Raw genomic sequence first — 57,241 nt, 5'->3', positions numbered from 1 at the left:
TTTAAAGAAGATACAGGCTGTATGCGCGGTAATGCGCAAGCTTTTACACGCCATCCATGGCATGCTGAAAGCTAAAACAGAATTTGACGGGACTCGTTTTTACACGTTTCCTGTTGAAGCAAAATCATAAAATTTTATGATGTCTTGCAAAATTGGGCTTGTGGTTTAAGAGAGTATCTACATCCGAGTCATTCAGGCATTCATTCCAAATGGTGATCTTGAACAGACTTGTTGTATAACGTGAGCGCCGAAGCCTCGGAACGATGAGTTTTAACTATTTTCGTGCTTTTCGTGGACGACGCTTTTTTTATCATGTCCGTGCGTAACATCAGTTACTCACTGATTTTAGTTTTGCAGTAAACAATTGTTCATGTTTTATGAATACGCATGATGAACCCACTTTAGTTTTTGAGCAGCAAGGTATGCAACGGAATGTTATACACGATAATATTTATCAACATTTTTTAAAAGAGTCTGGATTATGAATGCTATTGAAAAGCAACCATCTGAAACCGGGCGACGGCTTGGGAACGGCTAAAGCAAAAGACAAGAAAGAGGAATTTTTGTCGCAGATTATCAGTCGGCTGAATGAGATTTTTATTACCGACCGGCTGACCGATAACGATTTGGTTAACTTCTTTTATGCGATCAGGGACAAAATCCGTAAAAATGAACTGGTCATGAAACAGATTGCCCATAACACGCCTGAGCAAGCCTTATTAGGCGACTTTCCGAAAGCTATGGGTGACGCCATATTGGATAGCAGCGCGGCGCATCAAAATCAAATGATGCAGTTATTATCCGATCCGAAAAGAGAGGCTGATTTCTCGCGGGTTATGTTTGATTCGATGACCCGACATGCGGCTGAATTTCCGCGACAACAATATTATGGCAATTGCGCCGACCCTCATTGTTATGGCGCAAAGCCTGAAGGGTAGCGTCATTGCCGAAGGGGGCGAAATTGAAACGGGACCGGCCTGTTTGACTTCCTTTTAGATTAATGGAAATCCTTGATTGCCGAGCTTTGAAGTGATGTGGGTATAATAAGCAAAAAAACAAAATTAAACCCATATGCCTAAAGATAACCGCAAGCTTGGCTCTTTATTTTCGGCCGTGAATCCATCGGTTCGATCGTATGCTTGGGTGCTTCACATTGCGGGCTTGGCTACCGCCTATTTCATAACCGGCAAACTCGGCACTTTTTTAGCGATTCCTCCTGGCTATGCAACAGCCATCTGGCCGCCTTCAGGCATCGCCCTGGCGGGTATTCTGATCTACGGATACCGGGCATGGCCGGGTATCCTGCTGGGATCTTTTCTGGTTAACTTTGCGGCCACCTTAGCGACCGGTTCTGCTTCAGAAACGCTCACTTCAGTCATTACTACGCTGGTTATCGGCGGCGGAGCCAGCTTGCAAGCGGTGGCAGGCGCTTATTTAGTGCGGCGTTTTGCCGGTTTTCCCAATTTGCTTACCCGAGAGAGAGAAGTCTTTTTGTTCTTGTTTTTTGGCGGGATCTTAAGCGCTCTGATCAATTCGGTTATCGCAGTCTCGACGCTAGTAGCCACGGGGCGGGTTCCGTCTGCAAATTTCCTGGTTAATTGGGGAACCTGGTGGATGGGGGATGCCTTAGGGATATTTATCTTTACGCCGCTTGTTTTGGCTTGGGGGTTACGTCCCGGTGAAGCTTGGCGCACCAGACGCATGGCGATAACCGTTCCAATTATTGCAATGTTTGTGCTGACAACGGTCGCAGTTCGTTATGAGGCTCAAAATAACAGTGAGCGGCTAAAGTTTCAGTTCGATCAACAGGCTGTCGAGCTGAGCGTCGCATTGGAAAAGTCGATTTTGACACACTTAAACGTACTCCGTTCTCTCGAAAGTTTCTACTCGGCTTCGACACTGGTTGATAGAGACGAATTCCGAACTTTCGCTGCTCATTCATTAGATAATTTCCAGGGAATTCAGGCGTTGGGATGGAATCCCCGCATTCTGTCATCCGAACGGGATACCTTCGAGCGTAGTGTACGAAGTAAAGACTACCCAAACTTTCGGCTCACCGAGCAGGATGCCGATAAACAGCTGGTGCGCGCGGGGAATCGTCCGGAATATGCCCCAGTCAGTTTTGTTGAACCTTACAAGGGAAACGAAGCCGCATTGGGTTACGACGTGTATTCCGATGAGCTTCGGCGCGAGGCCGTCAACCGGGCAAGAGATACCGGGGAAATCGCCACGACTGCCCCGGTTAAATTGGTTCAGGAACACGGAAATCAGCATGGGATAATCGCGTTTATGCCTCTTTACCGCAAAGGTTTTCCGCATCAATCGCTGGAACAACGGCGTAACAATATTTCAGGTTATATGGTTGCGGTATTCAGGGGCGGCGATATTGTTATTTCGGCACTCAAAGGCCTGAATCAGGAAAGACTGTCCTACAGGCTTATTGACGAGGGCGCGCCGGCTGGAGAACAGTTGATCTTTTCCAGCGATCAGAAACAGCTAAAGCCGCTGGTCTTGCGGGAAAATGGACTTTTCGGAACAAACTTTTCTCTGGCGAGCCATTTGGTCATCCCGGTCGGCGGTCGCCAATGGCGGTTTGAGGTGGCTCCTACACAAGATTATTTTGCCTATCATCGCTCGGATAACGCATGGCTGATTTTATTGGTCGGCCTGTTGCTGACCAGTATGGGGAGCGTCTTTGCGATGGTCTTTTCCGGTCGCGGCAGCGTACTCCGGCAGCTGGTAGATGAACGCACAGCAGCGTTAGCCCAAAGTGAGGAGCGGTTTCGTTCAACTTTCGAAGGAGCACCGGTCGGCGTTGTTAATACCGCGCTGGATGGCCGCTTTTTAGCCGTTAATCAAGGCTTCTGCGATCTGGTCGGTTACAGCCGCAACGAGCTTCTGACCATGACAGTCATGCAATTGACTCATCCCGATTATCGTCAGTCCGGTGCCGATAAAATACGGCAAACCCTGGCCGGTGAAATTGCCGGATTCAATGTGGAGAAAAAATATGTGTGCAAGGATGGAAAATTCGTCTGGGGTAATTTATCGGCAACGCTGATCCGCCATCCCGATGGCTCAGCGGATTACTTTATTGCGGTTATCGAAAATATTGATCATCGTAAGCAGGCGGAAGCGGCGCTGAAGGAGAACGAGGTCTTCAAGCAGGCCATCCTGAATTCCGTCGTTGCCGAAATAGCGGTGCTGGACCATGATGGCGTTATCCTGGCGGTCAACGAACCCTGGCGGCGTTTTGCCGTCGAGAATGGTATCAAGTCCGGCATACCGGTATCAAATACTGACGTCGGCGCCAATTACCTGACGGTGTGCGGGGGGCCGGATACCGATTCTTCAGCGAATGGCAGCCTGGAAGCTTATTATGGAATTCGGGCAGTGCTGGATGAACGATTGCCCAGCTTCAGTCTGGAATATCCATGCCATTCACCGCAGCAGCAACGCTGGTTCAGCATGAGCGTTACGCCTATGGGGGAAACGGCACAAGGTAGTGCGGTTATCACTCATATGGATATCACCGTCCAGAAGCAGGCAGAAGAGCAGTTGCGCATTGCCGCGATCGCATTCGAATGCTGGGAGGGTATCGTGGTGATGGATGCAAATTTGAAAATTTTGCGGGTAAATCGGGCTTTCACCCAGATTACAGGCTATTCGCAACAGGACGTTGAGGGAAAAGCAACAGCCGCTCTCAGATCGGATCGGCACCCGGCTTCCTTTTACGACACGGTCTGGAGTGAAGTCAAGAGCACGGGAATATGGCAAGGCGAATCGTGGCAACGCCATAAAAAAGGCAAAGAGTACCCGGCACAGGTCATGATTACGGCCGTTAAGGATAAGGTCGGGCAGGTCACTCATTACGTAGGCAATATCACCGATGCGACCAACACCAAGCTGCATGAACAACAGCGCCTGCTCAACGAGGCCGCGCACCGCAACATACTTGTGCGCGAAGTGCATCACCGTATCAAGAATAATCTGCAAGGCATTATGGGGATACTGCACCAGTTTGCCCAAACCCATCCCGAGATGGGCGACCCCATCAATCAGGCTATCTGCCAAGTGCAGAGCATCTCGGTTATTCACGGATTACAAGGTAGCGCGGTCACATCATTGGTGAGGATGTCCGAACTGACTGCCGCTATAGCGGCAGGAATTGAATCGATATGGCAAAAGCCCGTCACTGTCGAAATGCCCGATGTCTGCGCGCGCTACATCATTACCGAAACGGAAGCGGTACCGTTGGCGCTGGTATTGAATGAGCTGATCTGGAATGCGATTAAGCATGGCGGGGTAGACGGGCATGTCAGTATCATGCTCAGTCATGAGCCGCACCCGGATTTGATTCAATTGAGGATCCGCAATACCGGCCTGATCCCGGCCGGATTCGGGTTGGAGGATACAAGCGCCTTCGGTACTGGCTTACAGCTGGTCGCATCGTTATTGCCGCGAGCAGGCGCCAGGCTGGCTTGGGCGCAACAGGGCGCCATTGTCGTCACCACGCTGGGCTTGGATGAGCCCGTCATTCAACTGGAATCGGGCACATTGAATTCATATGAACACTAACATCAACAAACACAGCCTTTTACTGGTCGACGACGATCGCGTGGTGCTGGCGATTCTTGCCTTAGGGTTGTCCAGGGCCGGTTATACCGTCAGCACCGCAGAATCCGTGGACGAAGCGGAAGCCCTGCTGGCGAGTGGAGAGCGGCCGCACTTGGCCATCCTCGATGTCAACATGCCCGGCCGAAGCGGGCTGGAGCTGGCTGAGCGGCTATGCTCATTCGACCGTATTCCCTTCATGCTCCTGACCGCCTACAGCGATCATGATATCGTTGAGCAAGCTGCCGCATGCGGGGCGCTGGGCTATCTGGTCAAGCCGGTCGATACGCGACAACTGGTGCCGACCATTGAAGCCGCTCTGGCCCGTGCCACAGAGCTTCAGAGTTTGCGGGTGACCGGACAGCAGTTGCAAAACGCTCTCGATACTGAACGTGAGATCAGTGTCGCCATCGGTATCACCATGGTGCAATATCGGCTTGGCCGCAAGGCAGCCTTTGAATTGTTACGCAAAACCGCACGCAGCCAGCGTCGAAAACTGACAGAACTTGCGATAGACATTATCAAAGCGAGTGAAACCCTGAATCTTGGAGAGTAGAAAAATATTTTGATTTTAGAAAAGATGTAGGTTATAACTTACACAACGATTTCGGTTTGCCTTTGCCCCCGCACCGAATCTTTGAGGCCCAGAACACGCCTCGTTAAGCTACCCGTAGATTTTTTCACAAACGGGAATTGACGAAAAATGCCCAAAAGGCAGGAGATGCGCGTGTTCATGCAGTTTGAAATTCACTTTACCCGTCAACATTACCTCTCTCTGATTGACATATCTTTGGCGCTTGCTGCTGAATTGCAGACCCGCGCCTATTGTTCGACGGTATCATCCGTATGACTGCCATCCATCAGTCAGCGGAATGCCTGCACGCCATCGGCGCAATGCGTCTTGCTCTCAAGCCGAGTGTATGGCGACTTCCCTATCTGCATGGACAATGGCCGTCCGCCTTTCTTCCGTTCATCCCGCCTGCATTAAGCTGAGGCTGACGGCATGATTAAACAAGCCCTCAAATTCTTCAGTGATAATGGATGGATGCCGCGAGTCTTGCGTTTGTCCACGCTGACAGCGCTGGAAAAGGAGATAAAAGCGTCTCAGTCGGCATTGCATGAGATGGAGAGCACTCTACAGGCGCTCAACGAGCAATTCACCGCTCTAATAGAGACGATCCCGGATGCGGTTTTTTTTAAGGATGGCGAAGGACGCTTGATAATCGCCAACGGGGCCGCCAAACAACTTTTCAAATTGCATGATATAGCCTGGCAAGGCAAGACCAATCTGGAACTCGCCGCGATATGCCCGCAACTGTGCGCCATGCACGAACAATGCTTCACAAATGATGAGGCGGCCTGGAATAAATGCGATACGCTTGTTTTTGAAGGTTATGGCATTGAAGATGAAACCGGCAATTATCGGGAGTTCTCGGTGCACAAGACGCCGCTTTTCAAGGAGAACGGCGAACGCAAGGGGCTGATCGTTATTGGCCGCGACAAGACCGACCTCTGCCTGGCCGAGCAGGAACTTCGTATTGCCGCTATAGCCATCGAATCGCAACAGGGCGTCATGGTCACCGATATCAATAAACGCATCTTACGCGTCAATAGTGCTTTTACCCGACTTACCGGCTATAGCGCCGAAGAAGTGATCGGAAAAACACCCGCTATTCTAAAGTCAGGTCGTCATAACGAAGTTTTTTATCAGGCCATGTGGGAGAAACTGATACGGGACAAGCACTGGCAGGGAGAGGTTTGGGATCGGCGTAAAAACGGCGAAATCTATCCGAAGTGGCTCACCATCACCGCAGTAGTCGACCCTGTTGGGCAAGTCAGCCATTACGTCGGTGCATTTACCGACTTGAGCGAACACAAGGATGCGGAAGCAGCCATTCACCGCCTCGCATTTTACGATCCCTTGACGGATCTTCCCAATCGAAGATGGCTTAACGACCGCCTGGAACTGGCAATATTCGTTAATGCCCGTAGCCGACACTATGCCGCAATCATGATGATCGATCTCGACAACTTCAAGGCCATCAATGATACCAAGGGTTACGGAATCGGCGACCAGTTGCTGACTGAAGTGGCGCAACGATTGAAATCCTGTGTACGCCAAGGCGATACCCTGGTGCGATTGGGCGGCGATGAGTTTGTCATCATGTTGGAAAATCTGGACATGGAGGAAAATAAAGCCGCTGCGCAAGCCCAGGGCGTAGGCGAAAAAGTCCTGAAAGCGATCAATCAGCCTTACCTGCTGGATGGACATAAACATCATACTTCAGCCAGCGTCGGCATCAGTCTGTTTATTAATTACGAAGCCACCAGCGAGGAAATACTCAAGCGAGCCGATGCTGCGATGTATCAGGCTAAAAATGCGGGGCGAAATACTTTGCTTTTCTTTGATCCGGACATGCAAGCGTCGCTGGAATCGCGCATGACGATGGAATCGGAGTTACACCATGCAGTGTCGGAAAATCAGCTCCAACTGCATTACCAGATTCAGGTAGACAGCTCAGGTCATGTACTCGGTGCAGAAGCCCTGTTGCGCTGGGAGCATCCGCAACAAGGAATGGTTTCTCCGGCCCAGTTCATCCCGCTCGCCGAGGAATCCGGGTTAATTCTGCCGATTGGCGACTGGGTACTGCGCACCGCTTGCCTGCAACTCAAGGAATGGGCCGACGACTCGCTTACAAAGGATTTGCATCTTGCCGTCAATGTGAGCTCATGTCAGTTCAGGCAACCCGACTTCGTCAACCAGGTGTGCAAGATATTGATGCAAACAGGCGCCAACGCAACACGGCTCAAGCTGGAGCTAACCGAGAGCTTGTTAATGCATAACGTCAGCGAAACCATTGAAAAGATGGAGACGTTGAAACAGCTTGGCATCCTGTTTTCGATGGATGATTTCGGCACCGGCTATTCTTCGCTAAGTTACTTGAAGAATCTACCGATCACTCAGCTGAAAATCGATCAATCCTTTGTCCGCGACATCATGACCGATCCGAACGATGCCGTTATCGTACAAACCATTATCGGCATGGCCAACAACCTTGGGCTTAAGGTGATAGCCGAGGGCGTGGAAACCGAGCAACAGCGTGCTTGCCTGGAACGTCAGGGCTGTCTCGCTTATCAGGGTTATTTGTTCAGCAAGCCGGTACCGCTGGCCGAGTTTGAGGCTCTACTGAACTTACTCCGGACACAGACGCCATCACACAAGATGTATTGAAAATCACTCATTCTTGATATCAGTTTGATCGAAAATTTTATAAACTAATTCTTACCAAAAAAGGAATCTGCCATGAAAATCAATATGCCGGTAACCGATACCGAGTATCGCCTTGCAGAGCATGACTCTATTGTTTCCAAGACCGATTTAAAGGGGATGATTACCTACATTAATGAAGATTTTCTCAGGATTAGCGGGTTTACCAAGCAGGAACTGATCGGTGCGCCGCAGAATATAGTCCGTCATCCGGACATGCCGACTGAAGCGTTCGAGGATATGTGGCAATCGCTAAAAGCGGGGCGTCCGTGGACAGGAATGGTTAAAAACCGCTGCAAAAACGGCGATTATTATTGGGTGGTTGCCAATGCCGCGCCCATTTACGAAAACAATCATCTGATCGGCTATATGTCGGTGCGCAGCAAACCCGGTTATGAGCAAATCCAAACAGCAAGCGCTGTCTACAAACTGTTCCGCGAAGGCAAGGCGGGCAACTTGAAAATCCGGGACGGCAAAGTCGTAAAGCCGGCCTTATTGGAAAAATTGAATCCCTTCAAGAATTCCACGATCAAAAGCCGGTTAATCAATGTTATCGGTATATTGAGCGTATTGATGATGATGATTGGCGGCATGGGTTTGAACGGCATGAGCAAGGCTAATGATGGCCTGCGTTCTGTGTATGAGGATCGCACAGTGCCGATGAGCCGGATTTCCACTATCAATGAACTGATGCTAACCAACCAACTGAGAATTGCCAACGCCTTGGTTACGCCAACACCTGAGGTGATTCGCAACAATACCGCTGAAGTGGAACAAAACATTGAGGAAATAAGCAAGAGTTGGGCGGCTTACATGGCCACTGACTTAACCGCAGAGGAAAAAAAGCTGGCCGACAAGTTCATTGCGGACAGAAAACTGTTTGCAGAAGAAGGCTTAAAGCCAGCTCTGGCGGCGCTGAAAACCCATGATCTCGAACTCGCCAACAAGCTTGTTATGAACAAGATTAGTCCGCTTTTTAAGTCAGCCGACGAAGATATTAAGCTACTGATGCAATTCCAGGTCGATGTTGCCAAGCAGGAGTTTGAATCGGCGCAATCCCGCTATAAATACACGCGTGATATTGTCATCGGCGTGATCGCGATGGGTTTTATGATTGCGCTATGGCGGGGCTTTACCCTGATTCGTGTTGTTGCGCAGCCGCTTGCCAACATTATTGGCGAGATTGGTTACATAGCCCAAGGCAATTATAACCATGCCATTGACATTGATCGCCACGACGAAATCGGAAAATTGAGGGAAGCCCTCAAATCCATGCAGATTAAACTCGGTTTTGACATGGCGGAAAGCAAACGCATTGCTGATGAGAGTTTACGTATCAAAATTGGTCTGGATAGTGTCAGTACCGGCGTGATGATTGCAGACAACGGCCGCAATATTATTTACGCCAACAAATCGGTAGTCGGTATTCTCGGTAAGGCTGAAACGGACATTCGTAAACACTTGCCGGATTTCTCGGCAGCCACGCTGATCGGTACCAATATCGATAGTTTTCACGTCAATCCTGCGCATCAAAAGCAATTACTCTCCACCTTAACCCATACTTACATCGCCAGCATGGATATTGGCGGCCATTCGATGGTAGTGACCGCCAGTCCTGTCATTAACGAACTGGGTCAACGACTGGGTGCTGTGGCCGAATGGCAGGATCGCACTGCCGAAGTCGCTGTGGAAAAAGAGGTGGCTGACATTGTGTATGGCGCGGTTATGGGAAATTTTACCAAGCGTATCCAAATGCAGGGCAAGGAAGGCTTCTTTAAACAACTGGGCGAAAATCTCAATCAGCTTATGGAAACCAGCGAAACCGGTCTCAATGAGGTGGTACGCGTACTTGAAGCCTTGTCCCGAGGCGACCTGACGGAAAAAATCACCAATGATTATTCCGGCACTTTTGGACAGCTCAAGGATGATTCCAATATCACCGTGGAAAAATTGAAAGAAATCGTCAACAGCATCAAAGAGGTCACTAACAACATTAATACCGGAGCCAAAGAAATTGCCTCGGGTAATAATGATTTGTCGCATCGCACCGAAGAGCAGGCCGCCAGTCTGGAACAAACCGCTGCCAGCATGGAAGAGCTGACTTCCACCGTGCAGCATAATGCCGCAAATGCCAAAAAAGCCAATCAACTTGCCGTTGACGCGTCCGATATAGCCGGCAAAGGTGTCGAAGTGGTCGGTCAAGTGGTTCAGACGATGGATGACATTAACGCTTCTTCACGCAAGATTGGCGACATTATTTCGGTGATCGACGACATTGCTTTCCAAACCAACATTCTTGCCCTGAACGCCGCGGTCGAAGCGGCACGCGCCGGTGAACAGGGCCGGGGTTTTGCCGTGGTCGCAGTGGAAGTGCGCAATCTTGCGCAACGTGCCGCTACGGCTGCCGGAGAGATCAAACACTTGATTGATGATTCGGTCGTTAAAGTCTCGGGTGGCAGCAAATTGGTAGCGCAAGCCGGTCAAACCATGGAGGAGATCGTCAGTTCCATTCGTGGCGTTACCGTCATGATGTCTGAAATCAGCGCCGCTTCAGCGGAACAAACGGCCGGTATCGAACAGGTTAATCAGGCTATCGCTCAAATGGACGATGTGACCCAGCAAAACGCAGCATTGGTAGAGCAGGCTGCTGCCGCAGCGGAATCGCTGGAAGAGCAAGCGCAAAATCTGGTAACCACAGTAGGGAGCTTTAAAGTGGATGATAATTCAAACAACGCTAACTTTTATCTGCAAGAAATGAAGGCAACGAATAAAGGAACAGCCCATAAAAATTCAAAGATAATCAAACCGAAACCAAAGCCTCAACTTATTGAAAGCGGCGATTGGGAAGAGTTTTAAAGCGAGCTGCAACATGCGAAACGCTTTTGTACCCTGATGGGGATTGAATGCCGGCCGCAGAAAAGCCGGAAAATCGCTGTGCGGCTTGATAGCCGGTAGCCCGAAAGCAGTTAATGTGCGAGGATAATCGAAGTCCAATATTTTTCCTGGAGTGCTTATGAATCCTAAAAACTTTTTGACTTCCACTTGCGGGGTACGGATACCCCGGATTATTTACGGCACGGCCTGGAAGAAAGACCGCACGGCAGCATTGGTTGAGCAGGCCATCGGGCTGGGTTTTCGCGGCATCGATACGGCCTGTCAGCCCAAGCATTACAACGAAGCGGGTGTCGGCGACGGCGTGGCCGCCTGTCTGCATCGCGGGATAGACCGTGCCGAGCTTTATCTGCAAAGCAAGTTCACGCCTTTGAGCGGACAGGATCCGATGCAGGTACCTTATGATCCCAACGCCGACCTCAGCGAACAGGTCGCGCAATCATTCCGGACTTCGCTGAACAATCTGCAAACCACTTACCTGGATTGTCTGCTGCTGCATTCGCCGCTGGCAAGCCATCAGCGCACACTGGAAGCGTGGCAGGCGATGGAGCAAATTTTTCACAGCGGTCGCGTCAAGCAGCTGGGGATCAGCAATTGCTACGATCCGCAACTGTTTGAGCTTTTGTATCGGGATGCCACGGTCAAACCGGCGGTTATTCAGAACCGGTTTTATGCCGAAACAGGATACGACCGAGCCATTCGCGATTTTTGCCGGGAACATCGGATAATTTATCAAAGCTTTTGGACGTTGACCGCCAATCCCACTATCTTGGCGCACCCGACGCTGCAAGCGCTGGCAGTAAAATACCGGCGCCACGCCGCTCAAATATTTTTCCGCTATTTGAGCCAAATCGACATTATTCCGTTAACCGGCACCACATCGGAAAGCCACATGCGCGAAGACTTGGCGATCTTCGAGTTTGAGCTGACCGCCGCCGAGTGCGACGCTGTGGAGATGCTGCTTTGATTAGGGCGCAGTCGATTTCCAAGGCCGAAAAACAGGATGCCGGGCGGATTGCCGCTCTGGTTAACTCGGCTTATCGCGGCGAATCCAGTCAACAAGGTTGGACCACGGAAGCCGATTTACTGGCCGGGCGCAGAACCGAGACAAAAGAAATCCTAAGCTTGATTTCAAGTGACGATTCGATGTTTCTGCTGTGCAAGGCTGAAGCGGAGCTGATCGGATCGGTGCATTTGCAAAAACAAGGAGAGCTGGTTTGCTTCGGCATGCTGGCGGTGAGTCCGTCATTACAGGGGAAAGGTATAGGCAAGCAGTTGCTGCTTGCAGCGGAGCTGACCGCACAGCAAACCTGGGCAGTCAGCAAATCGGCCATGAGCGTCATCTCATGCAGGAGCGAATTGATCGCATTTTATGAACGACGCGGTTACCGGCGCACCGGGGTAAGCAAGGCGTTTCCGGTGAATCCTGAGCTATGGATGCCTAAAGTTACAGATTTGCGCCTGGAGATATTGGAAAAAGTCCTGTCGGCGAATCGAAAGCTTTAAACCGGACCGGATTAAAGTGCAGCCTTTCCGCTAAAAAATTATTGAGTGTAGCCATGGTATAATGGCCGGCCTAAATTAAAGGCTGATCAATGACTGAGAAAAATAACCAAACCATGGAGCTGCATCCGCTTTGCACTTACTTCCCCCGGATGTCGGATGCCGAGTTTAACTCGCTTAAAGATAATCTTCAGGATAACGGACAAACGCATCCTATTTATACACTTGACGGTATGATTCTGGATGGCGGCAATCGCTATCGTGCGCTGTGCGAACTGGGTATTGCCCCGGTAATGATTGAGTACGAAGGCTCTAACCCTACACAGTTTATCCTGTCGTCGAATTTACATCGCAGACACTTAACGCAAGGTCAGTCTGCGGCTATCGTATCGGCTTCTCAAAGTTGGGTAAATGCTCAGGCAGCGGGCAACTCCCAGTTACGCGATACGCCACAATTAGACACCGCTACCGCCAGGGCTAAACAATCAGGAGTAGGGCACCGCACTCAACAGTTAGCGGATAAACTGGTTAAGGAAGCACCGGCAGAACTGGTTAAGGAAGTGATAGACGGCAAAAAAAGCCTGAATAAAGCCATTAAAGAGATCACGCCGCCCAAGCCTGTAGCCCCAAAGCCTGAACCGGTTCAGGCTGTCGAACAGGAACATCAGGAAAGCCACGAAGAGCAGTTGAGCGGAATTATTGACGAACAGCAAGGTGCGATAAAAGCGTTGGAAGCTGATAACGATGTCATGTTGAAAGTGTTTGAGTCCGATGATAGAGTTTTGGCTTCGATTGAAGAAGTTAAGAAACTAACCGAACTGAACAGGGCTTTAAACCAGCGTATCAATGCTTTGACGGATGAAAAGAATGAAGCCGTTAAGGCCGCTGAACACTGGAAAGATCAGTTCTTAAAACTTGAAGCCGAGCTTAATCAATTACAAAATATTTGATTGCGGCCACGCAAGCGTATGAAAATTAACCTGATTAGCAAGCTGCTTCAGCCAGAAATAAAATATTCGATATACCAAACAGTTAGTTCCAAAAAAATGCGACCTGTAGAGACGCGATTTATCGCGTCTGCTCTCCGGTTCGATCCAAAATCGAGAAAAGGCGCAACGATTAGAGACGCGATAAATCGATAGACGCGATAAATCGCGTCTCTACGGTTGATTGGCTGAAGCATTTTGCTAATCAGGAAAAAATAATGCGACATAACATTCCAACCCAAGAGAACCGCCCATAATGCTTACATTACCTTCAGCATGGAATCTGGTTATATCTACCCTTGTGTTCTTCATTGCAGCCAGGTATCTCCACCGTTATCTTGAGGTGCAGGGTATACCTAAGGGTATGACGCGCGGCTTATTGGTATTTTCGCTTGCCTACCTGCTGTCATGGGGATCCGGAGAAATGGTGGACTGGACCCAGGAAAAAATAGAGGGGCCGCAACCGCAAGCAGCAAAAACCTCTGACGATTTGTCGCAACTGCTGAAGGCGCTCGGTCAGGCGCAATCCTCAGCAGAATTAAAAGGGCCTGGCTCGAATTAAAAGTTCCATTCGTGGATCGGGTCGTTTCTTTTAAAAGCAGCTGCCATAGTCCAGCAACAATTCATCACATCCAAAGAATATTCTTGGATAATCTATGCGTATCAATAGCTTCAAGCTGTATTCGAAGAACACGCCGACCGTCAGCAATCGAGCGCATGCCGCCCAAACGCTTAGATCGGTGTTTGGCGAACATCGCCAAACAGCCGTTGTCCACCAGACAATCGGCAGCAATAGCATCAAGTGCACGTCATCCCAACCGGATACAGTAAATATTCCGGCCTTTACCAGCGTATCTGCGGTATACAAACAAGCGTTCAGGATTAGAAAAAAAGGCCAGAACGCCCACTTTAGGGGCGCGCTGCCATTCCATGCAGCAAGCAGATAAGGGTCCGAGGATTGTTTCCGCGAATTTTCCCCGAAAAGCAGCGAGCTTATAAACAGAGCAATAAACAGGGCCATAAAAATAATTAGCAAATCCAGCGGACTGGCTAAGCCAATATGGGTAAAAAATAGGGGCAACGAATAAATGAACATAGTTGAGAATGTTTGTTGAAAAAAGTAAAGGATCGGGCTGCCTGTAATTGCTGCGTTTTCAGCTGTTTTGCAGTACAAGCAAACGATTGTTGGCAGGCATGGCAATGTCGTCTAATAAGCTAAAGCCCCTGGATGTCGATAAAAGTAATATGTCTTCAATGTTTTTAATGCCACTGGACGCATTTTGGCTTTTAAGCCATTGATCGAAATAGGCATTGCTGTCACTGGTATAAGCGCCGTTATAGTTGAACGGGCCGTAAATGCAAATAAACGCCTTGGGGTTCAGGTATTCGGTCAGGCGATCGAAGAATATGTGTACGTTATCCCGGCTCATGATGTGCAGCGTATTGGAAGTAAATAATGCATCAATAGAGTTGCATGGCCACACCGCATCGGTAACGTCCAGCGTTAATGGCGATTTCAAATTGGCTAATTTTTCTTGTTCCCGCCATAAACGGATACCGTGGATATTTTCACTTCTATCGGTAGGCTGCCATTCAAGATGCGGGAGATGTCTGGCAAAATGACAGGCATGTTGACCCGTGCCGCTGCCGATTTCCCAAACGGTTGTCGGCTCGCAAAAAACTGTTCTAATGATCTGCAAAATGGGATCTTTATTATTTTCACAGGCCTGGGAAAAAGGTTTATGAGGCATGAGTTTGAGGGATTGATGTTATTCTGCTGTTTTAACTGTACTGTTTTTAAAAATGGAAGTAAAACAAATCCATAGTATGGCGCAAGTTGACTGTACGGTCTGGAATCGGCTTGCCGGTGACGCCTATCCGTTTTTGCGGCATGAGTTTTTATTGGCGCTGGAGCAAAGCGGTTCGGTCTCCGGGCAAACGGGGTGGGAGCCTGCGCATTTGCTGGTTATGGAGGCAGATGAACTGGTTGCTTTTATGCCGTTGTATCTTAAACGTCATTCCTGGGGCGAATATGTGTTTGACCATCAGTGGGCGCAGGCTTACCAGCAGCAGGGTATCGATTATTATCCCAAATGGCTGACCGCCATCCCGCTTACGCCTTGCCAGGGCGCGCGTATTGTCATTCAAGCGGCGATCAACCCGGTTGAGGTTACGCAATTATTACTGACTTTTATAAAACAGCTTTCAGACAAGCTTGGCATTTCTTCCTGGCATTGTTTGTTTCCTGTCGAGCAACAGGTAGAACTGTTACGGTCATTGGGTTTGAGTATTCGCGAGGGCGTGCAGTTCCACTGGTTTAACCGGGGTTATTCCGATTTCAACGATTTCCTGCAAACTCTGAATGCCGCTAAACGCAAAATGCTCAAGCGCGAACGACGCCGGGTCAGCGAACAGGGAGTCAGTTTGTTGCGTATTGCCGGGCCGGATGTCAGTGAATCGCAATGGCAGGCGTTCTTTCAGTTTTACACGATGACCTATTTAAAAAGAGGGTCGCAGCCTTATTTGAATCGGGCGTTCTTTCAACAAATAGCGGCAACCATGGGTGAGCAATTGTTGCTGGTTCTGGCGGTTAAAGACGATAACGCTATTGCCGCAGCATTAAGTTTTGTTGGCGCAGATACCTTGTATGGCCGCTATTGGGGCTGCTACGAAGAATACAATAGCCTGCATTTTGAAGTCTGTTATTATCAGGGACTGGACTATTGCATTGAACATGGCTTAAAGCGGTTTGATTCAGGCGCTCAAGGCGAGCACAAGATTTCGCGCGGGTTTGAGCCGATCACCACGTATTCCGCGCACTGGATCAAGGATGCCCGGTTTGCAAAAGCGATCGAACATTTTTTAGCCAGAGAGCAACAAGCCATGCAGATTTATAAACAGGATGCAGCTTCTTATCTGCCGTTTAAGCAGTTGCTATGAGATGGCGATGCGAATCAATAGCCGATTAATTAAAATAGAGGACTAATTTATGAAAATAATGATGTATATCTGGATTTTGGCTTTAGTTATTTCAGGATGTGACGGCGAGGGCATGAAAATGGACAGGAAAATAGCGCAACAACCCACTTCATTGCAGTAATTTTTTTACCGGCTTGAAAATAAATCACTATAACAACGCAAAGAGGCGCGATGATGAAACGATATAATTGCTTGTGGATTTTTATGCTAATGATGGTCACCGGTGCTTCATGGGCTTACGGTAGCAGCAGTAGTTCGAAAGCCTGCGCCAAACCCGAATTTACCCATTTTACGCCCGCTGAAAACACTGAAATTGCAGCGGGATCAACCTTTTCTTTTACCGCATCAGCAAACACCTACCCCAATACGATCAAGGTTACAGTAAAAGGACTGCCGACTACCCTCGACGTCACACCCAGAACTGAAGGCGGCTTTCAGGTCAGCGGGACAATACCTGAGTCGTTAAAAGGGGTTTACGCCAGAATTGCGATAACTGCCGATGCACAAAATAACTGCAAAGGCGATGGCGGCTGGTTGCTAAAAATCGCCGAATAATTGTTAACAGTGCCATGATCCGATAATTACCCGGAGCTTGTTCATGTTAACTGATGCCGTACCTGAAAGGGGCTCGAACTCACCATGCGGATTTTTTAATAAAGCCTTTTGTCATCAGGGTGACAATAAGAAATTTATTGCAATCTGGATAACGTTTTGTAAAATTATCCGGCTTTTTCTCAATCCCTAACTTTAAGAATAACTGATTATGCAAAATGATTTCACTGTCCGACCGAATCTAATTATCGTTTGCTTGGCTTTACTGATCGGGGGTTGCGCGTCCGATCCTGCGCCTATGCCTACGGCTGCGCCGATTCTTTCAGGCGAACAAATGCTGAGCGAAAGCCAAGGTATAGCAAGCTTGGGCGATAGATGGAAAAAAGGTAAGCAATTGGTTGAACGCGGCAATATATTAGTGCGCGAAGGTCAAAATAAAATTGATGAAGGTAACCGGATGATTGAAGAAGGCGAAAAAGTGAAGCTCGAAAGTGAGGAAGGCTATAAAAGCATAAAAAAATAATGCACAGTAGAATCAATAGGTTTTGGCGTTAAATTTGTTAAACAAGGATAACTTCGCCTCATGTGAAAAGGGACTGGATATTTACACGACGGCCTATTGATTCTCCATATCCGATGTTTCATTGGGATAAATCTGGACAAAGACAACGCGCGATGCATTCATTTTTCTGACGATGACATCGAATTGATTAAATTCAATTCTTTGACCTTCTACCGGAATATCACGCAGTTTGGCCATGATGAGTCCGCCAATCGAGACCTCGTCTTCCAACTCAAGTTCTTCGTTCTCGACATCAATCCCCATAATCCGTTCCAGCGAAAATATCGGCAGGCTGCCTTTACCGATCAGTGTGCCGTCATCGAGTCGCGTCCAATCATTATTGTTTGGGCGGAACTCGTCGCGGATCTCACCGACCATCGCACTTAACAAATTATCCAGCGTGATGAAGCCTGTCGGCTTTTGTCCCTTTTGTCCAATGACTGCAAAATGCGACGCACCCATACGGAATTGACGGAATAACTCCAGCGCGGGTGCGTGTGGCACGATGTATTGGATAGGCCGCAAGTAATCGCTCAAATCCTCAATTGCTCTGCCTTCTTGCTGAGCGAAAAACAAATCTTTCAGATGAATCACTCCCAACACATCAATATCATTAGTGTCGAAATAGGGATAACGACTGAATCGTTTTTCAGACATGGTTTGCAGGTTTTTTTGCAATGACGCGTTGCGGTGTAATGAGGCGATCTCATGAATAGGACGCATCAGGTCGGACACCTCAAGTTCGCTGAAATCCAGCGTTTTCGCCAGAATATTCCATTCGTCGCGGGTAAATCGGTCATCCGGGCAGTTGCTGCGTAAAATCAGTTTAAGTTCGTCTGCCGAGTAATGCGCATCGTGCTTGTGAACATTACCCAAACCCAACAAGCGCAACACTAAATTGGCGCTGGAGTTCAGCAGCCAAATCGCAGGATACATCAGCCAATAAAATCCGTAGAGCGGCACGGCGCTCCATAAGCCGATCTTTTCAGGGTTACGAATCGCCAGCGATTTTGGTGCAAGCTCACCGACGACAATATGCAGAAACGAGATCATGGAAAAAGCGAAAGCGAAAGAGACGCCGTGGATCATTTCCGGTGAGGTGACCTTTATTTTGGCGAATACAGGTTCCAGCAGGCTGGCGAATGCGGGTTCGCCAATCCAGCCCAAGCCAAGCGAAGCGAGCGTAATGCCCAGCTGGCAAGCCGATAAATAGGCATCGAGTTTTGCGTGTACCCGCCCTAAAATGCGTCCGCGCCAACCTTTTGTTTTAACAATCGCACGGATGCGCGTTTGTCGCAGTTTGACGAGGCCGAACTCTGCGGCCACAAAAAAGCCGTTGAGTGCAACCAGCAACAAAGCGGCAATGATCGGTAAAAAATTATTCATAGCACATTAAATTTTAATGGAAAGGAGTATTGACGTGGTTGAACAAGCGTAGGGATGGCTGCTATTTAAAGATAGTATGCAGAATTTATACAAGATAAACATAAGTTTAACTGTACTCTCCAAGAACATATTTTAAAAGCCATTTGCCGTCTGTGCCCTAAACCTCTTCTTGCAGATAAGTCTGTTCCTGGTAATGCCGACTATGCCAAACAAAGCCCACTGCTGTGATCAGCATCAGGGCGGCAAAAAACCAAAAATAACCGGCTCCTGCAAGACGGCTGGAACCGTCCGGGTTTTCAATGAAAAAATTCACCGCGCTGGTGAACAGGTTCCCGAGTGCAACTGCTCCCATATAAAGCGACATGACCAGGGATTTCATTGTCCTTGGCGCTTGAGTATAGGAAAACTCCAGGCAGGTGATCGACACCATCACCTCGGCGGAAGTCAGCAACAGGTAAGCCGGCAACTGCCAGCCGATGCTGGGATGAGATCCTGCGTCGATGCGCATCTGAATGCCTGCGACCAACACAAACGACAACACCGTGATAAACAAACCGATGGCGATTTTGTTCAGATAGCCGAGGTGCAGATACCTGTCCAGTGCCGGATATAAAAACCTGTAAAACAACGGCGTGAGCAGGACGATCAGCAACGGATTGGCGGCTTGAATCTGCGAGGGCAATAGCTCGATGCCGAATACCAGCCGATCCATTTGCTGCGCTTGCAAAACCCAGGATGAACCGTTTTGGTCGAACAAGGCCCAAAACATCGCAATGAACAAGTAAATGCCGCTTAACCGGCCCAGACAACGCAAACCTTCACCGCTCAGGGCTTCACGCACAAAACCCATACCGGCGGCGGGTATGTGGACAAACCGGTATCGCCCCGACCAAAATGTCATCGTTGCCAACAGCATCAACACGCCGGGCACCCCAAATGCGACCGGTGCGCCGTAGGTTTTGAGCAGCCAAGGTACCAGCAACATGGCGACAAAAGCCCCTAAGTTAATCGTCAAATAAAACCAACTGAATATTCTGCTAAGCCAATGCTGATTGCCGGTACTAAACTGGTCGCCGAGATGCGCAGACACGCAGGGTTTAATGCCGCCTGCGCCCAATGCGATCAAGGCTTGTCCCACTAACAAACCCGTTCTGGTGTCATCCAGCGCCAAGCAAAAATGGCCCAGACAATAGACGACGGATAACAAAATGATTGTCCGGTACTTGCCCAATAAACCATCGGCCAGCAACGCGCCTAAAAATGGCGTGAAATAAGTAATGGAAACGAATAAATGAAAATACGCCGTCGCCTCGTTTGAAGCCATAGGCGCAAGCTTACCGTCGGCATCCATCAGGTATTGAGTCATAAACACGACCAAAATCGCCCGCATGCCATAATAGCTGAAGCGTTCCGCAAGTTCGTTGCCGATGATAAAAGGAATGCCGGCAGGTATTTTAGTGGAAGGGACGGGGGCTGTACGGTATTGGGTTTTCACAAAAGGATGCGCCTCATAGATGTTGATGCCATTTCTGCAGATTGCCATGAAAATGCTGATTAACGCTGGAGAGGGAGCAGGGCATCCAACGTAAAATATGTTGCGCCGGAAAAAATTTAATCACAAATTTCAATGCTTGGCGATGGACATTCATTTTGCGCCAGGCGCCTGCATGGAGGCCTAATAGTGGAAAGGAGGAGGGCTTCGGTATGACTGACTTTATCGACTGTTCGATAGACACTGTTTGTGGCCGCCCGGATAAAAAGATAAAGACGGCCACCGCGATCAGGGCAGATGGGCTGACGACTGCATGACGCAGGATGCGCTTCACTGCGTTCAGCGCATCCTGCAGCTCTGCATTATTTAACCTTAATCAGTTCTTTATCGCCGCTGGAAAAGTGACACTTGTTTACGGTAAAGGTGCTGCAATCTTTAGATTCTTCGACGTTGGCGCCGTTCGGGCTGAGCTTTATTTTCAGCTCGCAGAAACGGGCTGCGCTTTCAGAATGTTTTTTCATGATCAGTTCGTTTTCGCCGGTGCTTTTGGCTTTACCGGAAATAGTCTCGGAACAGTGAGTGCCGTCGGCAGCAGATTCAAAGTCCACATCGGCACTGACAGTATAATCGTCGTCGATGATTTTGGTGACTTTCAGGTGACGAACATAGTCGCCGTCGCGCAATACGTAATGATCGGTAGCCGCGAAAGCGCTACCGGAGATCAGCATTGCCATAGTCAGAAACAAACTTTTTTTCATGATGTTACCTCTTGTTTGATTAAAATTTGATCAACATGGTAGCAGGCGATGGTTTATTGCTGTTCATGTCGTCCATGGATGTATTGGGTACAACTGGGAATTATTGTACCTTACTGCAAGCCGTTACCAAAAGACGATGTAATGAATTACATGCAGGCAGGCACTGAGCCGGTATCTTGTTTATAGCTCGTACATCAGCCTGTTTATGCGGCTATAATATTGAAATGATTCCAGTCTGAGAGCTGGTTGTAATTTGTGGCGCGGCGCGCCTTAACTGCATATTCCACGCAGTATGTGGAAACGAGATATAAGATTTTTAATGGCTAACAATTTAATTTTCTCACCGCAAATTCCGCAAAGAAAAGATCAAACGCTCATCTGGGCGGGTTTGACAGGCTGCGGTGATTCTCTGGCGTTGGCTTCGGCCATTAAAAATGAAGATCGCCTGTTTGTTATTGTTACGCCGGATAATCAGACGGCCTTGCGGCTTGAGCATGAGTTATCGTTCTTCTTGCAAAATGAACACCCCATTTTGCATTTTCCCGATTGGGAAACGTTGCCTTACGATGTTTTTTCGCCGCTGCCGGAAATCATCTCGGAACGGCTGAAAACGCTGGCCTTGTTACCGCAGGTGAAACGCGGCGCGTTGGTGGTTTCAGTGACTACACTGATGCACCGGTTGGCTCCGCGCGAGCATGTCCTGGCTAATAGTTTTGCGGTCAGGGTCCGCGATGATTTTAATCTGGAGTTAAACCGCATCAAGCTGGAAAGCGTCGGCTACCATTGCGTTTCGCAAGTCTACCAGCACGGTGAATTCGCGGTCAGGGGATCGATAGTCGATTTATTCCCAATGGGCAGCAAGGTGCCGTATCGCATCGAATTATTTGATGAGGAAATTGAATCCATCCGTACGTTCGATCCTGAAACGCAGCGGTCATTGGAAAAGATCGATCTTATTCAGTTGTTTCCTGCGCGTGAATTTCCGTTTACCGATGAGGCTATCAAACATTTTCGTCAGGCTTTCAGGGACGCTTTCCCTGAAACATCGCCTAAAAACCATTTTTATATGGATGTCAGCAAAGGCATCACGCCCGGCGGCATTGAATATTATTTGCCGTTGTTTGTAGAGCAAATGGCGTCATTGTTTGATTACCTGCCGAAATCCGCGGTTGTGGTGATGTCGGATACATTCGATGCAACTTCACGCGCTTTTTATGCCGAAGCCGAGGACAGGTTTCAGCAACGGAAATACGATGTGGACCGGCCGCTCCTGAAGCCGGAACTGTTGTTTTTGTCGACGGACGAGCTGGCGCAAAGGACTGGGGCATTTGCGCGTATCACCCTCGACTACACGGGAGCAAGGAATGACAAGCCGGACAGCATCGTTTTTAACTGTCATCCGCTGCCCAATGTAACTGTCGACGCCAAATTGGAGCAACCTGCCCAGGCATTGCAGCAGTTTATCAGCGGTTTTGCCGGTAAGGTTTTGTTTGTCTCGGAATCGGCGGGGCGCAGGGAAGCCTTAATGGATAAACTAAGGCAGTATAAAATTACCGTCAAGCAGGTGGAAAGCTGGGACAAGTTTCTCCAGTCCGAAGTGTCGCCATGCCTTCTTGTCGCGCCGATGGATCATGGCCTATGGTTGGAAAATCCGTCCATCGCGATCATCACCGAAAGCCTGCTGTCCGGTGAAAAAGTTCAGCAACGCCGTAGACGTAGAAAATCCGCGGCGCATGAGCTGGAAAATATCGTCAATAATCTCAATGAGTTGACCATAGGTTCGCCGGTGGTTCACCATGAGCATGGCGTTGGTCGCTATTTAGGTTTGCAGACTTTGGAAATTGGCGGCATCGCGTCGGAGTTTCTGACCCTGGAGTACGCCAATCACGACAAGCTTTACGTGCCGGTTTCCGCTTTACATGTGATCGGTCGCTACACCGGCATGAGTGCCGAAAATGCGCCTTTGCATAAGCTGGGCGGTGACCAGTGGAGTAAAGCCAAACAAAAAGCCATTAAGCGCATCCGCGATGTCGCCGCCGAATTGCTGGAAATTCATGCCAAAAGAGCGGTCAAGCAGGGTCATGCTTTTCAGGTTGAAAATATCGAATATGCGGCTTTTGCCGATGCCTTCCCGTTTGAGGAAACGCCGGATCAGCAGACCGCTATCGAAGCGATACTGGAAGACATGACCAGTCCTCAGCCCATGGACCGGGTGATTTGCGGCGATGTCGGTTTCGGTAAAACCGAAGTGTCGATGCGGGCGGCGTTTATTGCCGTGCAAAACGGCAAGCAGGTTGCGGTGTTGGTGCCAACCACTTTGCTGGCGCAACAGCATTATCAAAATTTTCGCGATCGTTTTGCCGACTGGCCGGTGCGTGTCGAAGTGCTGTCGCGCTTTGTCAGTCCCAAACAGCAAAAAGAGGTTACCGATGATCTGGAGCAGGGCAAGGTCGATATTGTGATCGGTACGCACAAGTTATTGTCAAAAGAGATCAAATACAAAGCGCTGGGGTTGGTGGTCATCGATGAAGAACACCGTTTTGGCGTGACCCAAAAAGAGCATTTCAAAAAGCTGCGTAATGAGCTGGATATGCTGACCCTGACCGCAACGCCTATTCCGCGCACCTTGAATATGGCGATGTCGGGTTTAAGGGATATTTCCATTATCGCCAGTCCGCCGCCTAATCGTCATGCGATCAAAACCTTTATCAGCGAGTGGATTGATGCACAGATCAGGGAGGCTTGTTTGCGTGAGATCAAACGCGGCGGACAGGTGTTCTTTTTGCATAACGACGTTAAATCGATGGAGAAAATGGCCAGGGAGCTGGAAACGCTGGTGCCCGAGGCGCGGATTGAAATTGCGCACGGACAAATGCCGGAACGTGAGCTGGAGCGCATCATGCTGGATTTTTATCATCAGCGCTTTAACCTGTTGTTGTGTTCTACCATTATTGAAAGCGGTATCGACATACCCAGTGCCAATACCATTATTATTAATCGTGCCGATAAATTGGGACTGGCGCAATTGCATCAGTTGCGGGGGCGGGTGGGGCGTTCGCATCACCGGGCTTACGCTTATTTTGTCGTGCCGCCGCTTGGCTTAATGAGCAAGGATGCCGTTAAGCGGCTGGAAGCGGTCGAGGCCTCCGGCGATTTGGGCGCCGGATTTATGCTGTCCTCGCACGACATGGAGATTCGCGGCGCGGGCGAATTGCTGGGCGATGACCAAAGCGGGCAAATTCAGGAAATCGGTTTTACCTTGTACACCGAATTGCTGGAACGCGCTGTCAGCGCACTAAAATCCGGCAACCAGCCGGAACTCGATACGCCGATGGACAGGGGGCCGGAAGTCGATCTGCAAACCTCTGCATTGATCCCGGAAGATTATCTGCCGGATATTCATGGGCGTCTGGTGCTGTACAAGCGCATCTCCAACACGGAAACCAAAGACGATTTACGTGAGTTACAGGTAGAAATGATCGACCGTTTTGGTTTATTTCCGGAACCTGTAAAAACGTTGTTCAGCGTCACCGAATTGAAGCAGCAGGCCGAGAAAATGGGCATCAAGAAAATAGAGGCCAATGCCGGCGGCGGACGCATTATTTTTTCAGCGACGCCCAACATTAATACCGATCAGCTGATTTCCCTGATACAAACTCAGGCGCAGGTTTATAAATTCGATGGCGCGGATAAGTTAAGGTTTATAAAGCCGTTTGAATCGACCGAACAAAAGCTTGAATTTATAACCGGGTTGCTGGATAAATTAACACTGAAACCGGCGGTTAAAAAATGACGATGCTTAAAATAATGGCTTACAGTCTGGCGGCAATGCTGTTTTGCAGCCCTTCTTTAGCGGAAAACGGCGCTTATCAAATAGAGTTGATCGTCTTTTTACAGGCTATGCCCAATACCGAGGTGTTTGATCAGACCTCCAGTCAAATAAAGTGGCCGTCTGACTTGACCGAGCTGTCGGCTTATAAGAAACTGGAAAATACGACTCTTGATGACAGTTATGCGGCATTAGCTCAAGATTCGGCTTATCGACCGATCCTGCATGTTGCCTGGGTTCAGCCGGATGGGGAAGGAGAACTGAACGCTCCTGTTCATATTCAAAGCACTGACGGCAAGTTGGACGGCTATCTGCGGATACAACGTAATCAGGGATTGCAAATGACGGCTGATTTGGAGCTTACCTCTGATTCGGGTGATGGATTCAGCAAAATCGTGGTTTACCGATTAAATGAAAAACGATCCATTAGACTGAATGAGGTCTATTATTTAGACCACCCAAAGTTTGGGGTCATCGCAAAAATAAGCCCTTTATAAAACATGTGCTCCAAAGCAGGCGATTTTATCCGGAGTTGCAGTGAAAAAATTTATAGAGTAAACAATCGGGCGAAGAAGGGGTTGATATATCGCCCCCGGCCAGCATTAAAAAAAGTAGGGTTAAAGTGGATATTTATGTTATTAAAGTGAGTGCGATTAAAATTTCCTTGTAGGAAAGGGCTTTCGCCAGATCGCATTGGGCTGTTCTTAGGTTGATTACCCGGGAGTATTGTGGAGTGCAACAGATGAGCTTTTAAATATCTCAAACAAGCCGTGATCAATCAGGTTTTTTGAATAAGGACATGACTATTTATCTGACGTTTGATAACAATAAACTGGCTGACAAATTTTCTAAAGATTGCGAATATTTTGTTAGCCGAATAATTAACTGACGACTACATGGACAGACATTTGCTCCTGCAATATCTGCATTCACCACATCCATGTGGATTATGCAGGTAAGGGGCGTGAGCAGGAGCGATTACCGAGGAAGAATAATGAAGAGAAAAGATATAGTCCCGACAAGCCGGGAGCGGGTGATGCGGGAAAATGATTTCATCGTTTCCAAAACTGATCTGACCGGTCGGATTATCTACGGGAACGAGATTTTTATCGAGTTTTCCGGATACGAGGAGCACGAACTTCTGGGTAGCCAGCACAATATTATCCGCCATCCCGATATGCCGAGAGCGGTGTTTAAGTTGCTATGGGATTATTTGGCGGAAGATAAGGAGATCTTTGCTTTTGTTAAAAATATGTCGAAAGATGGCGGTTTCTATTGGGTATTTACCCATGTCGCGCCCATGAAAGATAAAAACAAGCAAAAGATCGGCTACAGTTCTGTGCGCCGCATGCCTAATCCCAAGGCTATTCCAATTGTGGCGGATGTGTATCGCGCCATGCTGGATGCAGAGCGGAATGCGGGTCCGAAAGATGCCATGGCGGCTTCAGGGGCAGTATTGGGCAATGTATTAAAAGATAAGGGTATTACTTACGAGGAGCTGATCAATGTATTACAGTCGCTTTAAGAATAATGAATCTGTCGCATTGGCGGTAGTCGCTTTTTGTTGGGTCGGCTCGCTGATTTACGGGTGGATGCCTGTTCTGAGTCCAGTTCTGAGCGGTGCCGAAGGGGGAATCAGCGGCGACATGATTATGCCGTTTTTGCTGACTGCGGGCTCAGCTTTATCTATTGTTTGGTGGCGTCAATCAAGAGCAGTCGATCAACAATTGCTGGAGAAGTTACTTAATGCAAGTCAAGAGTGGGCGCAAGGATCCGTAGACGTACGGCTTACCTATATTGGCGGCAAAGAAAGACCGCTTCAACAGCTCGCCTGGGCGCTGAATAATTTGATGGATCAAGTTGAAACTGCACAGGTGGATATGTATTACTCCATGGCCTATGTGATCTATGGCGATTTTACCAGAAAGAGCTATCCGCAAGGGTTACATGGCGGGTTTGCTTCGGCTCTGAAACAACTTAATGCTGTCTCAAGAACGCTATCTTCCACCACCAGCGCCATCACCAAACTTATGAATGCCATGGCTGAGGGCAACTTTAACGAAAAGGTTGATGTTAATGTCGAAGGTGAATACAGGCTTGCTGTAGACAACGCTATGCGCGCGATGTTGACCATGCAAACGATGCTGGGGGATGTAGGCAAGGTCATGGGCGGTGTTGCTCAAGGCGACATCAGTCAGCGTGTTCAGGCGGAAGGACACGGTGATCTCGGTCAATTGAAAGGCGATATCAATCGTTCGCTTGATGCTCTGGGCAGCTTGAACGATATAGCACTTATTGCAAGTGCGTTATCCGAAGGCGATCTGACTCAAACTATCAGTAAGGATTATCCAGGCACCTTTGGCGCAGTGATTACAGGCATGAACAGCACTGTGGAAAATCTCAGGGAGTTGGTAGGAGAAATCAAGGATTCCACCATTCATATTAACGCTGCAGCCAAAGAAATTGCTGCGGGTAATAATGATTTGTCGCATCGCACCGAACAGCAGGCCGCCAGTCTGGAACAAACTGCCGCCAGCATGGAAGAACTGACTTCCACCGTGCAGCTGAACGCAAAAAACGCCAAGCATGCCAATCAAGTTGCTGTCGGCGCGACCGATATTGCGGGCAAGGGCGTTACAGTAGTCGAGCAGGTCGTGACGACAATGGAAGGCATCAATGAATCCTCGCGCAAGATTGTGGATATTATCTCTGTCATCGACGGTATCGCTTTTCAGACCAATATACTTGCCCTTAACGCCGCAGTAGAAGCGGCTCGTGCCGGTGAGCAGGGCCGGGGTTTTGCCGTAGTGGCTGGAGAAGTACGCAATCTTGCTCAACGCGCTGCTGCTGCCGCAGGAGAAATAAAAAACCTGATTGGCGATTCGGTAGAAAAGGTTGAGGACGGCACTAAACTGGTTGCTCAGGCCGGGAAAACCATGGAAGAAATTGTGAGCGCCATTCGCGGCGTTACGGTCATTATGTCCGAGATCAGAACCGCTTCTGTTGAGCAAACTTCCGGCATCGAACAGGTTAATCAGGCTATTGGGCAAATGGATGAAGTGACTCAACAAAATGCCGCTTTGGTAGAACAGGCTGCAGCGGCAGCGGAATCGCTGGAAGAACAGGCGCAAAACCTGTCGGTTACAGTAGGACGCTTTACTGTTGATAATGGCTCGGTCAGTTCCCAAGTTTCCTCTCAGGTAACGTCGAAGATCAGTAAAAGTCCAGTGCCGGTTAGGGCGAAACCGCAATTGCAGATGGCTAGCAGCCATGATTGGGAAGAGTTTTAATCTAATTGCGGGGCCTTGTAGATCGCATAATAAATCTGTTTGCGCGCAAACGAAAATAGGCGTTTCCGGGCTATGCTTTCTGTTTAAATAGTCTTCAGGTTATAATAACCCCTACTTACTAAGCCTTGGTCGATTGTCCAGGGCTTTTTTCATTACTATAAGGTGGCTTAGCACCGCCGGTCCGTCTCAATAAAATCAAGAAGCGGACTTTAGAACCGGGGGTGTGGCCTCAGTGATTTTTGGATGATTGACTATTAAAAATATGACACAAAAACTTTATATTCAAACCAACGGATGCCAGATGAACGAGTACGATTCCGATAAAATGCGGGATGTACTCAATGCTTCACATGGATTTGAATTGATTGACGACCCAAAACAAGCCGATGTCTTGTTGCTGAATACCTGCTCGATTCGTGAAAAAGCGCAGGAGAAAGTATTTTCGGCTTTGGGTAAATGGCGCAAAATTAAAGACAAGCGTCCCGACGTAATTATCGGCGTCGGCGGCTGCGTCGCCAGTCAGGAAGGTGCGGCTATCCAAAAGCGGGCACCTTTTGTGGATATAGTATTCGGGCCGCAAACCCTGCACCGTTTGCCTCAGTTGCTGGATCAGGCGCGCAGTCAGCAAAAACCCGTGATCGATGTTTCCTTCCCTGAAATAGAAAAATTCGATGCATTGCCCGAACCCAGAGCCGAAGGCCCGAAAGCCTTTGTTTCGGTGATGGAAGGTTGCAGCAAATATTGTACGTTCTGTGTGGTGCCTTACACCCGTGGTGAAGAAATCAGCCGTCCGTTGGATGACGTGATTGCCGAAATTACCTCGTTGGCCAAACAAGGTGTGCGGGAAATCAACCTGCTAGGCCAAAATGTAAATGCTTATCGCGGAGTCATGGACGATGGCGATATCGCCGACTTCGCTTTATTGCTGCATTATGTGGCGGCGGTGGAAGGTATCGACCGGATTCGTTTTACCACCTCGCACCCAATGGAATTTACTGATGAGCTGATTGAGGCCTTCGCCGAAATTCCGCAACTGGTCGATCACCTGCATTTGCCGGTGCAAAGCGGCAGCGACCATATCTTGAAAATGATGAAGCGCGGCCATGCGCGAGCGGACTATATTGAAATCATCCGCAAGTTGCGCGCAGTGCGGCCTAATATTTATTTGTCATCGGACTTTATTATTGGTTTCCCCGGTGAAACCGATGCCGAGTTTGAAGAAACCATGTCGTTCATTGAAGAAATCGGCTTCGATTTATCCTTCAGTTTTGTTTATAGCCAGCGTCCTGGGACGCCGGCTGCCGATTTGCCGGATGATGTGCCTGCGGACGTTAAAAAACAGCGCTTGGAACGTTTTCAAAATCGCATTAACGAAATGACGGCGGCTATCTCACAGAGCATGATCGGCACCGTGCAAACTGTGTTAGTGGAAGGTCAGTCTAAAAAGAATCCGTTGCAAATGCAGGGCAGAACAGAGAATAATCGGGTCGTTAACTTTATCGGGCATCCCCGGTTGGCCGGGCAATTTGTCGACGTGCTGATTGCCGAGGCTTTGCCCAATTCTTTACGAGGTCGGATGGTTGATGCTTCCGTTGATAAAATTATTGCTAACAATTGATTTATGATTTCACAGGAAATTTCCCTGGCGCCTGCCGATAATGGCCGGTTATCTAATTTTTGCGGCCAGTTTGACGAGCATTTGCGGCAAATTGAGTCACGTCTTCAGGTCGAGATTGCCAATCGCGGCAATCAGTTCAAGGTGACGGGCTTGGATAGTTCAGTAAAGGCGGCCTGTGCCGTTATGCAGAAATTATTTGCCAGCACCGAGAAAGAACATCTGACAGCCGAATCGGTTCATTTAGCCATGCAGGATTCATCTATCGATGAACTGTTGGATGCTCCGGCAACGTCGTCCCAACAAAACGTAAGTATCAAGACCAAGTGCGGGATGATCAGGGGACGGGGGGCTAACCAGCAAGAATATCTGAGGAAAATTGTGACTCATGATATAAATTTTGGCGTGGGACCTGCAGGAACCGGCAAAACCTATCTGGCCGTCGCCTGTGCCATTGAGGCATTGCAAAGCGAAAAGGTCAGGAAAATCATTCTGGTGCGTCCTGCCGTAGAAGCCGGTGAAAAGCTGGGCTTTCTGCCGGGCGATATGGCGCAAAAAGTCGATCCTTATTTACGGCCTTTGTATGACGCGCTGTACGATATGCTCGGTTTTGAGCGGGTTGAGAAAATGATTGATAAAGGCATTATCGAGGTTGCGCCGTTGGCTTTTATGCGCGGCAGAACGCTTAATGATAGTTTTATCATCCTGGATGAGGCGCAAAATACCACCGTTGAGCAGATAAAAATGTTTCTTACCCGCGTGGGTTTCGGATCGACGGCTGTGGTGACCGGCGATGTGACCCAGATCGACTTGCCCTCGGAAAAAATGTCAGGTTTGCGGCATGTGCTTGAAGTATTAAAAAATGTGGAAGGTATCAGCTTTACCTTTTTCGATGCACGTGATGTGGTCAGGCATCCCTTGGTGCAGCGCATTGTTTGTGCCTATGAAGCCTATGAGAAGGCACACAAGGCCGAGTCGTGAACCAGATAGAAATCCAGACTGTTTTTGAATCGGCCGATCAGCCGGATCAGCAGCAAATCCAGCTTTGGATTGATACGGCGCTGGATGATTATGAGCAGGACACCGAGATTGTGGTGCGCATTGTTGACGAACAGGAAAGCGCCGAGCTCAACGAACAGTATCGCCATAAATCAGGTCCGACCAATATCCTCAGTTTTCCGGTTGACCTCCCTGAAGGTATTGAGCTGGATTTGCTGGGCGATTTGGTCATATGCGCCCCGGTAGTCGAAAAAGAAGCGCTGGAACAGGACAAGCTATTAGCGCATCATTGGGCACATATCATTGTGCATGGTGTGTTGCATTTATTAGGTTACGATCACATCGACGATGATGAGGCCGAGCTTATGGAAAACAAAGAAATAGCCATTTTAAACAAATTACATATAAATAATCCCTATACAGAGGTAAACGATAAATGAGTGATGAACAACCCCCAAGTAGAAACTCCCCGCAGAAAAGCTGGGTTGATAAAATCAGCCATTTACTGACCGGGGAGCCGCAAGACCTTGAAGATCTACTTGAAATATTAAGAGAAGCACGGGAAAAACGTTTATTGGATACGGATGCGTTATCCATGATTGAAGGCGTTTTGCAGGTGTCTCAAATGCGGGTCAGGGATATTATGATTCCCCGCATTCAAATGGTTGTCGTACCTAAAGATGCCGAGCTGGAGACGATCATGCCGCTGGTTACCGAATTTGGGCACTCGCGTTATCCGGTTATCGACGGCGACCGGAGCAAGGTAGTTGGTGTGTTGTTAGCCAAAGATTTGCTAGGTCGCATTTTAGAAAATAAAACCCTAAAAGTTCATGAAATAATGCGGCCTTCATGCGTTGTGCCGGAAAGCAAGCGCTTAAATGTATTGCTTAAAGAATTGCGTACCAACGGTAATCACATGGCAATTGTTGTCGACGAGTACGGTCAGTCGGCAGGCTTGGTCACCATTGAAGATGTGTTAGAGCAAATCGTCGGCGAGATTGAAGACGAGCACGACGATCACGAAGACGAAGGCTATATTTTTCAGCGTAGTGCAAATGAATACATGATTAAAGCGCTGACGCCCATGGATGAGTTTGATGAATATTTTTCAACGCATCTGGCAACTGATGAATACGATACCATCGGCGGTTTTATTGTCAGTCAGCTTGAACACATGCCCAAAAAAGGAGAGAGCCTTGTCGTGGATAGCATGAAGTTTGAAGTCATCAGGGCGGATAGTCGACGGGTACACCTGCTGAAACTGAGGATAATTGAGTAGAATTATCCGCGAAAGGCACTAAAATATAAGGCTAAAGGCTAAAGGCTAAAGGCTAAAGGCTAAAGGCTAAAGGCTAAAGCTCGGCGATATTGATGCATGTTTTTTCGCTTTTTGCCTTTCGTCTTTAGCCTGATTTTCAATCACCGCTTATGGATAGAATACCTATCCGGGTCATCCGTGAGTCAATCATATTTGATATATTTAAACCGCGGATCATCGGGCGTGCCTTCTAATGCGCCGCCCTCTTTGCCGGGCTGCCACATCACCACCTCTTCGATTTTACGGGCTAATTCAAAATCCTTGTTGGTAATGCCCTTAGCCGCATGGTTCATGAGTTTAACGATCACAAAGGCGTAAGAAACGGTAAGGTCCGGATGATGAAATGCCGCCTCGGCCAAGTGTCCTACCGTATTAACAACCATCAATGTCGCTTTCCAGCCGCTGGTTTTGTATTTACGCCGAATCCAGCCGTTTTCCAGATACCAGTGCGGCAATTCTTCCTTTAACCGCTGTTCGATATCGGCATCGGAATAAGTGTCTTCATGTGTGCGTTCTCTCCAGCCCATAATGGCTCACCTCTAGTTTGATTGCTTATGAAAGGGCCGGATAGCTTTTAGTTCTCCGGCTCCAGGTGCGTAGCTTCGCAGCCTTGTTGATAAAAAATAAATGACGGGGTAAATGGAACAACATCAACCGTCAATGTGGTTTCTTTTTGAAACAGTTTAATGGCATCAGCCACGCTATTGCGAAAATTATTAAACAATTGCTTAGCCAGTTTCTCTTGTGCTTCATCTGCGCCCAAGGCAAAAGGATCTTCCGCCAGATTGGTCGCATTGATGGCTTCCTGCAAAGCTTGTGTCGCAAAGGTTTGAATTGTATTTTCGAAGTCACTAAAGACTTGCGGCCCTTTTTCACGTTTAATCCGCTCTATATCGGCCGGATCGGCGTAGATAAGAAAAGTGCCTTTAGCGCCTTGAAAATCATTTTTACAGGCTCCGCCATCCATGATTCTGACCAGGTTTAATGTTTTGTCGTCTTTAATCCGGGTCAGCGGTGGATTTTGACCTGATTGCGATGAACCTTCAGTAATTGCCGGCACTTTATCAGGAGCCGGTATGGCTTTTGTGTCATGTTTGACCTCTTGAGTAGAACAGGCTGTCAGTGCAATAAATGCCATACCGATTAAAGTTTGTATGCTTGCTTTCATAAATTACGGTGTGTCGTTAAGTGAAATTATCCGGTTTGTCGGGCATTGTAATCTTTAAAAAAGTCGTAAGGTAAAAAATATGACTGGTCCGCCAATAAATATGCCATGACATATGAAAAATGAAAGTACTGATTATGTATAGCTCTCCCAAGCAATTGATCTTTTTTAAAAATGAATATCCCGACCCTTGTTCATCACGGAAGTTTATTACGGTTGAATTAAAATTTCGCTTTACAAGCTTGTCATAAGTAATTAAAAAGTGAATTTTTAAGGCTAGATTAATGACGACTATGAAAGTATCTAAATCCCTACCAGATAAATCCGCGCCTGAAATGGGTATCGACAAAAGCAACAAAGATGAAGTTGATCTTGATATTGAAGGCTTCGATTTGGGTTTGAGCAATGAATATATAACACTTCCCAATGAAAGTGAGCGGGCTGCAAAAAAGATGGCTGCACGCAGAAAAATTGAGCTGTACTGGGAGAAAAAACGCTTGCAAGAACAGCTCGGTGATTTTTATGATGAGGATCTTGATTTTTAATTGAGTAGCATCAACAAAGTAAAGCAGGGCGGCGTTTATTTATTGGAGGGAACATAATAGACTTTTTGTTAAGTAACAGATTGTTGGACGGGGTTTGTGGTCGGGAGCCGACTGTGTAATCCTGTTCAACCGATTATTCAATCCGGTTTGCAGGTTTTTCGGTTAATATTGTCGCCCGTTGGTGAGTTTTCTTTTTGCAATCTGGATGTCATGACCTTTTTTACCCCTGTTACAGCCGTCAGTTATTTAAAAAAGCTGTTTTTATTCATTATTCTGATTGGTTTTTTCGGCGCGGCATTCGCCAAAGAACATCACTTTCTGGTTCTCAATTATCACGACATCCTCGGAGCGGAAGGCGCTAAACCGCCTTTTAATTCGATGGATGTCAGTGTCGATCATCTTGAAGAACATCTGGGCTGGTTAAAAAACCAAGGCTACAAGATTGTCAGCGTGCAAAATATCTTTGATGCGGCGGCAGGCAAGGATACGTTACCCGATAAAGCGGCGCTGTTGACCTTTGATGACGGTTACCTGAGTTTTTATACCCGAGTTTTTCCGCTATTAAAAAAATATCATTATCCGGCTGCGGTTGCGCTGGTGGGAACCTGGATGGACGGCAACGTCACTGCGGACGAGCCGGGCAAGCCATTGCTCAACTGGGAGCAGGTAAGGGAAATGGTGCAATCCGGCTTGGTAGAGGTCGCCTCGCACAGTTACGATCTGCATAAAGGCGTGAACGCCAATCCGCAAGCCAGTTCGCAGGCTGCGGCGGTTACCCGGCTGTATGACGACCCGATGCTGGTTTACGAAACGGATGAGCAGTATCGCGAACGTATCAATGCCGCTTTATTAAAAAGTGCCGAGTTTATCTTTCAACATGCCGGAGTCAGACCCAGAGCTATGGTTTGGCCGTATGGGGAATATAATCAAATCGCTGTGCAGGCGTCGCGTGAAGCAGGAATGCCGATGACAATGGGGCTGATGGACGGCTTAAACACCTTGGCTGATATAAGTGCGCTGCGTCGCTTGATTATGGTTGATAATCCCGATGTCGACCAATTCGCCGAACTTGTTACCGGGCTGCGTGCCGGCAGGACTTTGCGGGTGGCGCATCTGGATATGGATTATCTTTACGATAAAGATCCCGAGCAAACCGAGCACAATCTGGATGCGGTAGTTCAACGCATCAAAGACATGCACATCAACACCGTTTATTTACAGGCCTATGCCGACCCTGACGGTGACGGCAATGCCGATGCGTTGTATTTCCCCAATCGACATTTGCCGGTAAAACAGGATTTGTTCAGCCGGGTTGCCTGGCAATTAAAAACCGTAGCCAGAGTTAAGGTGTATGCCTGGATGCCGATTATGGCCTATCAGGGCAAAATGCCGGAATCCTGGTATGTTCAGGAGTGGCGGGACGGCAAGGCGCAAAACGCCAGCCATATTTATAAAAGACTGTCGCCGTTCAATCCCGAAGCGCGGCAGTATGTAGCTGAAATTTACGAAGACTTGGCCAAGCATTGTAGTTTTGACGGCATTTTATTTCATGACGACGGGATTTTATCGGATTATGAAGACGTATCGCCGGTAGCTCTGGCTTTTACCAAGGAGGCATGGGGTCTGCCCGATCAATTCGAACAGTTGCATGCGACCAGCAAAATGCGCATGGCGTGGGCGCAACATAAAACCGATTTGATTAATCAATTTACCGATGAGCTGGCAAGTCGGGTGCGTATCTATCGGCCCGGCATCAAGACTGCGCGTAATTTTTATGCGCTGCCTTTGTTAAAGCCTTATAGCGAAGAATGGTACGCGCAGTCGTTTAAATCCTTTTTAGCGCATTACGATTATGTTGCCATCGAAGCCATGCCGTTTATGGAAGAGGCTGAAAATCCCAATCAGTGGCTTACACAATTGGTAAAAACAGCCGCTAAACAGCCTGAAGGCCTTAAAAAAACCGTGTTCGAGCTGCAATCGATCAACTGGAAAACCCAACAGAAAATTCCGATGCCGGTATTTGTCGAACAACTGACGCTATTGAAAAAACTGGGTGTCAGCCACATCGGCTATTATCCTGACAATGCTTTTGAGGATCAGCCGCGCCTGGCGGATTTACAACAACATTTCTCACTCCCTATCCAGCCTTAACCATGAATTTTGTTTTAATCAACCTGAGTAGGGCGGGCAGTGTCGCGCGCCCTGAAAAACCATGAATGTTTCATTGCAGAACTTCAGCGCAATACTACAGACTCAATGGCATGATTTTATGTTGGTATGGGAACCGCTGGATGGCTCCATTGAAGGATTCATTTATTACTATCCTTTATTTATGGCCTACATCTGGATGTTTGGCGCGCTTATTTTTTATTTTCGTCATGAATGGCGTCAGCAAGGTAACGCCGAACACCTGCCCGAATTAACCGAACAGCCGCCTGTTTCCATTTTGGTTCCCTGTTATAACGAAGCAGACAATATTCGTGAGACCGTGGAAATTTTGCTGCGCCAGAAATATCCCGTATTCGAAATTATCGCCGTTAATGACGGCAGCAAGGACAACACGCTGGAAATATTGCAAGAGTTGGCCGAACAGCATGACCAGCTTCGTGTGGTCAATTTGCACACCAATCAGGGCAAGGCGATGGGCTTGCGCACGGCCGCATTGCTGGCCAACAGCGAAATCCTGATTTGCATTGACGGCGATGCGTTGTTGGCTCCCGAAGCTGTCGCCTGGATGGTAAGGCATTTTCTGGATAATCCAAGTCTCGGTGCGGTCACCGGTAATCCGCGTATCCGCAATCGCTCCACACTGTTAGGACGAATTCAGGTTGGCGAATTTTCAGCCATCGTCGGCATGATCAAACGGGCGCAACGGTCTTACGGACAGGTCTTCACCGTCTCCGGCGTTATTGCCGCATTTCGCAAATCCGCATTGCACGATGTGGGTTATTGGAGCAACGACATGGTCACCGAAGACATCGACATCAGCTGGAAGTTACAGCTGGCCGGTTGGTCGATCTATTTTGAACCGAACGCCTTGTGCTGGGTGTTGATGCCGGAAACCCTGCAAGGCTTATGGAAACAACGATCACGCTGGGCGCAGGGCGGAACCGAAGTGTTATTGCGCTATTTTCGCGACCTGTTTCGCTGGTCGTCCCGCGGCATGTGGCTGTTATATGGCGAATGCCTGATCAGCATCTTCTGGGCGTTTTTGATATTACTGCACGTACTTTACGCACCCGTGGCATTGTTTAACGAATCGACCAGCGAATCGTTGCACGATCTTAGCCCCAACTGGACCAGCATGTTGCTGAGCCTGACCTGTCTTATACAGTTCGGCGTCAGCCTGTTCATCGATTCACATTACGAATCCCGTACCGGCGGCGTCGCTCGGTATTATTACTGGATGGTCTGGTATCCGATCGTGTACTGGCTGATAAACGTCGGCACTACCATCGTCGGCTCGATTCGGGCGATAAAAAAGAAGCGCGGACAGCGCGCCATCTGGGTCACCGTGGACAGAGGCTTGCGCGAGAAATGAAAGAATACATTATTAACGCTCCGCAGTTACAAAGTTTGCAAAAACGAATGGGCGCTGTATTTGTTTGGGCTGTCTGTTGGGTGATGTGGGTTTATTTGTTGATTCCATTGGTTCCTTTAAGCAGTTGGGTGCTGGGCGATAGAAAGATGATCAACGAAATGCGCTGGTTTGGCGGCTACAAAAGCCTGCTGGAGCTGATGCAGATTTACGTTGTAACCTTGCTGGTAATGGTTGCGCTTTGGTTATGCTGGATAAGCTATCGCAAATTCCGGAGCAGGGTAATGCATCCGGAGGCACATAAAATTGTTAACGACACGGAGCTGTGCGCGTTTTATCAAGTGAAAGCCGATGAATTGCAACAGTGCCGAAATGTGCCAATGATTACCGTTTACTTTGACGATCATGGGCATATCGTTCATCTTGATCCGCAGTAGATCGTTAGTCCTAAGCAATTAACAAAGTTTCATTTCGGGACAGTTATTGATGGCAGACCATGTTCTTGAGGCAGAATCGCAAGTAATCACAAGACTAGCGAATGTTTTGGTGCACCACATCCTTCCGTTATTTGCAGAAACCTCTGGTGGTGAGCCGAGACTCGTTGGAAGTAGTTTTCTGCTTTCCTCTGGCACCAATTCATATCTTGTATCGGCTGCTCACGTTTTCGATGAATTGAGTGCAGGTCATGAACTCTTCTATTACGTTGAGCCGTGCATCAAGCGAAAGCTTTCGGGCAGTCTCCGTCTTACGAAATTACCAGAAGGGAAAAACAGGAAAGGTGACCGTCTGGATGTCGGTGTTCTCAAACTCGAAGGTCCAGGTCTTCCTCCTTATCCAAAGGTTGAGAAGTATCCTTTGGCGATTGGTGTGCTTCTGCCAAACGCGTTGCCGCGCGAAGGCAAACAATATCTCCTCGTCGGATTTCCCGAGTCAAAGAGCTGCGTTAAACGAGTTGCAAGAGAAGTAGTAACCGAAGTTTATAGCTATAGAAACATCTCGGTTCCATCCTCAAAGTATGCTGACCTTGATGTCAGCCCGCAAAGCCACATTGTTCTAGGCTTTGACCGAAAGCGTACCATTGGGCCGGATAGTCAAATTCGTGCGTTCCCAGAGCCAAAAGGAATCAGTGGCTCCCCATTGTGGTTGCTACATGATGAGAACGGAGCGAATGATCCAGCTCAAACCTCAATTGTCGGCATTGTTATTGAGCATCATAAAAACCACCATGCGATAGTAGCCACGGACATTGACGTTGTGCTGAGGCTTATCAATGAAGCTATCTAAATGCAACAACGCTGGCTCGCTATTTCAACTAACCAGGTGTTAGCTTATCAACAATGGAAAATAGAGCTGGATAGGATAGACTTTGTAACTCTCATTCATCCCCGCCTAAACACTAGGTATTTGTACCAATTATACTGCTGTTGGAATTAGAATAATTTTAAATTAACAGCGATAAGATGAGCTGATGAGGTATGGGACCCATCAATCGCGAACGAAGGCTTTCGTCAAATCAAACACTTTAAAAAGCGTTTACCACTAAATAAGAGGTGCCGATATGTCGAAAGAATCCTTTCCCCTGTCCAAGGTCTACGGTCTGCTTGAGCCGGGGCCGGTTGTATTGGTCACTACTGCCAGAGAGGGGCGGGCGAATATCATGACCCTATCGTGGCATACCATGCTGGAGTTTGAGCCGCCGCTGGTAGGTTGTGTAATCAGCAACAGGAACTTCACATTCGATAGTTTGAAAGTAACCAGGCAATGCGTAATCAACATTCCAACGGTGGAGCTGTCGAAAAAGGTAGTGGACTGCGGGAACAGCTCAGGACGAACGGTTGATAAATTCAAGGAGTTTGGACTAACGCCAGTGGCCGCCTTGTGCATCAATGCGCCGCTTATTGATGAATGCTATGCCAATCTTGAATGCAGGGTCGTCGATGAGAAGATGGTCGCCAAATACAACCTCTTTATCCTTGAGGTTGTTAAAGCCTGGATTGACCCACGGAAGGAACATCCGCAGACGATTCATCATCTGGGGGAAGGCGCATTCATGGTTGCCGGCGAGACGATCCATCTGCCTTCCAAGATGAAATAACTATTCCAGCCATTCGATAATGTGGTCTTCCAGATCATCGATTTCAGACTCTTTCATTGCATAACTGCTGATTGAAACGCCTACATCCTGGATGCTTTCTGGGTTTTTTGACAACAGGGGATGCCAGGATGGAAGTTCTTCTCCATCGCTTAATAACCGGTAAGCGCAGGTTGCCGGTAGCCAGTTGTATTCGGCAAAGTCGTGTTGTTTTAAGTCCAGACATTCGGGAACTAACTTAGTGCGTTCGGTATAACGGGTGCAGCGGCATGTATCCAGATCGATCAGGTTGCAGACGACGCTGGTAAAATAGATGTCGCCGGTGTCTTCGTCTTCCAGTTTGTGCAGGCAGCATTTGCCGCAGTTATCGCATAATGACTCCCATTCTTCGGTGGTCATTTCAGATAGTTTTTTAGTTTCCCAAAAGTTCATAGGGTATTGCTCGTTAAAAGATTGATTAATTCACCACGAAGGCACGAAGTTCACGAAGAAAATCCGGCAAAACTTCGTGCTCTTCGTGCCTTCGTGGTGAATTCTTAGATTACTACTCACATCAGTTGTCAAGCAGCTCCCATACCGGCTTGATGCTCTCAGGCAAGGGCGCAAGCTTGCCTAATTCCACCCATTGATTGGCCGGATTGTGAAAGTCGGAACCAACTGAACCGGCCAGCTCAAAGCGTGTTGCGTAACCGGCAACCGTTTTTATTTCATCGCTATTATATCGGCCCGTTACGACTTCTATGCCTTGGCCTCCGGCTTCCTTGAATGCGGCTAACAGGCGTTTTATCCAACTGGCGGTCAGTTTGTAGCGCAAAGGATGCGCCAATACTGCAACGCCGCCGGACCCCGTAATCCAGTTTACCGCCAGTTCCATGTCAGACCAGGTTGTAGCAACAAAAGCGGCTTTTCCGGCGCCAAGATAGCGGTCGAAAGCTTCCTGTTGGGTGGATACATGAAATTGCGAAAGCAGGAAGTCGGCGAAATGGGTGCGGGTGATCATGCCTTCTCCGGCGGCTTTTTTGACGGCTTCCAGCGCGCCGGGAATGCGTTTTTTCTCCAGCTTATCGGCGATTTTTTCGGCCCGTTCGATGCGCATGGTTTGCAGGTTGCGGGTGGCCTCGGCAAGCGGCGGATAGGCGGGATCAATACCCAGTCCGACAATGTGAAAACATTTATTTTGCCAGCTGGTTGACAGCTCTATGCCGGGGATTAATTTAATGCCTGCTGTGTCTGCGGCAGCTTGAGCTTCGTTGAGTCCTGCGACCGTATCATGATCGGTTAAAGCCAGCGAAGTAACGCCGTGTGCATGGGCGCGTTGCACTACTGCCGTGGGCGATAATGCGCCGTCGGAGGCGGTAGAATGGCAGTGTAGGTCGTAATTTTCAGTCATAGATATTAGGTTAAAGGTGAAAGGCACAAGACGCAAGGCCGGAGCAACGTGTTTTTGCCTTCCGCCTTGTGCCTTTCACCTGTCTTATTGATACTCGCCATAAAGTTTTGCATAAAGGCCGTTTTGGCTGAGTAGGGTTTCATGTTGTCCATGTTCGCAGATTTGACCTTGTTCAAAAACATAAACATGATCGGCCTGTTTAACGGCACTCAGGCGATGGGCGATAATGATAGTGGTGCGGCCTTTTAAAAATTCGGCCATCGCTTGATGCAGTTTGTGCTCTGTTTCGCTGTCCAGCGCCGAGGTGGCTTCGTCCAATATGACCACTTTGGGATCGGCGACGATCATTCTGGCAATGGCCATGCGTTGCCGCTGACCGCCTGAAAGCCTCATGCCCAGCCGACCGATGATGGTGTCCAATCCTTTGTCCAGATCCTGCACGACATCGTTTAATTGCGCGATAGCCAGTGCATTCCATAATACGGCATCGGTAGCCGGTTTGCCCAAAGTCAGGTTGGCGCGGATGGTGTCGTTAAAGAGGACGGGATGTTGCAGCACGGTGACGACGTTTTCCCTGACTACTTCGAGACCGATGCGGTCGATGGGGACATCGTCGAAATAAATCTGGCCGTGGTCGGGCGGATAAAGGCCGATCAATGTTTGGATCAAGGTCGATTTGCCGCCGCCGCTGGCGCCAACCAGCGCAACTTTTTCGCCAGCCTTGATTTTTAGCTGGATGCCGTCGAGTATTTTTTCATGCCGGTCTGTCCTGCCCGGCACCCTGCGGGTAAATGCCAATTCGCTTCCGGCGAATTGGTCATCGCTGTAGCTGAAATGCAGGTTTTCCACGCGTAAAGAAACGGTTTTTTTGTTTAAAAACGGGTTTTCAAGGTGAGGGTAGTGCGGTTCCTGTTTCAGGGCGTTAAGCCGGTTGATGCGGATTAATGCGGCTTTGGCGGCATAAAAGGCATATTGAATGCTCAGAATTTCCTGCACCGGCGCCATCATAAACCAGAGGTAGCCGAACACCGCCAACATTTGCCCGATGCTGAGATCTGAGTAAAACACCATCAGCATCGCGCAGGCGCGGAATACGTCAAAGCCGAACAGGAATACCAGAAAACTCAAGCGCGTTGCTGCATCGCTTTTCCAGGCGAAAGCGGTCGAAAAATCCTTAACGGATCGGGCCGATTCAATCAGCTGCTGGCAATAATGTTTTTCGCGATTGCTGGCGCGTATTTGATGGATGGCTTCCAGGGTTTCTGTCAGGGATTGCTGGAAAACTTCGTAAGCGGAGTTTTCCCGAGATTTTAGGTCTTTAACGCGAGAGCCGATCACGCGGGTGAAATAAATAACCACGGGATTTAGCAACAGGATAAATAAACCCAGTTGCCAGTGCATCCATAATAAAATGACCGCAGTGCCGATAATAGTCAGGCCGGATACCAGTAATTTGCTGACGGTAGTGCCGATAAATGTGTCGATCGTGTCAAGGTCTTTGACCAGATGAGTCACTACGGTGCCGGTGCCGAGGCTCTCGTATTCAGACATTGAAATGTTTTGCAAATGCCCAATCAGATTGGCACGGATGCGGAACACAATATCCTTGGCAATGCAGGAAAATTGCCGGGACTGAATGATGTTGAAAATGATCGCAATAATGCGCAGGACGACGCTGATCAGTAAAATAATGCCGATATACAGAATCGGGATTTGCCAAGCGACAGGGAACAGCAGATTGACGGTTTGAATGATAATGCCGGGTTTATGCAATAGCACTTCATCGACCAGCAACGGCATCAGCAACGGTACCGGAACGCTGGCAATGGTTGCCAGAATAGCGATAAAATGAGAAATGATCAGTTCTTTTTTGTGTTCTAAGGCAATTTGGTAGATAGTGCTCCAACTATATGGTTGGATCGCTTGTTTTGATTGCACGGGATTTGATAGGGATGTTTTCATTAGCGCTTGATTATATCTGTCTGAAACATCTTTAGGAATATATTACTGTGAGTGAAATATGAAATGTCTGGCGTGGATTGTGTTGTTGTATCCGCTTCTTTTTTCCGATGTAGTACTTTGCAATACGCTCGACCAGCAAAGAAATGATTTTTTGCTGGCGGAAAAATTGCTTGCTCAAGGCAATAATGCGGCATTTATGTACACCAGTGCTGCTTTGATCGATTACCCTTTATATCCTTATTTGCAATACCAGTGGCTGAAAGATAATTTACAGCAAACCGATCAAGTTCTGTCTTTTTTAGCGGCCTATAAATCGACCCGTTATGCCGGATTATTGAGAACAAAATGGCTGGATTACCTGGCTAAAAATGAGCGCTGGAACGATTTTCTCCAGCATTATATCGCCAGGGATGGTGTGTATGCCGTAAACCTGCCGGGAGCAGGTTCGGCGATCGCCAGGGATGGTGTGTATGCCGCAAACCTGCCGGGAACAGGCGCGGCGAGAGCAACCGAAAATACGCCTCTTGAATGCCAGTACAATCTGGCAATCTATAAAACAGGCAATCAGCAGCAGGCATTAAATGCAGCCAAACAACTATGGGTGACCGGAGATTCGCTACCGCAGGAATGCGATCCGCTATTGTCGGTATTAATGATGTCGCCCGGCTTTACGCCGGAACTTATTTGGCAGCGATTTGAGCTTGCTTTGAGCAAAGATAATGTATCGGTGGCCGAATACGTGCGCCGTTCGATGAGCAGCGAAGATCAGGATGTTGCCGATGTATGGTTGCGGATTCATCAACAGCCGACTCTGATCGAAAATAACGGCTTTTTGAGTCCGCAAATGGGGAGGCTTTTCGCTCATGGCATAGGACGATTGGCAAAATCTGATTTGAATAGGGCCATTCAACTTTGGGATGATAAAAAACACGCTTTCCGGATAGATAATCAGGCTGCCCAGCAACTGGAGCGCAAGCTCGCGATGGGCTTGGCGCACAGTCGAAACCCAGGTGCGTATTACCGACTTAATCAATTGCCGGTTGTTGATGCGGAAATCAATGAATGGAAAGTCAGGGCGGCTTTGCTTGAACAAAACTGGCAGCATGTTGCCGAGGCGCTGGCGGGTTTGACGGCTCAGGAACGGCAGGAGCCTAAATGGCAATACTGGCTGGCCAGGTCGCTGGATAAAACCGGAAACTCTTTGCAGGCGCAGGATGTCTACACTAAACTTGCCGAAGACCGGAGCTTTTACGGGTTCCTGGCCGCCGATAATGTTCATAAGCCTTATCAGTTTTCCAATAAACCGGTTTTTCTGGCGGAAAATGAACTCGAAAGCTTGGCCAATGAAACCGATTTTAAAGTGGTTCGGGAGCTTAATTTACTGAACAGGGACGCGGAGGCCGAACGGCAATGGTGGTATGCGGTAAAAAAACTGAGTAAGGAGCGGCGCATGATCGCTGCCAAATTGGCTCAGCAATGGCACAAAGATCAAATTGCCATTACTACATTGGTTAAAGCCGATTATTGGGATGATCTGGGGTTGCGATTCCCTATTTATTATTCGAATCAGGTGCATAATAATGCCCATTTGCAGGATCTTGATCCGGCCATTGTTTTTGGTCTGATCCGGCAGGAAAGCATCTTCAATAAAAATGCCGAGTCATCCGTTGGTGCGCGCGGCTTAATGCAGGTTATGCCCCGAACAGGGATGCAGATAGCCCGCGATTTGAAGGAAAAATGGCAGTCGGACAACAGTCTGTTTAATCCTGATGTTAATGTCCGGTACGGCGCTTTTTATTATAAACAACTGCTAAAACAGTTTCATGGGCACTTTGCCTTGGCAATTGCCGCTTATAATGCGGGATCCGGACGGGTAGCAAAATGGTTGCCGAATGTTACGTCCATGCCTGCAGATATCTGGATAGAAACCATCCCATTTAAAGAAACCAGAAAGTATGTAACTTCGGTGCTTTCTTACGCCATTATTTATCAGCAACTCATACAAAGAGAGGGCTTGAAGATGAAAGAATTGATGCTTGATGTATTGCCCGGCTAAAATTTGAGCTGATTTTTTTTGGTGTCTGTTAGATAATGCACAGTTTATAATAATAATAATTACGTTAAGGTATATAAAGAGTATGGGGAAACAGCACAGTTTTACGCGCGAAGAATTGTTGAAGTCCGGCAGGGGTGAACTGTATGGGCCGAAAAATGCGCAATTGCCTCTACCGAATATGTTAATGATGGATCGTATTACCCTTATTACGGATGAAGGCGGTACCTACGGAAAGGGCGAGATCATTGCTGAGCTGGATATAACGCCTGATTTATGGTTTTTTGACTGCCATTTTCAGGGCGATCCTGTGATGCCCGGTTGTTTGGGACTGGACGCGATGTGGCAGTTGGTCGGCTTCTTTTTGTGCTGGATGGGCGGTCCCGGCAAAGGTCGCGCTTTGGGTGTGGGTGAAGTCAAATTTACCGGACAAGTGCTGCCCACTGCCAAGAAAGTGATTTATCGGGTCAATTTAAAAAGAGTAATAATGCGGAAGCTGGTTATGGGTATCGCTGATGCCACCATGGAAGTCGATGGTAAAGTGATTTATGAGGCTACCGATTTACGGGTTGGTTTATTCACTTCGACAGAAGATTTTTAGAGGCGTTAACAATGAAAAGAGTCGTAGTTACCGGGTTAGGTATTGTTTCCAGCATAGGAAATAATCGAACAGAGGTTGTCGATTCCCTAAAGGAAGGCCGTTCAGGAATCGCTTTTGCAGACGTTTATAAAGAAATGGGTTTCCGCAGTCATATCCACGGGCCTATCAATATAGATTTAGACGCATTCATCGACCGTAAAATAAAACGCTTTATGGGTGATGGCGCTGCATTTAACTATATTGCGATGCAACAGGCCATTGATGATTCCGGTCTGGGTGAATCAGAAGTTTCGAATTTCAGAACCGGACTGGTGATGGGTTCCGGCGGTCCTTCAACCTCAAATATTGTTGAAGCGGCTGACATTTTACGCGAAAAAGGCATCAAAAAAGTGGGTCCTTATATGGTACCCAGAAGCATGTCCAGCACCAATACCGCATGTCTTGCGACACCTTATAAAATTAAAGGCGTTAATTACACGATAAGCTCGGCGTGTGCGACCAGTGCTCACTGTATCGGTCATGCGATGGAATTGATCCAGATGGGCAAACAGGATGTCGTATTTGCCGGTGGCGGCGAAGAAGTGCATTGGACGATGTCGATGTTGTTCGATGCGATGGGCGCTTTGTCTTCAAAATACAATGATGCGCCGACCACAGCATCAAGGCCTTATGATGAAACCCGTGACGGTTTTGTTATCTCCGGCGGCGGCGGTGTTTTAGTCATTGAAGAACTGGAACATGCCAAAGCGCGCGGTGCGAAAATCTACGCAGAACTGACCGGTTACGGCGCAACTTCCGACGGTTACGATATGGTTCAACCATCCGGTGAAGGCGCAGTGCGTTGCATGCAGCAAGCGATGGCGACGATCGGCAGCAGCAAAATCGATTATATCAATGCTCACGGCACCAGTACGCCGGTCGGCGATACCAAAGAACTTGAAGCCTTGCGCAACGTGTTCGGTCAGGATAAGGTGCCGTTAGTCAGTTCCACAAAATCGCTGACAGGTCACGCACTGGGCGCGGCGGGTGTTAATGAGGCGATTTATTCGTTGCTAATGATGGAAGAAAACTTCCTCAGCGCTTCAGCCAATATCGCCCAGCTTGATCCGGGGGCGGAAGGTATTCCCATCGTGCGTGAACGTAAAGACAACATTACGTTAAACACCATTATGTCGAACAGCTTCGGCTTCGGCGGCACCAACGCTACACTGATCTTTCAGCGTTACAACGGCTAACGCGATTCTCATCGGGGTTCGGACATACGAACCCCGCATTTCTTTTCTCTCAAATACTTCATATCTCTGACCATGTCAGATCCAAACCAAAAATCCAGAATCCAGTTTAACAAACTACAAAAACATTTGCGGCACACGGTCGGCGATGCGATTGCCGACTACAACATGATCGAAAACGGCGACAAGGTCATGGTGTGCTTATCCGGCGGCAAGGATTCCTTCACCCTGCTGGACATCCTGATGCACTTGCAAAAAACCGCACCGGTTGAGTTTGAACTGATCGCGGTCAATCTGGATCAGAAGCAACCCGGCTTTCCAGAACATGTCTTGCCGGAGTATCTGGCATCGTTGGATGTGCCATACCATATTATCGAAAAAGATACCTACAGCGTGGTAAAGCGGGTTATTCCGGAAGGCAACACCACTTGCGGATTGTGTTCGCGTTTGCGGCGCGGTACTTTATACGGTTATGCCGAAGCCAATAATGTTACCAAAATAGCCTTGGGCCATCATCGCGACGATATTCTTGAAACCTTTTTCCTGAATATTTTTTACGGGGGTAAATTAAAAGCCATGCCGCCCAAGTTGTTAAGCGACGATAAGAAAAATATTATCATCAGACCCTTAGCGTACACCCGTGAAAAAGACATAGAGCGCTTGGCCGTATTTAAAAATTACCCGATTATTCCGTGCAACTTGTGCGGTTCCCAGGAAAATCTGCAGCGCCAAGCCATGAAAGTCATGTTAAAAACATGGGATAAACAGTTTCCGGGCCGCTTGGAAACCATTTTTACCAGCTTGAAAAATGTCGCGCCTTCGCAGTTGGCCGATACGCAGTTATTCGATTTTGCCGGATTAATGCGGAGTCAACAAGCCGAAGAGCAGGTTATGACATTTAATGCCGGTTTGGATGTGTTGGCGCAATAACAGGCGATGACAAGCATCGTTCTTTTTACCGATTTTGGGCCGTCAGGTCCTTACATCGGGCAAATGGAATCGGTGTTGCGGCTTGCAGCGCCCAATGTCCCTGTTATTAATCTGCTGAGTAACGCCCCGACAGCTAATCCCCGTTTAAGTTCCTATTTATTGGCCGCATTGCGGTACAGCTTTCCTGTAAACGGTATTTTTCTGGCCGTGGTTGATCCAGGCGTTGGCGGTGAGCGCAGAGCCGTTGTTTTACAAGCTGACGGACAAAGGTTTGTCGGGCCGGATAACGGCTTGTTGAATACTGTCGCCGTTCAGGCTCAAGATACGCAATGGTCGGAAATTATCTGGAAGTCTGAACATTGCTCAATGAGCTTTCACGGCAGGGATATATTCGCCCCCGTTGCCGCAAGGCTGGCCATCAATTCAGCCGGTGATTTATTGCAACCCTTTGACCGAAATGATTTAAGCGATTGGCCTCAAGACTTGGAGGCAGTGATCTATTTCGATTATTACGGCAATGCAATGACCGGCTTGCGGTATCACGAAAAATTAGCAGGCAAGATTTTAAATATTCACGGTATTGCGATTAAACAGGCCGATACTTTCGGCGATGTCGAAGAACAACAGGCTTTCTGGTATAAAAATTCCAGCGGTCTGGTCGAAATTGCGGTCAATAAAGGCCATGCACAACAGCAACTGGGCCTGACATTGGGAATGGAGATCAGTTTTCAGTCGAGTGATAGCTAAAAGTTGCTGTCCCAATGGTCTTAAGCCGGCAACTTGGGATGAACAGCTTCCCGCTTATAGTTTATAATCACCCGTTGTTTAAAGTTTTCATCGACCGGCGCTTTACCTGCGTTAGGTCTCGACTGTCATTGGTTAAATACACCCCATGCAAGAAATAAATCCGATCAAAAACAAAATAGCTGACTTAAAAAGCCGTGGCGATGCCCTTAGGAGGTATCTTTGACTTCGACGTCAAGAGCGAACGTTTAGTCGAAGTTTTAAGAGAGCTGGAAAACCCGAAAATCTGGGATAAGCCTGAAGAAGCGCAGGCCTTGGGTAAAGAGCGCGGCCAGCTGGAAGTCATCGTTAACACCATTAATGATCTGGAACGCGGCCTTGCCGATGCGGAAGAACTGCTGCTGATGGCGGTCGAAGAAGATGATGAAGAAACGGTTGAAACCGTCGTCGATGATCTGGCGCACTTTGAAAAAAGAGTCGCAGATCTGGAATTTCGACGCATGTTCTCCGGGCAAATGGATGCCAATAATGCCTTTTTGGATATACAGTCAGGCTCCGGCGGCACCGAGGCTCAGGATTGGGCATCGATCATCGAGCGCATGTACTTGCGCTGGGGCGAGCGTAAAGGCTTTAAAACCGAGTTGATTGAAGAGTCGCAAGGCGACGTGGCCGGGATCAAAAGCGCCACGATCAAATTTGAAGGCGAATATGCGTTCGGCTGGCTGCGCACCGAAACCGGCGTACATCGCTTGGTCAGAAAATCGCCGTTCGATTCGGGCAATCGCCGCCATACCTCGTTTGCGTCGGTGTTCGTATCGCCGGAAATTGACGACGATATAGACATAGACATCAATCCCGCCGATATACGGGTCGATGTTTACCGAGCCAGCGGCGCGGGTGGTCAGCATATCAACAAAACCGAGTCGGCCGTGCGTATGACCCACAACCCGACCGGAATTGTCGTGCAATGCCAGAGCGACCGTTCGCAGCATAAGAACCGCGATACCGCGATGAAGCAATTGAAAGCCAAATTGTACGAGCTGGAAATGCGCAAGCGTAGTGAAACGGCTCAGGCACTGGAAGATACCAAGTCGGATATAGGCTGGGGCAGCCAGATTCGTTCCTATGTGTTGGATCAGTCGCGGATTAAGGATTTGCGCACCAATGTAGAAACAGGCAACACCCAAGCGGTTCTGGATGGCGATCTGGATCAGTTTATTGAAGCCAGCTTGAAGAGTGGCTTATAAAAATTATTAAAACTAAAGAGTTAACAAATAAAATGTCAGAAATCGAGCACGACGAACAAGAACAAATCAGGCAACGCCGCAGCAAATTGAATGAGTTGCGCGAAAATGGCGGCATTGCTTTCCCTACCGATTTTCGCCGTAATGTGGTTGCAGGTGAACTGTTGGCCGAATACGGAGAAAAATCCAAGGAAGAGCTTGAAGCGGAACCGTTGCGGGTAAAACTGGCTGGGCGGATGATGACCCGCCGGGTAATGGGTAAAGCGAGTTTTGCGCATATTCAAGACATGTCCGGCCAAATACAGCTTTATGTGACTCGCGATGCGCTACCCGAAAGCTTTTACAACGAGCAGTTTAAAAAGTGGGATATTGGCGATATCGTCGGCGCGGAAGGCGTACTATTTAAAACCCAGACCGGCGAACTCAGCGTCAAAATTGACGATATTCGTTTGCTTACCAAAGCCTTGCGGCCATTACCTGAAAAATTTCACGGCATTGCCGATCAGGAAATCAAATACCGTCAGCGTTATCTGGATTTGATTATGAGCGAGCAATCGCGCAATACCTTTTTGATCCGTTCCAAGGTGGTGGCTTATATCCGCCAGTTCCTGATCGAGCGCGATTTCCTTGAAGTTGAAACGCCGATGATGCAGATGATTCCAGGCGGGGCAACGGCGCGTCCTTTTACCACCTTTCATAATGCGTTAGACATGGAACTCTATCTGCGTATCGCACCGGAGTTGTATTTAAAGCGTCTGGTAGTGGGCGGTTTTGAGCGGGTGTTTGAAATCAACCGTAACTTCCGCAATGAAGGTTTATCGACGCGTCATAACCCCGAATTCACCATGCTGGAGTTTTATCAGGCTTACGCGGAATATCATGATTTAATGGATTTAACCGAAGCCATGTTGCGCGGTGTCGCGGTTGAAGTGTTAGGGCAAACAGAGATTACCTATCAAGGCGAGCAATACGATTTCGGCAAGCCGTTTGACCGTATGACCGTGTTCGATTCGATTCTGCATTTTAATCCGGATTTAACGGCGGAAAATATCGCCACGCGTGAAGCTGCTGTTGAAGTGGCTAAAAAGCTGAATCTTCCGGTCAAGGACGGTTACGGTTTGGGCAAGATACAGATCGAGATATTCGAAAAAACCGTGGAAAGCCGGTTGATGAATCCGACTTTTATCACAGCTTACCCGGTTGAAGTTTCACCGCTGGCGAGACGCAATGATGATAATCCGCATGTCACGGATCGCTTTGAGTTTTTTGTCGGCGGACGGGAAATTGCCAACGGCTTTACCGAGTTGAATGATGCCGAAGATCAGGCGGCGCGTTTCCAAAAACAGGTCGAAGAAAAAGAGGCCGGTGATGATGAAGCCATGCACTTTGACGCGGACTATATCGTCGCGCTGGAGCACGGCATGCCGCCAACGGCAGGCGAGGGCATAGGCATCGACCGTCTGGTCATGCTGTTCGCCGATGCGCCTTCAATACGCGATGTGCTGTTGTTTCCGCATATGCGGCCTAAGGGTTAATGAACTGATTAATTCACCACGAAGGCACGAAGAGCACGAAGGAAAAATATAAGCTTCGTGTTCTTCGTGCCTCGGCAACCGCTCCTGCGTCGCCTAAAGCGCCTACTGTTGGTGCTCTACCTTCTGCATCCATGCAGTTGTTCGTGGTGCATCTTTATGATTTCGGTTAAAAATTGTCTTTCAACCGCCTGATTTCCGCAAAAACCTCCACCGGTTTTTTGTTCACCATCTTAATAGTTTCCTGCAAGGCCAAACTATCTTCCCTGAAAAACGGGTTAGTCGCCAGTTCCTGCTCTATCGTCGACGGCACCGTCGGCAAGTGGTTTGCCCTCAGCTGATTGATGACATCCATTCTTTGCTGTAACTGCCGGTTATCAGGCTCTACCGTTAAAGCAAACCGGCCATTAGCTTGTGTGTATTCATGGGCGCAATAGATTCGAGTCGATGCAGGCAATGCTTTCAATTTTTGTAACGAATGCCACATCTGTTCCGCAGTGCCTTCAAACAACCGACCGCAGCCCATGACAAACAACGTGTCCCCGCAAAACAGCGTATTGTCGTCGGCAAAATGATAAACAACATGGCCGCTGGTATGTCCCGGAGTCGAGATGACCTTGGCGGTATGCTTGCCGAGCGTTATCACATCGCCGTCAACAATGCCGCGATCAATGCCGGGAATTCGATTTTGATCTGAAAGGGGCGCAATAATGGTGCAGCCGGTTTTTTGTTTCAGCTCCAGATTGCCGCCAACATGATCCGAATGGTGATGGGTATTCAAGATGGTGGTTAACTGCCAGCCTTTTTGATCCAAAGCATCCAGAACTGTCCCTGCAACAGCGGGATCTACAGCGGCAGTTTCACCCGATACAGGGTCGTGAATCAGATAAATGTAATTATCGTTTAAGACGGGGAGTGTCAGGGGGGTTAGCATAATTATTTAAGTCCTCGTGAGCCAAATAAGATATGCAATGCGTTCCATATTTGATTAAAATAGAATTTCATCATATTCATTTATAGTTTTCTCTATTCCAGATATAAATTGTTCAATAATCAAAATATGTAGATCTGATAACATCCGCAGGTCGTCGGCACCGAAATTCCGCTTGCAATGTTCACGTTATTCCTAGCTGTCGCACACTGGATGCCCAGCCCAATGTTGTTCGGGATATTCGGAATTACTACAGCTAGTCCGGCGGTGGTATAAGGCATCACACGTCCTTGGAGGATTTTTGCTTTATCATTGATTACCAGTGTCACAAAAGCAGCCGATGGCCGACTGAGTCCCATTGCCTTGAGCTCAACAACCATATTTCCCAAGGTTAGGTCGCACTTTTGAGCGGCGTTAGGTGCTGTATAACAATGAACCTCTCGACCGATGTTTACGGGCGAAGGCTGCTGCAATAGCCAACGGTGAAGTTCCACTTGAAGCCAGCCCTCCCATCCGCCCGGCGTCTGACACTCAACATGACCATTTAGATGGCTTGCTGTTGAGATGGCGTCGATGCCGTCAATTATTCTATTCATTTAAGAACCTCGCCTTCGAAAGGTTTGTTTTGGATTATCGAAAAGATTGGAAAAAAGGTGTTAGGTCTTGCATTGTGCAGCCCCACCTCTTTTCCATTTTTTGCAAGTTGAAAAACCTGACCTTGGTTTTTCCTCATTTTCAACGCCGACAAACAGCAAAACACGGCACTCCGCTGCCGTCGACACAACTCGCCCCTGACATAATGCTGTTGGCACCATTCTTGATCTGTCCTATCGGCCAAATTAGGGATCAGTTTCACTCTGACGAGTGCCTGAATTATTTTAACAGCTCAGGCGATGCTTTTGACTAACGGAGAAATGCTCTAGATTAGCTGTCACATTGAAACATTGGAAATGTTGGGCATAAAAAGCATGCCCAATCTACAGATTTTTTTATTCGTGTTCTTCGTGATGAAAAATTATAGTTACTCTTGCAACATCTCTACGCGCAAAATTTTTCAACCTTAGCAAGAATCCCCTGTATATCCAGGCCGCACAGTGCCAGCAATTCTTCTCTTGTACCTTGCTCGACAAAACTGTCCGGCAGGCCGATATTTAGCACCGGCATCAGGATTTGTTGCGCTTGCAGGAAGTCGTTGACAGCGCTGCCTGCGCCACCTGCGAGTACGTTTTCTTCGACGGTGATCAGTACTTCATGACTCTTGGCTAATTCAAGCACCAGTTCGGTATCGATAGGTTTGACGAAACGCATGTTGACTACGGTTGCGCCCAGCTGTTTGCCCACTTCCATAGACGGAGTTACCATGCTGCCCCAAGCCAGAATAGCAATACGGCTACCTTGATGACGAACTTCGGCTTTGCCTAGCGGCAATAAGGCCATGGTTTTATTGACCGCAACACCGGGGCCTTTGCCGCGCGGATAACGCACGGACGCCGGGCCTTCATGCATAAAGCCGGTATAGAGCATTTGTCTGCATTCGTTTTCATCGGCAGGTGCCATTACCAGCATGTTGGGAATGCAACGCATGTAGCTGTAATCAAAACTGCCGGCATGGGTCGGGCCGTCAGGGCCGACTAAACCGGCACGATCCAGCGCAAACAACACATCCAGATTCTGGATGGCGACGTCATGAATCATCTGGTCGTAAGCCCGTTGCAAGAACGTGGAATAAATAGCCACTACGGGTTTTGCGCCTTGGCAAGCCTGTCCTGCGGCTAACGTCACTGCGTGTTGTTCGGCAATGGCAACATCGAAATAACGTCTTGGGTAACATTCCGAAAACTTGACCAGTCCGGAACCCTCGCGCATCGCGGGAGTAATGCCCAATAAGCGCTCGTCTTTTGCCGCCATGTCGCAGAGCCATTCGCCAAACACTTCCGTGTAAGTCGGATGTGGGGAGGGCGCGGATTTGGGCAGGCAGTCTTTGCTGGGATCGAAAGCCGGCACGCCATGATAAGCTAACGGATCTTTTTCGGCAGGCGGGTAACCTTTGCCTTTTTGGGTAACGATATGCAAAAAGCGCGGTCCGGTAATATGCTTCAGGTTTTCCAGAGTCGATACCAGCATGTCTATGTCATGCCCGTCAATCGGGCCGATATAATTAAAGCCTAGTTCCTCAAACAGGGTGCCCGGTACTACCATGCCTTTCATATGTTCTTCGGTGCGGCGAGCCAGTTCCCAGACGCTGGGCATGCTGCTTAAGGCTTTTTTACTGCCTTCGCGCATTGAGGAATAAAATTTGCTGGATAAAATCTTGGTCAGGTAATTATTCATCGCGCCGACTGGCGGCGAGATCGACATATCGTTATCGTTCAGAATCACCAGCAGATTGGCATCCAGGGCGCCCGCATGATTCATTGCTTCAAACGCCATGCCGCCGGTGATACTGCCGTCGCCGATAATCGCGACCATTTTTTTGTCTTCGCCTTTTAACTCCGAGGCAATTGCCATGCCTAAGGCTGCGCTGATCGAAGTGCTGGAATGGCCGACGCCGAAAGCATCGTATTCGCTCTCGGCCCGATTAGGAAACGCCGATACGCCGTCCTTGGTGCGAATAGTAGTCATCCGGTCTTTGCGTCCGGTCAGGATCTTGTGCGGATAAGCCTGATGACCCACATCCCAAACCAGCTGGTCGGATGGCGTGTCGAACACGTAATGCAAGGCTACCGTTAACTCAACCGTGCCTAATCCTGCGGAAAAGTGACCGCCGGAAATGCTAACGGTATGAGTTAAAAAATCGCGTAGTTCTTGTGCTAAAGGTTTAAGCTGGTTTTTCGACAGTTTGCGCACATCAGCCGGTGTGTTGATATCTTTGAGCAGTGGGTAGTTATGTATTGTATTCATATTAGTAAAGGGGTTCTCGATAGAACATCAGGATGATGCCAATCTGAAACAGGGCGGCAACAGAAATAAAACCGGCAATATCTTTACCCGGTCTGTCTAATTTCAATTCCAGCCAGCGACCGCATGCCAGAATGAGAGAGAAAATCCCCATTGTGGTGTGGCCGACCTGGATAAGAAAAGCACTTTTGGCTTGAAAGCCGACATGTGAATGGGTAAGCAGCATTAAACCGCCAAAAGCTGCCAGCAACGGAAAAACAAAAGGGAGTTTGCTGTTCGGATTTTTGGTTATTCTGGCGCTGAGCTCCATAACGCCAAGAACAAACACCAGTAAAGTTGCAATCCGGTGCTGCAACACTTCGCCGTTATTAAAAGTGCTTTCCCAGAAGCCTATCGGTCCCAAAGGCCAGGTTTCTGCATCGCTACGGAAAAACAGAAAGATACCCAGTCCGACAAAGCCCAACGGCCAGTATTTGAATTTCTCAAAGCCAGGTTTTTGTATATAGGATAGCATCGCAAAGAAGCTCATCACGGTCAGGAAAATGCCGGCAATGTTATGGTTGTAGTTCGACCATTCGGTTGCCGCCAGGGAAGGCACTTGGCCGACGATGGCAACGCGGCCCGCTTCCCCTGCGATTAAATCGGTATGCGTGGGCGAGCTGGTTCTTGGGATCTGAGGGCTAAAGGTGTTTAGAACTTCCTGCCAGCTTGCCGTCAGGCCCGGAATATCGATAGCCGGAGGCTGGGAAGCCAGGCTGGCGGCGGTAAATAAGAGGGTGATCAGGACAAAAGTTTCCGCTTCAACGTAATAAGGGACTCGGTTATTTAAGGCGTGATTGTTGCCGGAAAATCCGAATTCCGCAACGGCGGATTTATTTAACCAGGCAAATCCCAGAGCGATAGCCAGTAAAGTGATTTTTACCATCAATAAATTGCCGTAACCGGTACCGATCAGGCCGTTCCAGGTATCAATATATTGCAGCGCAATGGGCAAGCCCGAGACCAGGATCATCGCAACTGAGGCTATGCCGAACGTAGAGAAACGCTTAAGCAATAAAGGCCATAATCCGGCAGAAATCTGCTTGTTGCTGCGTAACAGCCAAAGATTAACCAGCTGAAAAACGCCTCCGATCCAGGCGGCTGCTGCCAGTTGATGGATAACCGTCAGCGACATTAATATAAACTGATTTTCAAAACGTCCGGCGCCATGTACCAGCCAAGCGCCTGAAATAATCATCGGCAAGGCGACAATGCCGGCGGTGATCCAGTGCTGTTTTGAAAAAGGATTTTTGCTGAGGTATTGATAGCAGTAACCCGCCAAAACCACAGTCAGTATCGTACGTATGATGCCGCCTATGAATTGGGTCGTACCGGCGAACTCGGGAAAAGGCCAGCGCTCAAGTACGGCGGTCATTAACCAAACTTTAAGTATGATTTTGAAAAGCTGGGCCGCAGCCAGCCAAAAACCGCCTTTATAAAGAAGGGAAATGGTTTTTTGCAGTAATACTGCCGAGTATCCGTCTTGATGATGCCATGGACGTAACACAAAAAGCCCCCAGAACAGGCCGCCGATTGTTAATGAATAACAAATCAGGTCAAACCCGCCAATAAGAGAATCAAGAAAATCAGCTATGCCGGCCATTGCTAACTCCTATTTGGAAACGGAAAAATGAATAACGTCTTCGGTTAAATGACCGTCAGCAGCGAAGACTTTAAATCTAAGGGCATAATCGCCGGACTCCAATGGCGGAACGCGGATAATAACTTGACCTTGTTTGCTGCCATTGACGGCTGTTAATAGTTGATGTTTGTCGCCTTTGCTGACCAGGAAAATTTGCGACAAACCCAGTTCTATATGGGAATTAAACGATAGTTCGACGTTTGCCGGGCTATTGGCATAAATGGGCGTGATTTTTAGCGAATACTCAGTTATCACCGCATGAGCGGCGGCCCAATGTGCATGGCACAAAGTTATAAAAAATAAACATATTGGAATGATTTTTTTCATTGCTTTTCCAGTTTCTAACTATTTGCAGATGCAGACTATCAATAATAGAACGCTAATAACTATGATTGAATAAGATTTTTTTAATTATCCGTGCTTATCATATTCATCTGCGTGGCCTAAATGATGCCTATTTTTAGCATTCGCGTTCTATTTATCTAACGTTTACTATTTTTTGCCCTTCAAGGCATGTCCCGCCAGATTTTTACCTAAATCCCAGATGGAACCGGGAATTTGATGGGTATCGGCTATAGCTTTATCAAATGAGTTGACTATAGTGTCGCGGTCTTTTTGCGTTAAATTTAGCGGGGGCAATAGTTTAACCACGTTCATGCC

At 48.3% G+C, this 57,241-nt stretch carries 50 protein-coding genes (1 of these 50 cut by a window edge); 33 read left to right on the top strand and 17 right to left on the bottom strand.

The window, feature by feature from the left end; translation table 11 throughout:
- The first annotated feature begins 485 nt into the window (after positions 1 to 485).
- The 9 genes from Q8L79_RS02630 to Q8L79_RS02590 all read left to right on the top strand — a co-directional run bounded on the left by Q8L79_RS02630 (position 486) and on the right by Q8L79_RS02590 (position 13,825).
- On the top strand, positions 486 to 938 hold the full coding sequence (locus Q8L79_RS02630; RefSeq protein ID WP_305267761.1) for a hypothetical protein: 453 nt from the start codon (positions 486 to 488) through the stop codon (positions 936 to 938).
- Positions 939 to 1,143: 205 nt separating this feature from the next.
- Positions 1,144 to 4,578 carry a CHASE domain-containing protein gene (locus Q8L79_RS02625; RefSeq protein WP_305267759.1) on the top strand — a complete coding sequence of 1,145 codons (3,435 nt, stop codon included), beginning with the start codon at positions 1,144 to 1,146 and terminating at the stop codon, positions 4,576 to 4,578.
- The gene (locus Q8L79_RS02620; protein WP_305267757.1) at positions 4,568 to 5,170 is read left to right on the top strand and encodes an ANTAR domain-containing response regulator; all 603 of its coding nucleotides are present in this window, start codon (positions 4,568 to 4,570) and stop codon (positions 5,168 to 5,170) included. The genes Q8L79_RS02625 and Q8L79_RS02620 overlap by 11 nt, the downstream gene beginning before the upstream one ends.
- A gap of 447 nt (positions 5,171 to 5,617) precedes the next feature.
- On the top strand, positions 5,618 to 7,846 hold the full coding sequence (locus Q8L79_RS02615) for a GGDEF and EAL domain-containing protein (RefSeq protein WP_305267755.1): 2,229 nt from the start codon (positions 5,618 to 5,620) through the stop codon (positions 7,844 to 7,846).
- A 72-nt stretch (positions 7,847 to 7,918) separates the two neighbouring features.
- A complete protein-coding gene (locus Q8L79_RS02610; RefSeq protein WP_305267753.1) occupies positions 7,919 to 10,738 on the top strand; it encodes a methyl-accepting chemotaxis protein in 2,820 nt (939 codons plus the stop codon).
- 157 nt (positions 10,739 to 10,895) lie between these two features.
- Entirely contained in the window at positions 10,896 to 11,741 is an 846-nt protein-coding gene (locus tag Q8L79_RS02605) for an aldo/keto reductase (protein ID WP_305267752.1), read from the top strand.
- Positions 11,738 to 12,280 (top strand): GNAT family N-acetyltransferase, encoded by a 543-nt coding sequence (locus Q8L79_RS02600; RefSeq protein ID WP_305267751.1) that lies wholly within the window; start codon positions 11,738 to 11,740, stop codon positions 12,278 to 12,280. The genes Q8L79_RS02605 and Q8L79_RS02600 overlap by 4 nt, the downstream gene beginning before the upstream one ends.
- A gap of 89 nt (positions 12,281 to 12,369) precedes the next feature.
- The gene (locus Q8L79_RS02595) at positions 12,370 to 13,227 is read left to right on the top strand and encodes a hypothetical protein (RefSeq protein WP_305267750.1); all 858 of its coding nucleotides are present in this window, start codon (positions 12,370 to 12,372) and stop codon (positions 13,225 to 13,227) included.
- A 292-nt stretch (positions 13,228 to 13,519) separates the two neighbouring features.
- The gene (locus Q8L79_RS02590; protein ID WP_305267749.1) at positions 13,520 to 13,825 is read left to right on the top strand and encodes a hypothetical protein; all 306 of its coding nucleotides are present in this window, start codon (positions 13,520 to 13,522) and stop codon (positions 13,823 to 13,825) included.
- Between the two features lie 30 nt (positions 13,826 to 13,855).
- Here Q8L79_RS02590 and Q8L79_RS02585 read toward each other — a convergent pair whose 3' ends face one another.
- Positions 13,856 to 14,359, bottom strand: coding sequence for a hypothetical protein (locus Q8L79_RS02585; protein ID WP_305267748.1), 504 nt, complete (start codon positions 14,357 to 14,359; stop codon positions 13,856 to 13,858).
- Positions 14,360 to 14,417: 58 nt separating this feature from the next.
- On the bottom strand, positions 14,418 to 15,014 hold the full coding sequence (locus Q8L79_RS02580; RefSeq protein WP_305267747.1) for a DUF938 domain-containing protein: 597 nt from the start codon (positions 15,012 to 15,014) through the stop codon (positions 14,418 to 14,420).
- Positions 15,015 to 15,066: 52 nt separating this feature from the next.
- Between Q8L79_RS02580 and Q8L79_RS02575 the strand changes: the two genes are divergently transcribed.
- The 3 genes from Q8L79_RS02575 to Q8L79_RS02565 all read left to right on the top strand — a co-directional run bounded on the left by Q8L79_RS02575 (position 15,067) and on the right by Q8L79_RS02565 (position 17,317).
- Positions 15,067 to 16,203: a GNAT family N-acetyltransferase gene (locus tag Q8L79_RS02575; protein WP_305267746.1), complete on the top strand. Its 1,137-nt coding sequence runs from the start codon at positions 15,067 to 15,069 to the stop codon at positions 16,201 to 16,203.
- A gap of 210 nt (positions 16,204 to 16,413) precedes the next feature.
- Positions 16,414 to 16,797 (top strand): hypothetical protein, encoded by a 384-nt coding sequence (locus Q8L79_RS02570; protein WP_305267745.1) that lies wholly within the window; start codon positions 16,414 to 16,416, stop codon positions 16,795 to 16,797.
- A 208-nt stretch (positions 16,798 to 17,005) separates the two neighbouring features.
- Entirely contained in the window at positions 17,006 to 17,317 is a 312-nt protein-coding gene (locus tag Q8L79_RS02565) for a hypothetical protein (RefSeq protein ID WP_305267744.1), read from the top strand.
- A 93-nt stretch (positions 17,318 to 17,410) separates the two neighbouring features.
- Here the strand turns inward: Q8L79_RS02565 and Q8L79_RS02560 are convergent, their stop codons facing one another.
- The 4 genes from Q8L79_RS02560 to Q8L79_RS02545 form a co-directional block, all read right to left on the bottom strand.
- On the bottom strand, positions 17,411 to 18,742 hold the full coding sequence (locus Q8L79_RS02560) for a hemolysin family protein (RefSeq protein WP_305267743.1): 1,332 nt from the start codon (positions 18,740 to 18,742) through the stop codon (positions 17,411 to 17,413).
- Positions 18,743 to 18,899: 157 nt separating this feature from the next.
- Positions 18,900 to 20,285: a POT family MFS transporter gene (locus Q8L79_RS02555; protein ID WP_305267742.1), complete on the bottom strand. Its 1,386-nt coding sequence runs from the start codon at positions 20,283 to 20,285 to the stop codon at positions 18,900 to 18,902.
- A complete protein-coding gene (locus tag Q8L79_RS02550; RefSeq protein WP_305267741.1) occupies positions 20,251 to 20,568 on the bottom strand; it encodes a hypothetical protein in 318 nt (105 codons plus the stop codon). Before Q8L79_RS02550 ends, Q8L79_RS02555 begins: the two co-directional genes overlap by 35 nt.
- 28 nt (positions 20,569 to 20,596) lie before the next feature.
- Entirely contained in the window at positions 20,597 to 20,992 is a 396-nt protein-coding gene (locus tag Q8L79_RS02545) for a hypothetical protein (RefSeq protein ID WP_305267740.1), read from the bottom strand.
- A 319-nt stretch (positions 20,993 to 21,311) separates the two neighbouring features.
- Here Q8L79_RS02545 and mfd point away from each other — a divergent pair, with 319 nt between their 5' ends.
- The 8 genes from mfd to Q8L79_RS02505 all read left to right on the top strand — a co-directional run bounded on the left by mfd (position 21,312) and on the right by Q8L79_RS02505 (position 32,004).
- Entirely contained in the window at positions 21,312 to 24,785 is a 3,474-nt protein-coding gene (mfd, locus tag Q8L79_RS02540) for a transcription-repair coupling factor (protein ID WP_305267739.1), read from the top strand.
- Positions 24,782 to 25,318 carry a CsiV family protein gene (locus Q8L79_RS02535; protein WP_305267737.1) on the top strand — a complete coding sequence of 179 codons (537 nt, stop codon included), beginning with the start codon at positions 24,782 to 24,784 and terminating at the stop codon, positions 25,316 to 25,318. Before mfd ends, Q8L79_RS02535 begins: the two co-directional genes overlap by 4 nt.
- A 497-nt stretch (positions 25,319 to 25,815) precedes the next feature.
- Positions 25,816 to 26,346, top strand: a complete 531-nt coding sequence (locus Q8L79_RS02530; protein ID WP_305267735.1) for a PAS domain-containing protein — start codon at positions 25,816 to 25,818, stop codon at positions 26,344 to 26,346.
- Positions 26,327 to 28,111 carry a methyl-accepting chemotaxis protein gene (locus tag Q8L79_RS02525; RefSeq protein WP_305267734.1) on the top strand — a complete coding sequence of 595 codons (1,785 nt, stop codon included), beginning with the start codon at positions 26,327 to 26,329 and terminating at the stop codon, positions 28,109 to 28,111. The genes Q8L79_RS02530 and Q8L79_RS02525 overlap by 20 nt, the downstream gene beginning before the upstream one ends.
- 262 nt (positions 28,112 to 28,373) lie before the next feature.
- A complete protein-coding gene (gene miaB / locus Q8L79_RS02520) occupies positions 28,374 to 29,729 on the top strand; it encodes a tRNA (N6-isopentenyl adenosine(37)-C2)-methylthiotransferase MiaB (protein ID WP_305267733.1) in 1,356 nt (451 codons plus the stop codon).
- 3 nt (positions 29,730 to 29,732) lie between these two features.
- Positions 29,733 to 30,707, top strand: coding sequence for a PhoH family protein (locus Q8L79_RS02515; protein WP_305267732.1), 975 nt, complete (start codon positions 29,733 to 29,735; stop codon positions 30,705 to 30,707).
- Positions 30,704 to 31,165: an rRNA maturation RNase YbeY gene (ybeY, locus tag Q8L79_RS02510; protein ID WP_370869861.1), complete on the top strand. Its 462-nt coding sequence runs from the start codon at positions 30,704 to 30,706 to the stop codon at positions 31,163 to 31,165. Before Q8L79_RS02515 ends, ybeY begins: the two co-directional genes overlap by 4 nt.
- The gene (locus tag Q8L79_RS02505; protein WP_305267730.1) at positions 31,162 to 32,004 is read left to right on the top strand and encodes an HlyC/CorC family transporter; all 843 of its coding nucleotides are present in this window, start codon (positions 31,162 to 31,164) and stop codon (positions 32,002 to 32,004) included. The genes ybeY and Q8L79_RS02505 overlap by 4 nt, the downstream gene beginning before the upstream one ends.
- 182 nt (positions 32,005 to 32,186) lie before the next feature.
- Here the strand turns inward: Q8L79_RS02505 and Q8L79_RS02500 are convergent, their stop codons facing one another.
- Positions 32,187 to 32,570 carry a 4a-hydroxytetrahydrobiopterin dehydratase gene (locus tag Q8L79_RS02500; protein WP_305267728.1) on the bottom strand — a complete coding sequence of 128 codons (384 nt, stop codon included), beginning with the start codon at positions 32,568 to 32,570 and terminating at the stop codon, positions 32,187 to 32,189.
- Between the two features lie 47 nt (positions 32,571 to 32,617).
- Positions 32,618 to 33,211, bottom strand: a complete 594-nt coding sequence (locus Q8L79_RS02495; RefSeq protein ID WP_305267726.1) for a hypothetical protein — start codon at positions 33,209 to 33,211, stop codon at positions 32,618 to 32,620.
- A gap of 290 nt (positions 33,212 to 33,501) precedes the next feature.
- Here Q8L79_RS02495 and Q8L79_RS02490 point away from each other — a divergent pair, with 290 nt between their 5' ends.
- The 6 genes from Q8L79_RS02490 (at position 33,502) to Q8L79_RS02465 (ending at position 39,386) form a co-directional block, all read left to right on the top strand.
- Positions 33,502 to 33,753, top strand: a complete 252-nt coding sequence (locus tag Q8L79_RS02490; protein WP_305267724.1) for a PA3496 family putative envelope integrity protein — start codon at positions 33,502 to 33,504, stop codon at positions 33,751 to 33,753.
- A gap of 210 nt (positions 33,754 to 33,963) precedes the next feature.
- The gene (pgaB, locus tag Q8L79_RS02485; protein ID WP_305267722.1) at positions 33,964 to 35,904 is read left to right on the top strand and encodes a poly-beta-1,6-N-acetyl-D-glucosamine N-deacetylase PgaB; all 1,941 of its coding nucleotides are present in this window, start codon (positions 33,964 to 33,966) and stop codon (positions 35,902 to 35,904) included.
- A 61-nt stretch (positions 35,905 to 35,965) separates the two neighbouring features.
- Positions 35,966 to 37,294 (top strand): poly-beta-1,6-N-acetyl-D-glucosamine synthase, encoded by a 1,329-nt coding sequence (gene pgaC / locus Q8L79_RS02480; protein ID WP_305267720.1) that lies wholly within the window; start codon positions 35,966 to 35,968, stop codon positions 37,292 to 37,294.
- Positions 37,291 to 37,728 (top strand): poly-beta-1,6-N-acetyl-D-glucosamine biosynthesis protein PgaD, encoded by a 438-nt coding sequence (gene pgaD / locus Q8L79_RS02475; RefSeq protein ID WP_305267719.1) that lies wholly within the window; start codon positions 37,291 to 37,293, stop codon positions 37,726 to 37,728. Before pgaC ends, pgaD begins: the two co-directional genes overlap by 4 nt.
- Before the next feature lie 49 nt (positions 37,729 to 37,777).
- Positions 37,778 to 38,575 carry a hypothetical protein gene (locus Q8L79_RS02470; protein ID WP_305267717.1) on the top strand — a complete coding sequence of 266 codons (798 nt, stop codon included), beginning with the start codon at positions 37,778 to 37,780 and terminating at the stop codon, positions 38,573 to 38,575.
- Positions 38,576 to 38,849: 274 nt separating this feature from the next.
- Complete coding sequence (locus Q8L79_RS02465) at positions 38,850 to 39,386, top strand: flavin reductase family protein (protein WP_305267715.1); 537 nt, start codon at positions 38,850 to 38,852, stop codon at positions 39,384 to 39,386.
- Here Q8L79_RS02465 and Q8L79_RS02460 read toward each other — a convergent pair whose 3' ends face one another.
- The 3 genes from Q8L79_RS02460 to Q8L79_RS02450 form a co-directional block, all read right to left on the bottom strand.
- Positions 39,387 to 39,815 carry a YcgN family cysteine cluster protein gene (locus Q8L79_RS02460; protein ID WP_305267714.1) on the bottom strand — a complete coding sequence of 143 codons (429 nt, stop codon included), beginning with the start codon at positions 39,813 to 39,815 and terminating at the stop codon, positions 39,387 to 39,389.
- 121 nt (positions 39,816 to 39,936) lie between these two features.
- Positions 39,937 to 40,773 (bottom strand): PHP domain-containing protein, encoded by an 837-nt coding sequence (locus tag Q8L79_RS02455; RefSeq protein WP_305267712.1) that lies wholly within the window; start codon positions 40,771 to 40,773, stop codon positions 39,937 to 39,939.
- Positions 40,774 to 40,857: 84 nt separating this feature from the next.
- A complete protein-coding gene (locus Q8L79_RS02450) occupies positions 40,858 to 42,735 on the bottom strand; it encodes an ABC transporter ATP-binding protein (RefSeq protein WP_305267710.1) in 1,878 nt (625 codons plus the stop codon).
- Positions 42,736 to 42,793: 58 nt separating this feature from the next.
- On the opposite strand from Q8L79_RS02450, the gene Q8L79_RS02445 reads away from it, so the two are divergent.
- From Q8L79_RS02445 to lysS, 7 genes are all read left to right on the top strand, one after another.
- Positions 42,794 to 44,791 carry a transglycosylase SLT domain-containing protein gene (locus Q8L79_RS02445; protein WP_305267708.1) on the top strand — a complete coding sequence of 666 codons (1,998 nt, stop codon included), beginning with the start codon at positions 42,794 to 42,796 and terminating at the stop codon, positions 44,789 to 44,791.
- 82 nt (positions 44,792 to 44,873) lie between these two features.
- The gene (gene fabA, locus Q8L79_RS02440; protein ID WP_305267706.1) at positions 44,874 to 45,389 is read left to right on the top strand and encodes a 3-hydroxyacyl-[acyl-carrier-protein] dehydratase FabA; all 516 of its coding nucleotides are present in this window, start codon (positions 44,874 to 44,876) and stop codon (positions 45,387 to 45,389) included.
- 11 nt (positions 45,390 to 45,400) lie between these two features.
- Positions 45,401 to 46,624 carry a beta-ketoacyl-ACP synthase I gene (gene fabB, locus Q8L79_RS02435; RefSeq protein WP_305267705.1) on the top strand — a complete coding sequence of 408 codons (1,224 nt, stop codon included), beginning with the start codon at positions 45,401 to 45,403 and terminating at the stop codon, positions 46,622 to 46,624.
- Between the two features lie 72 nt (positions 46,625 to 46,696).
- A complete protein-coding gene (gene ttcA, locus Q8L79_RS02430) occupies positions 46,697 to 47,551 on the top strand; it encodes a tRNA 2-thiocytidine(32) synthetase TtcA (RefSeq protein ID WP_305267704.1) in 855 nt (284 codons plus the stop codon).
- Positions 47,552 to 47,557: 6 nt separating this feature from the next.
- Positions 47,558 to 48,298 carry an S-adenosyl-l-methionine hydroxide adenosyltransferase family protein gene (locus Q8L79_RS02425; RefSeq protein WP_305267702.1) on the top strand — a complete coding sequence of 247 codons (741 nt, stop codon included), beginning with the start codon at positions 47,558 to 47,560 and terminating at the stop codon, positions 48,296 to 48,298.
- Positions 48,299 to 48,443: 145 nt separating this feature from the next.
- Positions 48,444 to 49,542 (top strand): peptide chain release factor 2 gene (gene prfB / locus Q8L79_RS02420; protein ID WP_305267701.1). Its coding sequence is split into 2 segments (ribosomal slippage): positions 48,444 to 48,518 and positions 48,520 to 49,542, totalling 1,098 coding nucleotides; the frame shifts between segments, so codons are not numbered across the junction.
- Positions 49,543 to 49,574: 32 nt separating this feature from the next.
- Positions 49,575 to 51,074, top strand: coding sequence for a lysine--tRNA ligase (gene lysS, locus Q8L79_RS02415; protein ID WP_305267700.1), 1,500 nt, complete (start codon positions 49,575 to 49,577; stop codon positions 51,072 to 51,074).
- Between the two features lie 166 nt (positions 51,075 to 51,240).
- On the opposite strand, the gene gloB is transcribed toward lysS, so the two are convergent.
- The 6 genes from gloB to Q8L79_RS02385 all read right to left on the bottom strand — a co-directional run.
- Complete coding sequence (gene gloB, locus Q8L79_RS02410; RefSeq protein ID WP_305267698.1) at positions 51,241 to 52,005, bottom strand: hydroxyacylglutathione hydrolase; 765 nt, start codon at positions 52,003 to 52,005, stop codon at positions 51,241 to 51,243.
- Positions 52,006 to 52,124: 119 nt separating this feature from the next.
- Positions 52,125 to 52,598: a hypothetical protein gene (locus Q8L79_RS02405; RefSeq protein ID WP_305267697.1), complete on the bottom strand. Its 474-nt coding sequence runs from the start codon at positions 52,596 to 52,598 to the stop codon at positions 52,125 to 52,127.
- A 442-nt stretch (positions 52,599 to 53,040) separates the two neighbouring features.
- Complete coding sequence (dxs, locus tag Q8L79_RS02400) at positions 53,041 to 54,903, bottom strand: 1-deoxy-D-xylulose-5-phosphate synthase (RefSeq protein ID WP_305267695.1); 1,863 nt, start codon at positions 54,901 to 54,903, stop codon at positions 53,041 to 53,043.
- A gap of 1 nt (position 54,904) precedes the next feature.
- Positions 54,905 to 56,542 carry a copper resistance D family protein gene (locus tag Q8L79_RS02395; RefSeq protein ID WP_305267693.1) on the bottom strand — a complete coding sequence of 546 codons (1,638 nt, stop codon included), beginning with the start codon at positions 56,540 to 56,542 and terminating at the stop codon, positions 54,905 to 54,907.
- 9 nt (positions 56,543 to 56,551) lie between these two features.
- Positions 56,552 to 56,908 carry a copper resistance CopC family protein gene (locus Q8L79_RS02390; RefSeq protein WP_305267691.1) on the bottom strand — a complete coding sequence of 119 codons (357 nt, stop codon included), beginning with the start codon at positions 56,906 to 56,908 and terminating at the stop codon, positions 56,552 to 56,554.
- Between the two features lie 165 nt (positions 56,909 to 57,073).
- Positions 57,074 to 57,241, bottom strand: the final stretch of a protein-coding gene (locus tag Q8L79_RS02385) for an aspartate aminotransferase family protein (RefSeq protein ID WP_305267689.1). It continues 1,218 nt past the right edge of the window; the window shows 168 of its 1,386 coding nt (coding positions 1,219-1,386); the start codon falls outside the window, past its right edge; the stop codon is at positions 57,074 to 57,076.

This window comes from Methylobacter sp., assembly GCF_030680395.1.
GTDB lineage: Bacteria > Pseudomonadota > Gammaproteobacteria > Methylococcales > Methylomonadaceae > Methylobacter_A.
Note: the sequence above shows the minus strand (reverse complement) of the source record. Positions and strands in the feature narration are given on the sequence as shown.

What these genes read in the sequence shown, in the direction of transcription:
- Q8L79_RS02630 (WP_305267761.1), top strand. Translation starts at nt 486, where the DNA reads ATGCTATTGAAAAGCAACCATCTGAAACCGGGCGACGGCTTGGGAACG.
- Q8L79_RS02620 (WP_305267757.1), top strand. Translation starts at nt 4,568, where the DNA reads ATGAACACTAACATCAACAAACACAGCCTTTTACTGGTCGACGACGAT.
- Q8L79_RS02615 (WP_305267755.1), top strand. Translation starts at nt 5,618, where the DNA reads ATGATTAAACAAGCCCTCAAATTCTTCAGTGATAATGGATGGATGCCG.
- Q8L79_RS02610 (WP_305267753.1), top strand. Translation starts at nt 7,919, where the DNA reads ATGAAAATCAATATGCCGGTAACCGATACCGAGTATCGCCTTGCAGAG.
- Q8L79_RS02605 (WP_305267752.1), top strand. Translation starts at nt 10,896, where the DNA reads ATGAATCCTAAAAACTTTTTGACTTCCACTTGCGGGGTACGGATACCC.
- Q8L79_RS02595 (WP_305267750.1), top strand. Translation starts at nt 12,370, where the DNA reads ATGACTGAGAAAAATAACCAAACCATGGAGCTGCATCCGCTTTGCACT.
- Q8L79_RS02590 (WP_305267749.1), top strand. Translation starts at nt 13,520, where the DNA reads ATGCTTACATTACCTTCAGCATGGAATCTGGTTATATCTACCCTTGTG.
- Q8L79_RS02585 (WP_305267748.1), bottom strand. Translation starts at nt 14,359, where the DNA reads ATGTTCATTTATTCGTTGCCCCTATTTTTTACCCATATTGGCTTAGCC.
- Q8L79_RS02580 (WP_305267747.1), bottom strand. Translation starts at nt 15,014, where the DNA reads ATGCCTCATAAACCTTTTTCCCAGGCCTGTGAAAATAATAAAGATCCC.
- Q8L79_RS02575 (WP_305267746.1), top strand. Translation starts at nt 15,067, where the DNA reads ATGGAAGTAAAACAAATCCATAGTATGGCGCAAGTTGACTGTACGGTC.
- Q8L79_RS02570 (WP_305267745.1), top strand. Translation starts at nt 16,414, where the DNA reads ATGATGAAACGATATAATTGCTTGTGGATTTTTATGCTAATGATGGTC.
- Q8L79_RS02565 (WP_305267744.1), top strand. Translation starts at nt 17,006, where the DNA reads ATGCAAAATGATTTCACTGTCCGACCGAATCTAATTATCGTTTGCTTG.
- Q8L79_RS02560 (WP_305267743.1), bottom strand. Translation starts at nt 18,742, where the DNA reads ATGAATAATTTTTTACCGATCATTGCCGCTTTGTTGCTGGTTGCACTC.
- Q8L79_RS02555 (WP_305267742.1), bottom strand. Translation starts at nt 20,285, where the DNA reads ATGGCAATCTGCAGAAATGGCATCAACATCTATGAGGCGCATCCTTTT.
- Q8L79_RS02545 (WP_305267740.1), bottom strand. Translation starts at nt 20,992, where the DNA reads ATGAAAAAAAGTTTGTTTCTGACTATGGCAATGCTGATCTCCGGTAGC.
- mfd (WP_305267739.1), top strand. Translation starts at nt 21,312, where the DNA reads ATGGCTAACAATTTAATTTTCTCACCGCAAATTCCGCAAAGAAAAGAT.
- Q8L79_RS02535 (WP_305267737.1), top strand. Translation starts at nt 24,782, where the DNA reads ATGACGATGCTTAAAATAATGGCTTACAGTCTGGCGGCAATGCTGTTT.
- Q8L79_RS02530 (WP_305267735.1), top strand. Translation starts at nt 25,816, where the DNA reads ATGAAGAGAAAAGATATAGTCCCGACAAGCCGGGAGCGGGTGATGCGG.
- Q8L79_RS02525 (WP_305267734.1), top strand. Translation starts at nt 26,327, where the DNA reads ATGTATTACAGTCGCTTTAAGAATAATGAATCTGTCGCATTGGCGGTA.
- miaB (WP_305267733.1), top strand. Translation starts at nt 28,374, where the DNA reads ATGACACAAAAACTTTATATTCAAACCAACGGATGCCAGATGAACGAG.
- Q8L79_RS02515 (WP_305267732.1), top strand. Translation starts at nt 29,733, where the DNA reads ATGATTTCACAGGAAATTTCCCTGGCGCCTGCCGATAATGGCCGGTTA.
- Q8L79_RS02505 (WP_305267730.1), top strand. Translation starts at nt 31,162, where the DNA reads ATGAGTGATGAACAACCCCCAAGTAGAAACTCCCCGCAGAAAAGCTGG.
- Q8L79_RS02500 (WP_305267728.1), bottom strand. Translation starts at nt 32,570, where the DNA reads ATGGGCTGGAGAGAACGCACACATGAAGACACTTATTCCGATGCCGAT.
- Q8L79_RS02495 (WP_305267726.1), bottom strand. Translation starts at nt 33,211, where the DNA reads ATGAAAGCAAGCATACAAACTTTAATCGGTATGGCATTTATTGCACTG.
- Q8L79_RS02490 (WP_305267724.1), top strand. Translation starts at nt 33,502, where the DNA reads ATGAAAGTATCTAAATCCCTACCAGATAAATCCGCGCCTGAAATGGGT.
- pgaB (WP_305267722.1), top strand. Translation starts at nt 33,964, where the DNA reads ATGACCTTTTTTACCCCTGTTACAGCCGTCAGTTATTTAAAAAAGCTG.
- pgaC (WP_305267720.1), top strand. Translation starts at nt 35,966, where the DNA reads ATGAATGTTTCATTGCAGAACTTCAGCGCAATACTACAGACTCAATGG.
- pgaD (WP_305267719.1), top strand. Translation starts at nt 37,291, where the DNA reads ATGAAAGAATACATTATTAACGCTCCGCAGTTACAAAGTTTGCAAAAA.
- Q8L79_RS02470 (WP_305267717.1), top strand. Translation starts at nt 37,778, where the DNA reads ATGGCAGACCATGTTCTTGAGGCAGAATCGCAAGTAATCACAAGACTA.
- Q8L79_RS02465 (WP_305267715.1), top strand. Translation starts at nt 38,850, where the DNA reads ATGTCGAAAGAATCCTTTCCCCTGTCCAAGGTCTACGGTCTGCTTGAG.
- Q8L79_RS02460 (WP_305267714.1), bottom strand. Translation starts at nt 39,815, where the DNA reads ATGAACTTTTGGGAAACTAAAAAACTATCTGAAATGACCACCGAAGAA.
- Q8L79_RS02455 (WP_305267712.1), bottom strand. Translation starts at nt 40,773, where the DNA reads ATGACTGAAAATTACGACCTACACTGCCATTCTACCGCCTCCGACGGC.
- Q8L79_RS02450 (WP_305267710.1), bottom strand. Translation starts at nt 42,735, where the DNA reads ATGAAAACATCCCTATCAAATCCCGTGCAATCAAAACAAGCGATCCAA.
- Q8L79_RS02445 (WP_305267708.1), top strand. Translation starts at nt 42,794, where the DNA reads ATGAAATGTCTGGCGTGGATTGTGTTGTTGTATCCGCTTCTTTTTTCC.
- fabA (WP_305267706.1), top strand. Translation starts at nt 44,874, where the DNA reads ATGGGGAAACAGCACAGTTTTACGCGCGAAGAATTGTTGAAGTCCGGC.
- fabB (WP_305267705.1), top strand. Translation starts at nt 45,401, where the DNA reads ATGAAAAGAGTCGTAGTTACCGGGTTAGGTATTGTTTCCAGCATAGGA.
- ttcA (WP_305267704.1), top strand. Translation starts at nt 46,697, where the DNA reads ATGTCAGATCCAAACCAAAAATCCAGAATCCAGTTTAACAAACTACAA.
- Q8L79_RS02425 (WP_305267702.1), top strand. Translation starts at nt 47,558, where the DNA reads ATGACAAGCATCGTTCTTTTTACCGATTTTGGGCCGTCAGGTCCTTAC.
- lysS (WP_305267700.1), top strand. Translation starts at nt 49,575, where the DNA reads ATGTCAGAAATCGAGCACGACGAACAAGAACAAATCAGGCAACGCCGC.
- gloB (WP_305267698.1), bottom strand. Translation starts at nt 52,005, where the DNA reads ATGCTAACCCCCCTGACACTCCCCGTCTTAAACGATAATTACATTTAT.
- Q8L79_RS02405 (WP_305267697.1), bottom strand. Translation starts at nt 52,598, where the DNA reads ATGAATAGAATAATTGACGGCATCGACGCCATCTCAACAGCAAGCCAT.
- dxs (WP_305267695.1), bottom strand. Translation starts at nt 54,903, where the DNA reads ATGAATACAATACATAACTACCCACTGCTCAAAGATATCAACACACCG.
- Q8L79_RS02395 (WP_305267693.1), bottom strand. Translation starts at nt 56,542, where the DNA reads ATGGCCGGCATAGCTGATTTTCTTGATTCTCTTATTGGCGGGTTTGAC.
- Q8L79_RS02390 (WP_305267691.1), bottom strand. Translation starts at nt 56,908, where the DNA reads ATGAAAAAAATCATTCCAATATGTTTATTTTTTATAACTTTGTGCCAT.